Origin of the sequence: Sphingomonas sp. Leaf21, from assembly GCF_916858675.1 — a bacterium.
GTDB lineage: Bacteria > Pseudomonadota > Alphaproteobacteria > Sphingomonadales > Sphingomonadaceae > Sphingomonas.
In genome coordinates this window covers 55,998-113,668 of the sequence record NZ_CAKASM010000006.1, presented here as the reverse complement: position 1 = coordinate 113,668, position 57,671 = coordinate 55,998, and the positions used below count along the sequence as shown (strand labels likewise).

Below are 57,671 nucleotides of genomic sequence, written 5' to 3'. Positions count from 1 at the left end.
TCAATCGCGCCCCAGCTTTCGCACAGGTCCGTGCGCAGGGTCTCAGGGAGCGAAGCCAGCGCGTCGCGATAGGCCGCCACCGGCCAGGCGATCCGGTTGGCGAGCAGCGCGGCGGGCAGATCCGCCCCCGTCTCCACATCGTAACCGGCATCGCGCAGATCGCTCAAGATGGCGTCCGTCGAGGCAAAGCCGTCCAGCCCGACCGCATGGGCCGCCTGCCAGTCCTTGCCCGGATAGGTGGACAACAAGATCGCCAGCCGCCGCTCCGCCGCCGGGGTGGCGGCAAGCTTCGTCCAGCCCGCCACTCGGTCCGCCACCGCCGTGATGCGGGCGGGCTCGGCGCGGTGGAGGCGCAGGGCGATGTCGAAATCGGGGTCGCGCTCACCGGGCTCCTTGAAGCTGACCACGCCCGCGAAGAGGCGGCCGTCGATCTCGGGCAGGACGACATGCATGGCGAGGTCGGCGGGCGACAGGCCGCGCGCCGAACCCTCCCAGCCCTCGCGGTCACTGGTGGCGAGCGCGACCTGGAACACCGGCACGCCCGCTCCGTCGAGCGGGGTGGCGTCGTCCTCGCCGCGTGCGGAAAAGGCGGTGGCGTTGACGATCGCGGCGGGGGTCAGGGCCTTGACCCAACGCGCGATCCACGGACCTGCGCCTTCGGCTTTCAGCGAGGGGACGAAAAGGGCGACGGGGTCGAAGCCGCGCTCGGTCAGGGCGGCATGGAGGGCGGCGATCGGCTCCAGATCGGCGGCGGCGAGATAGGCGCGGTAGAAGGTTAGCAGGATGCGGGGACGGGTCGGGTTAAGCAGGGCGGTGGCAGGGCAGGCAACACCCCCCATGAACCAGCCTCCAACGGGTGCTATCTTAAAGCCCCTCTCCCGGCAGGGGGAGGGGTTGGGGAGGGGCACGGCCGCAAGCGAAGTAGCTTGGGGAGACGGCCCTCCCCCATCCCAGTTGCAGGTGAACGATGCCCCGCATCGTTCAGGCCATGCCGGGGGCATGGCCGACCTGCAACTCGCCTGCGGGAGGGGCGTGCTTGAGGCGACCGTTCCGCGCAAAAACCCCTCTCCCGGCAGGGGGAGGGGTTGGGGAGGGGCAAGAGCCACAGACGACAACGCCGCGATTTCGCGCAAAGCCAGAGCCGCCGCATCCGCCCCGCCCGCATCGCACAGCGCGGTCAACCGCCGCACCACCGCCTCCCCCACCGTCGACGCCGCCATCAACCGCCGATCCTCGCGCCCGTCCGCCGCCAGCACCGCCAGCGCGATCCCCCGCTCCCGCGCCAGCCGCTCCACTTCGCGCAGGCCGTATTCCCAATAGGCCGCCCCGCCGATCAACCGGATCAGGATCGCCTTCGCGTGCACCAGGGTCTGCTCGACATAGGTGTCGACCGACAGGGGATGGACCAGCGCCGCCAGGTTGGCGAGCCGCAGCGACCAGGGGAATCCCCCCGCCCGCCAGCCCGCCGCAAAGGCGCTCAGGTCGCTGTCGGAGAAGGACAGCACGACCACGTCACCGGGGCGCTGCCCCAGATCCTGCGGAACCGCCTGTTCCTCCAGCCCATGGCTCTCGCGAAAGACGAGATGCACCGGCTCAGCCCTTCAGCACGGCCTCGATGGCGGGGCGGTCGATCCGGTCATGCTCGGCGATGACGACCAGCTGCGTGCCGCGCGGCTCGCCCGCACCCCAGGGACGGTCATAGCTGGTGCGCACCCGGCGCCCCACCGCCTGGACCAGCAGGCGCATCGGCTTGCCCGCGACGGCGGCATAGCCCTTCACGCGCAGGATATCCTGCTGCTCGGCCAGCGTCACGATGCGAGTGGCGATCGCCTCGGGGCTCTCCACCTCGCCCAGCATCACCGAGATGCTGTCGAAATCGTCATGCTCGTGATCGTCCGCGCCGTCATGGTGCGAGGGGCGCGCGGCGATGTCGTCCTCGGCGGCGGCCTCCAGCCCCAACACGATCTCGGCCGAGACGATGCCGTCCACCGCCTCGACCATCGGCAGCGGACGCGGCGCCTCGGCGGCGATGATCGCGCGCGCCTTGGCGACACCCTCCGGCCCGGCAAGGTCCGCCTTGGTCAGCAGGACGATATCGGCGCAGGCCAACTGGTCCTCGAACACCTCCGACAGCGGGGTTTCATGGTCGAGGCTGGGGTCGGCGGCGCGCTGCGCCTCGACCGCGTCGAGATCGGGGGCGAAGCGGCCAGCCGCGACCGCCTCCGCATCGGCGAGCGCGACCACGCCGTCCACGGTGATGCGAGAACGGATGGCGGGCCAGTCGAACGCCTTCAAGAGCGGCTTGGGCAGCGCCAGCCCGGAGGTTTCGATCAGGATATGATCGGGGCGCGGCTCCATCGCCAGCAGCTTCTCCACCGTCGGGATGAAGTCGTCGGCGACGGTGCAGCAGATGCAGCCATTGGCCAGCTCGACGATATTCTCCGCCGGGCAGTCGGGGATGGCGCAGGACTGGAGGATGTCGCCATCGACGCCCAGCGTGCCGAACTCGTTGACGACTACTGCCAGGCGACGGCCGCCCGCGTTGCGGATCAGATGGCTGATGAGCGTGGTCTTGCCCGCGCCCAGAAAGCCGGTGACGATGGTGACGGGGACCTTGCTGAGGTCACGCATAGTAATTCTCCGACGCGCCGGACGAGCGAGAACGGCTTGGGGCCAATCGCCGGGGCGGTGACGAACGGGCGCTGTCTCATGCGTCCGCCCCGCTGTCCGGCGACCGATGCGGCCCCGGCCGCATGGCTTCGTCGCTCTCCGACGGAGAACCGTGCCCCGACCAACCCCTGGGTCCAGGCAAGAGCGACCATGACGCCGGCAGGTCTCCTGGCTCGCGGGTCAAAGCGGATGCGATGCGCCTTCCCGGATTGCTCCAGTGGCCGTGCCTGCGACAGCACCAGCATCGCTCGCTCGCCGCTTACAGTTGCAGGGACAGCCGGGGATTTGCACCCCATTCCCGTTTCAAAGCCCCAAGGGGCACCGGCGCGATCTCCGGGGACTTTCGGCCCCGATGCGCGGCATTTATCCCGCCGCACCGGGCTTGGCAATTCGCGCCTCCATCGCTGCGAACCCACGCCAGCGATAGAGCAGGAAACTCGCGCCCCAGCAGAGGACGAACAGCCCCACGATCGCGAAGCCCAATATGTTGAAATGCTCCGACAGCGCACCCGCATAACGGAACGGCCCCGCCGTCCAGCCGAACCGCTCGGCCAGCAGCGCGGTCGCCTGGATGCCGCCGATCACCAGCGCGACCAGCGCCGACACCAGCGTGATCGTCATGTTATAGTAGAGCTTGCGCAGCGGATGGACGAATGCCCACTCATAGGCCCCGAGCATCACCAGCCCGTCGGCGGTGTCGATCAGCGCCATGCCGGCGGCGAACAGCACCGGGAACACGAGGATCGTCGCCAGCGACACGCCATCGGCGGCATGGGAGCCCGAGAGACCCAGGATCGCCACCTCGGTCGCGGTGTCGAAGCCGAGGCCGAACAGGAAACCGAGCGGTGCCATGTGCCAGCTCCGCCGGATCAGCCGGAACAGCGGGTGGAACAGCCGCGACAACGGCCCCTGTCCCGAAAAGAGCATGTCGGCATCCGCCTCCACCATCGGCTCGCCACGCGCGACGCGGCGAAAGCGGGTCCAGACGTCGCGCAGGATGATCAGGTTCATCACCGCGATGGCGAACAGGAAACTCGCCGAGACGATGGTGGCGATGGTCCCGCCGCTCTGTCCGAAGGCCTCGAAATCGGCGAGCGTGCTGGCGGCGAGCGCTACCGTGGTCGCCGCGATCAGGACGATGGCGGAATGGCCGATCGCGAACCACAGCCCGACCGCGATGGGCCGCTGGCCGTCCTGCATCAGCTTGCGGGTGACATTGTCGATGGCGGCGATGTGATCGGCATCGACCGCATGGCGAAGCCCCAGGCTATAGGCGAGCAGCGCGGTGCCGAGCATCAGGCTGTTGCCCGCGAAGACACTGAGTGCCCAGCCCCATATGGCGACGTTGACCGCGACCAGCGCGGCCATCAGCACGACGACGCGGCGTTTCAGCGGCCTTCCACTTGACGGTAATTCGGACATGGGCAAATGGCCCTTCCCCGGCGCCGTTGCGACAAGCGCCGATCCTCCGCTGGCGGTCGTGACCCCGGCCAGAGGCGGGCGCGCGCCGGGCGGGGCTCCGATTCGGATCGGCCTGGTGACGTCGCTCGAATGATACATTATATCCCGCCGATGACCATCCCCTGGATCGCGGCAAGAGCGACTCGCACCGGCAGGTCTCCTGGCTTGCGGGTCGAAGCAAAGGCGATGCGGCCTTCCCGGATCATCTCCAGTGGCGGCCCTGACGGACCAGCATCGCTCGCTCACCGCTTACAGTTGCAGGGACAGCCGTGGTTTTGCACCACATTCCCGTTTCAAGCCCCCGAAAGGGCACCGGCGCGATTGGCGGGACCGGCTGGAAGCCGTCCCTGCCTTCCCGGATACTATGCGGCCCATCGCCGCGCAAACGGCTTTATCGCGGGCCACGCGCGGCCTAATCGGTGGGCATGACTTGGAAAGCGATGCGCCGATGGACCCCGGCGGCGGCGGCAATGCTCGCGGCCTGTTCGGGCGGCAACTACCGTCCGGTGAGCGATACGCCGGTGCGGATCGGGCGCCCCTATACGGTGCGCGGCATCACCTATGTCCCCGCCGAGGACGCGACCTATGACATGCTGGGCTATGCCAGCTGGTATGGCGGCGAATCGGGGAACCGCACCGCCAATGGCGAACGCTTCCGTCCCGGCTGGGCGACGGCGGCGCACACCACCCTGCCGCTGCCCAGCTATGTCGAGGTGACGGCGCTGGACACGGGGCGGCGGATCATCGTCCGGGTCAACGATCGCGGGCCATTCGCGGGATCGTCGCGAATCATCGACCTGTCGCGCGGCGCCGCCGAGCAGCTCGGCCTGCGCGCAGCAGGGAAGGCCGCCGTGCGGGTACGCCGGGTGGAGCCGGATGAGAAGGACCGCGAACGCCTGCGCCACGGCAAGGCGGCGCGGCCTTTGCCGCCGGTATCGGACGCGGTGCGGGCGAACCTGCTGTCGCAAGTCGCGGCGGCCGGGATGACGGTGCGGTAGCGCATTCCTCCCCAAGCTCGCTTGGGGAGGGGGACCGCCGCGAAGCGGTGGTGGAGGGGCGGGGACATATGCCCCACCACCACTCGCTCACGCGAGCGGTCCCCCTCCCCGCGCTATGCGCAGGGAGGAATGCGCGAAACGAAAAAAGCGGGCTCTCGCCCGCTCCGCCGTCATCCGCCGATGTTGGTAGAAGATTGGTCGGGGCGACAGGATTCGAACCTGCGACCCCCACACCCCCAGTGTGATGCGCTACCAGGCTGCGCTACGCCCCGACCGAGCGGCGGCCTCTAGGCGGGATTTCCGGGGGATGCAAGCCTTGATGTGCAGATAGTCGGCACCCCACATCCCCCTCTCCATTGCGCCTGTCCGCCTGCGATGGTAGCGGGCAGGCTATCCGACATGGGGGCTTGTCGATCGACGTCGATCGACCGGTGCCCGTGCCCATTCAGCATAGACGGGTCCGAATGTTCATTCCCTTCACCGCCCAGGCAGCTTCCGGGGCCGCCACGTCCAGCGGAGCCGCCTCGTTCCTCAGCCTGGCGCCGCTGCTCCTCGTGTTCGTCGTCTTCTATTTCCTGATGATCCGCCCGCAGCAGCGCCGGATGAAGACGCTGCAAGCGTCGATCGAGGGGGTCAAGAAGAACGATCAGGTCACCACGGCGGGCGGCATCGTCGGCAAGGTGACCCGCGTCGAGGACGCCCTGGTCGAGGTCGAGATCGCCCCCAATGTCCGCGTCCGCGTGGTCAAGGCGACGCTGACCGACGTGGTCGACCCGACCGCCAAACCCGCGAACGACTGACCCCCCGATGCTGGATTTTCCCCGCTGGAAGGTCGCTTCCATCGTCGCGCTGCTGGCGGCCCTGTGCCTGCTGGCGATCCCGAGCTTCCTGCCCGAAAGCGTCACCAATAGCTGGGGCGCGATCCCGCATCCCCGCGTGAACAAGGGCCTCGACCTGGCGGGCGGCAGCTATCTGCTGCTCGAGGCGGACACCGCCGACCTGGCCAATACGCGGCTCGAGACGATGCGCGACCAGGTCGCGGCCGAGATGCGGCGCGGCAATCCGCGCATCGATATCGGCGACATCTCGGTCCGGAACGGCCAGCTCAGCTTCATGCTGCGCGACCCGACCCAGGTGGACGCGGCGCGCGAGCGGCTGCTGACCATCACCGGCGGCGGCGCGGGGATGACCGGCCAGCGCGAATGGGACATCCAGGTCGTCGACACCTCGCGTTTCGTGCTGAAGCCGACCCAGGCGGGGCTGACCCAGGCGGTCGACACCGCGATGAAGACCGCGACCGAGGTCGTGCGTCGCCGCATCGACGCGCTCGGCACCAAGGAACCGACGATCCTCCAGCAGGGCAGCAACCGCATCGTGGTGCAGGTGCCCGGCCTCCAGAATCCGCAGGCGCTGAAGGACCTGATCGGCAAGACCGCCAAGCTGGAGTTCAAGCTGGTCGACACGACCGCGAACCCGGCCGATCTGGTCAAGGGCAACGCCCCCGCCGGCAGCCAGGTCCTGCCCTATCCCGGCAACCCGCTGGGCGTGCCGTTCATCGCGGTCAAGCGGCCCGTCATCATCTCGGGCGACCAGTTGATCGACGCCCAGCAGACCTTCGACCAGCAGACCAACGCGCCGCAGGTGGCGATCACCTTCGACGCGCAGGGCGGTCGCAAGTTCGCGCGGATCACGCAGGAAAACACCGGCAAGCCGTTTGCGATCATCCTCGACGGCCAGGTGCTGTCGGCCCCCAACATCAACGAACCGATCCTGGGCGGTCGCGCCTCGATCAGCGGCAACTTCACCGTCGACACCGCCAACCAGCTGGCGATCTCGCTTCGCTCGGGCAAGCTGCCGATCGACCTGAAGGTCGTCGAGGAACGCACCGTCGGCCCCGATCTGGGTGCGGACTCGATCCGCGCGGGCATCCTGGCCTCGGCGATCGCGGCGGTCGCGGTCATCGTGTTCATGACCGTCACCTATGGCCGGTTCGGCATCTACGCGAACATCGCGGTCGTCATCAACGTGCTGGTCATCCTGGCCGTCATGGCGATGCTCAACGCGACGCTGACCCTGCCGGGGATCGCGGGCTTCATCCTGACCATCGGCACCGCGGTCGACGCCAACGTGCTGATCAACGAGCGCATACGCGAGGAACGACGGCGAGGACGCAACGTCGTCCAGGCGGTCGAGCTGGGTTACAAGGAAGCCAGCCGCACCATTTTCGAGGCGAACGTGACCCATGCGATCTCGGGCGTCATCATGCTCGTGCTCGGCTCTGGCCCGGTCAAGGGCTTCGCGGTCGTGCTGCTGATCGGCATCGTGACCAGCGTCTTTACCGCCGTTACCTTCACGCGGATGCTCGTGGCGCTGTGGTTGCGCCGCGAAAAGCCCAAGACCATCAATATTTGAGGCAGGAGAACAGACAATGCGCCTCCTGAAACTCGTCCCCGACAACACGAACATCGACTTCGTCCGCCTGCGCGGCTGGGCGTTCGGGCTGACGCTCGCGCTCACCCTGCTGGCGGTCGGCGTGACCTTCGTGAAGGGCCTCAATCTGGGCGTCGACTTCGTCGGCGGCCTGATGATCGAAGAGAAATTCCCGACGCCGCCCTCCGCCGACCGGGTCCGCTCGGTGGTCGACGGGCTGGGCGTCGGCGACGCCAATATCCAGACGGTCGGCGACGGCCGGACGATCAGCATCCGGCTGCCCGTCCCTGCCTCCAGGGACGAAGGCGCGACCAACGGCGTCGTCCGCAAGGTCGAAGCCGCGCTGGGTCAGCAATTCCCCGGCGCCACCTTCAGCCGTTACGACACGGTTTCGGGCAAGGTGTCGAACGAGCTGATCAAGCACGGCGTGCTGGCGGTGGTGCTCGCGATCCTGGGCATCGGCCTGTTCGCGATCTTCCGCTTCGAATGGCAGTTCGGCGTGTCGACCATCGTCGCGATCGTCCACGACCTGCTGGTGACGCTGGGCTTCTTCGCGATCACGCAGTTCGAGCTCGACCTGACGATCATCGCGGCGTTCCTGACCATCATCGGCTATTCGATCAACGACAAGATCGTCATCGACGACCGCATCCGCGAGAATATGCGCCGCTATCGCAAGATGGACATGCGCGAGATCATCAACCTGTCGGTCAACGAGACGCTGCCGCGCACGGTGATGACCTCGGTCACCATCCTGCTGGCGCTGGTCGCGCTGCTGCTGCTGGGCGGCCATGTGCTGCGCGGCTTCACGGCGGCGATGATCCTGGGCATCGTGGTCGGCACCTATTCGTCGATCTACGTCTCGTCCTCGCTGCTCATCACGCTGGGCCTGCGCGCCGAGCCCAACCGCGAGAAGCCCGGCACGACCGACAAGCGTCGCGTCGCCGATGCCGAGCGGATCACGCCGCGTGAGCCGTAAGTAAGCGGGGATGAGCGACTCGATCCGCATCACGCGCGACCCCACCGCGCCCGGCCCGATCGTCCGTGGTTTCGCCGCCACCGGCTATCGGGTCGGCGAGATCGCCTATCCGGCGCTGTTGCTTTCGCCCGACTGGCACGAGCCATGGAGCCCGCCGCCGTTCGAGGCGCTGACCGCCGAGGCCGTCGAACCGCTAATCGCCGAGCTGCCCGAATTCCTGCTGCTCGGCACCGGCGCGACGCTCCGCCGGGCACCCGCCCGCTTCGTCGCCGCGCTGGAGGCTCGCGGGCTGGGCGTCGAGGTGATGGACAGCCGCGCCGCGGCCCGTTCCTGGGGCGTATTGCGCAGCGAGGGGCGCAAGATCTGCGCGGCGCTCTACCCGCTCGACGCGTGACCGTCGTCGCCCCAGCGCAGCGTGGGGCCTTTATCGATCATACCGAATGGTCCTGATTTCCCGATCCTGGTAATCGGGGGCGGGCAAGGGATTCACCGCCCGGCGCGCGCGACCAGTTCCGACAAGTGCGAGTGGAGCGCGGCCGCATTCGCCGCCCAGGTGAAGTCGCGCACCGCCGCGCGCACCGCCCACGGATCGGCAGCTTGCGCCAGCACGTCGCGAATCGCCGTCGCGAAGGCCTCCGGTTCGGCCTGGGTGATCCGCCCGGCGGTCCGGCTGGTCACGACGTCCCCCGCCCCGCCCGCCGCCGTGATGACGATCGGCGTACCGCAGGCGAGCGCCTCGACCCATGCATTGGCCAGCCCCTCGGAAGACGACGCCAGCGCCATCACGTCCGCCGCCCCCAGCCAGCCGGGAAGATCGTCATGGCGAATCGCCCCCACCAGCCGGACCCGATCCGCGATTCCCAGCCGCGCGGCGCGGGCCTGAAGCGCGGCACGATCACCACCCTCTCCCACGATCACCAGCGTGACGCCCGGCAGGCGCGCCACCGCGTCGATGACCACGCCATGCCCCTTGCGCGGGATCAGCGCACCGAGTGACAGGACGACCGGTCCCCCCAGCGCCAACGCTGCCTTCGCCGTCGCGCGATCGGTCGGCTGGAACCGCGCCTGATCGACACCGGTGTGATGCACCCTGATGCGCGCGCGGGAGACGCCCAGCGCGGCCACGTCGCAGGCCATCGCATCGCTGACCGCGAGCAGCCCGTCGGCGGCGGCCGCCGCCCGCGCCACCTGTCGGCGCGTGGCGCCCAGACGGCCCCAATAATGGATGTCCGCCCCCCTCGCCTTGATCGACACCGGGACACCATATCGCCGCCCCAGCGCGACCGCCGCCGGGCCGTCGGGAAAGAAGAAGGACGCATCGATCACATCGAACGCCCGCTCGTCGCGCAGACGATCGATCACGGGGATGAGCGCGCGGGTCAGCGCCGCGACATGGAAGCGCCCAGCCGTCCCCGGCACGGTGACGAAGCGCGGACGGCTGACGTCCAGCCCGCCCCAGCTTTCCCGCAACGGCAGCGCCGCCTGTGCACGAAACCGCTCCGCCCGGGGTAACGGCCATATGGGCAGACCGATCGGCGCCACCACCCGCACGGCTATGCCGGGCCGCATCGCCAGTGCCGCCGTCTGCCGCTCGACGAAGATGCCGAAATTGGGCCGCGTCGAGTCGGGGAACAGGCTCGACAGGGTCAGCACGTTCAGCATGAAACCTCTTAACCTTGCGGAGGCGGCAAATTCCCGACTCAATGACGCCGTTTACGGAAGCAATGTACGGCCAGGCCTTCACCTTGCCACGCGATTGCCGAATATTTCACTATCGGCGCGGCGATTGTGACGGCAAAGTCGATGTTCATTCATGTCCTCGACAGATCGGGCCTGACAGATTTGCCGGGAGGGCCCGTCGGCGGGCGGCAAGCGGGGTGAGGGTTCGATGGGGCGATTCGGTCGATGGGGCGCCGCGCTGGCGCTGACGGCAACGCTGGCGGGATGCGGCGGCGGCGATGGCGGCGGTTCCGCCGGAACGATCGCGACCGGCGGCACCGGCGGTTCCTCCGGGGGCAGCGTCGACTCGGCCTGTTCGCTGCGCAGTCGGCAGAACTGGGTCTTCAGCCAGATGAACGAATGGTATCTCTTCCCGGAGACGCTGCCCGCTTCGCTCGATCCGTCGCCCTATACGACGGTCAGCGACTATATCGACGCGCTGACCGCGACCGCGCGGGCACAGCGCAAGGATCGCTATTTCACCTATCTCACCTCCATCAAGGAGGAGAACGCCTATTATAATTCGGGCTCCGATGCGGGCTTCGGCTTCCGCCTGACCACCGACGCGTCGCAGTCCAAGCTGCTCGTCGCCGAATCGTTCGAAAGCGGCGCCGCGCTGGCGGCCGGAATCGATCGCGGGACCGAGATCCAGGGGATCGGGACTAGCGCCACCAATATCCAGTCGATCCAGGCGATCGTATCCGCCGATCCCAATAACGGCCTGTCCAACGCGCTCGGGCCCGACACGGCGGGCACCGTCCGCTATTTCACGGTCGCCGATCCTTCGGGCGCGGTACGCACCGTCACGCTGACCAAGGCGGCCTATACGCTGCAACCGGTATCGCCCAATTACGGCGCGCAGGTGATCACCGACAACGGCCAGCGCTATGGCTATATCAACCTGCGCACCTTCATCAGCACCGCCGATCCGCAGCTCAGGGCCGCCTTTTCGACCTTCAAGCAGCAGGGGATCACCCAGGTCGTGGTCGATCTGCGCTATAATGGCGGCGGCGCGATCACCATCGCCGACCTGTTCAACAATCTGCTCGGCGGCGCGCGGCAGTCGTCGGACGTGATGGGCTATGTCAGCTTCCGCCCCAGCAAGGCGTCGAACAACGAGACGACCTATTTCGCGCCGCAGCCCGAATCGATCATGCCGACGCGAATCGCCTTTATCGGCACCGGCGGCACGGCGTCGGCGAGCGAACTGGTGCTCAACCGGACCCTGCCCTATTTCGGATCCAATTCCGGGCTGATCGGCACCAATACCTATGGCAAGCCGGTGGGGCAGATCGCATTGGACAATGCCCAGTGTAACGACCGCCTGCGCGTGATCGCGATCTCGCTCCAGAACGCCAATCGGCAGGGCGATTATTATAACGGGCTGGCCGGTGTCGTTCCCGCGAGCTGCCGCGCGGGCGACGACCTGACCCGCAGGATGGGCGATCCGCAGGAAGCCTCGACCCGCGCCGCGCTCGACTTCCTCCAGGGCAAGAGCTGCACCCCGATCGGCACGGGCGCCTCGGCCCAGTCGGTCGGCGACGGCCCACGCAAACTGGTCCAGCCCGCCACCCCGTCCGCCGCACAGCGCGACGTACCGGGGCTGTTCTGAGGCCCGCCAAGCCGTTCGAAATTCCTCCCCCCGCCCAGGGGGAGGAACGTCCGGTTACAGCCGCTGCGTACCCGCATAGGCGAACAGCGCGTCGCCGTCCGGCGACAGGGTGACGGTTTCCGAACCCGTCACCGTCAGGCACTGGCCCGCCTTGAAATCGACACCCGACACAGAGCCCGTACCGGTGATCGGCACCAGCCATGCGGTGCGGCCTTCGGGCAACGCGACCTTGTGCTCGCCCGCCGCCCAGCGCTCGAGCACGAACTTCGGCCCCTCGACCAGGATATCGCGCCCCTCGCCCGCCGGTCCCGGCGACGCGATCGGCTGATACGGGGTCAGGTGCGCGACATCGACACCGTCCTCCAGATGGAGTTCGCGATCGCTGCCATAATCATAGAGTCGATAGGTGGTCTCGCTGTTCTGCTGCACCTCGATCACGGTCAGACCGGCGCCGATCGCGTGGATCGTCCCCGACGGAGCGTAATAGAAATCGCCCACCTTGATCGGCACCCAGTCGAGATCGTTCTCGATCGAGCCGTCGCGCGCATCGGCACGCAACTGGTCCTTGGTCATCGGAGCCTTCGGCCCCAGCGCGATCGTCGAATCGGGCTCGGCGGTCAGGATCGTCCAGCATTCGTCCTTCCCGCGCGGCAGGCCACGGGCGTGCGCCTGCTCATCATCGGGATGGACCTGCACCGACAGCTTCTCGCTGGTGAAGAGATATTTGATGAGCAGATCGGGCGAGGTGTCGCCGGGCTCCTGGAACCAGACCTCGCCGATGGGCGCGCCGCCCGGCGCGACATCCTCGAAGCCGGGATAAAGCGTGTGACGACCCCAGGGCTTTTCGACGCGGTGGGTATGAAGCATCGTGGCGGGCATGGCGTGCGGGATTCCTTCCGATCGGGTGACGGTGCAATCGCGCAGACGGCGGTTCGTTCCGCCGCCCGCGGCATTGCCGTCCCCATGCCGCGACGACCATATCCAAGGCAAGTCATCTGTCGCGACCGGCGTTGCGCAGAGGGACTGTTCCCCGCCCTCATGCTGCGCTAAGGACCACTGCGATGCGTAACCCCCGTTCCCGTGCGCTGTCGCTGGCGCTGATCGCCGCCATGGCCCTTCCGATCGCGGGTTGCGCCCGCAACCGTACCCGCACCGACCTGCCTTATGTCGCGCGCGACGTCGGCACGCTGTACACGGCCGCCAAGAATCGGCTGGACCAGCACCGCTACAAGGAGGCGGCGCTGCTGTTCGACGAGGTGGAGCGTCAGCACCCCTATTCGATCTGGGCCCGCCGCGCGCAGCTGATGAGCGCGTTCAGCTATTATCTGGGCCGCGACTATACCCAGTCGATCCAGTCGGCGCAGCGTTTCATCTCGGTCCATCCCGGCAATCGCGATGCGCCCTATGCCTATTATCTGATCGCGCTCGGCTATTACGAGCAGATCCAGGACGTCACCCGCGATCAGAAGATCACCCGCCAGGCGCTCGACGCGCTGGGCGAACTGATGCGCCGCTATCCCAACACCCGCTATGCCGCCGACGCGCGATTGAAGGTCGATCTGGTCAACGATCACCTGGCGGGCAAGGAGATGGAGATCGGCCGCTTCTACGAGGATCGCCATCAGTGGCTGGCCGCGTCGATGCGCTTCCGCACGGTGGTCGACAAATATCAGACGACGAGCCACACGCCCGAGGCGCTGTTGCGGCTGACCGAGACCTATCTCGCGCTCGGCGTCCGGCCGGAGGCCGAACGCGCCGCCGCCGTGCTGGGCGCCAATTTTCCGGGCAGCGACTGGTATAACCGGGCGTTCAAGCTGATGCGCGAATATCCGGTGGAGCAGATCCCCGCGATCCAGCCGGGCCAGCCCATCGTGCCGACCGGCACGCCGGGTTCGGTGAATATCGGCCTTCCCGGCGGCGGCGGCAGCACCGCCACCCCCAGCGCCGCCGCACCGGGCCGCCCCACCCCCACCGGCAACAACAGCTCGCCCACGGGCTGAGCCCCTCTCCCTCGCCCCCTCACCCAAGCTGCCCTGGCCAGCAGGCTGGCAAGCTCCGCTAACCCTCTCCCCTATCCGGGGGAGAGGGAAGCAAGGGCCAGCCCCGAACAAATCGGGATCATTTTCGCGATGGGGGGATAACATCGCGCGGCGTTTCGCTCTATATCGCCCGCCATGCTGACCGCGCTGTCCATCCGTGATGTCGTGCTGATCGAGGCGCTCGACCTCGATTTCGGCCAAGGCCTGGGCGTACTGACCGGCGAGACCGGCGCGGGCAAGTCGATCCTGCTCGATGCGCTGGGGCTCGCCCTCGGCGGGCGCGGCGACAGCGGGCTGGTCCGGCATGGCGCGGGCCAGGCGGTGGTCACTGCCTCTTTCGAGCCGCCCGCCCCCGACAGCCGCCTCGCCGCCCTATTGGACGATGCGGGGATCGAGATCGAGCCCGGCGAACCGCTGATCGTCCGTCGCCAGGTCAAGGCGGATGGCGGCAGTCGCGGCTTCGTCAACAGCCAGCCCGCCTCGGCCGCATTGCTGCGCGAGATCGCGCCCTTCCTGGTCGAGATTCACGGCCAGCATGACGATCGCGGCCTGCTCAATCCGCGCGGCCACCGGATGTTGCTCGACAGTTTCGGGCGTATCGAGACGCAGGCGGTCGCCGCCGCCTGGGTCCGGCTTCGCGAGGCGGAAGCCGCACTGACCAGCGCGCGCGAGGAGATCGAGGCGGCGGCGCGTGACCGCGAGTGGCTGGAACATGCGGTCGCCGAGCTGACCAAGCTGGCACCCGAACCCGGCGAGGAGGAAACGCTCGCCGATCGGCGACGGACCATGCAGCGGTCGGAGAAGATCGCCAGCGAACTGGGTGCGATCGAGGAGCATCTCCAGGGTTCGGACGGCGCCTTGGCGGGGCTGCGCCAGGCCGCCCGCGTGCTCGAGCGGATCGGCGAGGATCATCCGTCGCTCGCCGAAGCGCTGGCCGCGATCGACCGCGCGGTGATCGAGGCGTCACTGGCCGAGGATCGACTGATCGAGGCGCAGCGAGAGCTCGCCTATGATCCCCGCGCGCTGGAGGAAGACGAGGCGCGGCTGTTCGAGCTTCGTGGCATGGCGCGGAAGCACCGCGTCCAGCCCGACGATCTCGCCGACCTCACCGAGCAGTTGCGCGGACGGCTCGAGCGCCTGGATGCGGGAGAGGAAGGCATCGGGCGGCTGGAGGCCGCGGTCGCCACCGCCCGCGCCGCCTATGACAAGGCGGCCGCTCATGTGTCCAAGGCGCGGCTCGCCGCCGCCGAACGGCTCGATCAATCGGTGAAGACCGAGCTTGCGCCGCTCAAGCTCGACGCCGCGCGCTTCCGTACCACCGTCGTCCCGGTCGACGAGTCCGGCTGGTCGGCCGCGGGCAAGGACCGCGTCGAGTTCGAGATCTCGACCAATCCCGGCGCGCCCTTCGCCCCGCTGATGAAGATCGCGAGCGGCGGCGAATTGTCGCGCTTCATCCTCGCGCTCAAGGTCGCGCTGGCGGAGGAAGGCGGGGCGACGACGATGATCTTCGACGAGATCGATCGCGGCGTCGGTGGCGCGGTCGCCTCGGCGATCGGCGATCGGCTCCATCGGCTCGCCGGACGGACGCAGTTGCTCGTCGTCACGCACAGCCCGCAGGTCGCGGCGCGCGGCGCGGCGCACCTGCTGATCGCCAAGAGCCATGACGGCACCGTGACCCGAACCGGTGTCCGGCGCCTGGGCGAGGGCGAGCGTCGGGAAGAGATTGCCCGAATGCTGTCGGGCGCGTCGATCACCGACGAGGCGCGCGCGCAGGCCGACCGGCTGCTGGAAAGCCGGTGATCGCCCGCAGAAATCGATTTTATATCTGATACGAACCTGTTAGGCTCTGCGGACTCATGTATCCCACTGCCTATTTGTCGGATGTACCGGATGCTCGCCAAACTGACCAATGCTGCGCCGCAAGACGACGCCGAGGCGAAGGCTGAATTGATGGCGCGGCTGGTGGCCTGTCTTGCTTTGGCGGACGAACTCGATCTTGCCATGGTCGCCATCCATATTGAACAGGCGCGTACCTGGCTTATCGATCACGGGGCCGATGCGTCGCCGGAACTCACGTCGCTTGGCGCCGCCGCATCCGACGTGCTGAACTAAACATCTGGAATCGTGGCGTAGATCGCCGCATCAGGATGAGCGTGGCGCATCTTGATCCTGGTGCGGCCACTGGACTAGCACGGACGCCGTGACCGCCCAGCCCCCCCTGCCCGAAACCGATCTCGAAGCCGCGGCCGAACTGGACCGCCTGGCGCGGGAGATCGCCCATCATAATCGCCTTTATCATACCGAAGACGCGCCCGAGATTTCGGACGCCGATTATGACGCGCTGGTCCGTCACAATCGGGCGATCGAATCGGCCTTTCCCCATCTCGTCCGCGCCGATTCGCCCAGCACGAAGGTCGGCGCCGCCCCCGCCGCGCATCTGGCCAAGGTCCCCCATGCGCGACCGATGACGAGCCTCGACAATGCCTTTTCCGACGAGGAGGTCGAGGAGTTCGTCGCCCGTGTCCGCCGCTATCTGAAGCTGCCCGACGACGAACCCGTGACGTTGACCGCCGAGCCCAAGATCGACGGCCTGTCCTGTTCGCTGCGCTATATCGACGGTGTGCTGGTCCAGGCACTGACGCGCGGCGACGGCGCGATCGGCGAGGACGTGACCGAGAATGTCCGCACGATCGGCGACGTGCCCAAGACGCTTCCCGCCCCCGCGCCCGCCGTCTTCGAGGTGCGTGGCGAAGTCTATATGAGCAAGGTCGACTTCGCCCGGCTCAACGCCCGACTGGCACAGGAGGCGGCGGAGACCAACAGGGAGGCGCGGCAGTTCGCCAATCCGCGCAACGCCGCCGCCGGTTCGCTGCGCCAGAAGAATCCCGCAATCACCGCCAGCCGCCCGTTACGCTTCCTCGCGCATGGCTGGGGGGAGGCGAGTGCGGTGCCGGTCGAGACCCAGTTCGACATGGTCGAGACCTGGCGACGCTGGGGCTTTCCGATCGCCGACGCCTTCGCCCGCGTGCCCGACGCGGCCGCCGCGCTGTCCATCTATCGCACGATCGAGGCGCAGCGCGCCGACCTGCCCTTCGATATCGACGGCGTGGTCTACAAGGTCGATCGGCTCGACTGGCAGGCGCGGCTGGGCATCGTCGGCCGGACGCCGCGCTGGGCGATCGCGCACAAATTCCCCGCCGAGCGGGCGCAGACCACATTGGAGAAGATCGACATCCAGGTCGGCCGCACCGGCGCGCTCACCCCCGTGGCGCGGCTGGAGCCGGTGACGGTGGGCGGTGTCGTCGTGACGAACGCGACGCTGCACAACGCCGATGAGATCGAACGGCTGGGCGTCCGCCCGGGTGACAGGGTCGTCCTGCAACGCGCGGGCGACGTCATTCCGCAGATCGTCGAGAATCTGACTCGCGACGTCGATCGCGCGCCGTTCGCCTTTCCCGACCATTGCCCCGAATGCGGCAGCCTCGCGACCCGCGAGGAGGGCGAAGTCGTCATCCGCTGCACCGGCGGCCTGATCTGCCCGGCGCAGCGGGTCGAACGGCTGATCCATTTCGTGTCGCGCCATGCTTTCGACATTACGGGGCTCGGCCTCGTCCGGATCGAGGAATTCTTCCGCGACGGCCTGATCGCCTCGCCCGCCGACATCTTCCGCCTTCACCAGCATCGCGACGCGCTGATCCAGCGCGAGCGCATGTCCGAGCTGGTCGTCGACAAGCTGCTCGCCGCGATCGATGCCCGGCGGGAGATTGCGCTCGACCGCTTCCTCTTCGCGCTCGGCATCCGCCACGTCGGGGAGATCACCGCCCGCGACCTCGCCCGCCGCTTCGTATCGATGTCGGGTTTCCGCGCGATGATCGACCAGGCGCTGGCAGTCCGCGCCGAAACCGTGCCCGTGCTCGGCGAGCCCGACCGCAAGTTCGAATTGCGCCGTCAGCGCGCGGTCGTCGCGGCGATCGACACCGCGCAAATCGGTCCCGAGGTCGCCGACGCCCTGCTCGACTTCTTTGCCGAGGCCCATAATCGCGACGTCGTCGATGACCTCCTGCGCGAGGTCACGCCGCAGGACGTGATCCACCAGACCCGCGAATCGGAGGTGACCGGCAAGACCCTGGTCTTCACCGGCACGCTCGAAACCCTGTCGCGCGACGAGGCCAAGGCGCAGGCGGAGGCGCTGGGCGCGCGCGTCTCTGGTTCGGTGTCCGCCAAGACCGATCTGGTCATTGCGGGGCCCGGTGCGGGATCGAAGCTGAAAAAGGCGCAGGATCTGAACATCCCGGTCATCGACGAGGCGGCGTGGAACGCCCTGGTCGCGGGCCACTGATCTCCAAGCCGGCGGGTGTCGTCGGCATGACGCCGCCGTTACCCGCCACCGGAAACGCCCCGGACTCCCCCCGGCCGTCGACGGTCGGCCGCCGCACGCGGATTCTCCAGATTATGGATGAATTCTAGGAGGATAGGTCCGTTGCCATCCTCCCGACCGTTGCCAAGATGCAACGCCCGCGAACCGAGTGACCGCCCCCCTGTCGCAAGCGCGAGCTTTGTAACATAATGGCAATGTTCGGAGCGCAGGGGCAGGCATAACCGAGCCGGAGAACACGGCCGGACGCGCCGCTTCGCGCGCGAAAAGGGGAATTTTGATCTATGCGTAATACGCTTTTCCTGGGCGCGGCCGTCGTCGCGCTCGCCATTCCGGCGGCGGTAGCCGCACAGGAAACGACCGCGACCATCCGTGGTTCGGTCACTGCGGGCGGCGCGGCTGTGCCCGGCGCGCAGGTGACGATCATCAATGTGCCGACCAACACGCGCACCGTGACCCAGTCGGGTGCCGACGGCACGTTCACGCAGACCGGCCTGCAGGCCGGTGGCCCGTACACGGTCGAGGTTACGAGCCCCCAGGGCAACAAGACGGTCACCGACGTCTACACTGTCGTGCAGCAGGCCTATACCCTGCCGATCGACCTGAGCCCGGCCGCTGGCGCCGATGCGGGCGCGGGCGCGACTGGCGATATCGTCGTCACCGCCTCGGCAATCCGTGGCGCCGGTGTGACCTCGGACGGACCGCAGACCGTCCTCACCCAGGCCGACATCCAGAAGGTGGCGTCGGTCAACCGCGACATCCGTGACATCGAACGTCGCGATCCGTTCGCCACGATCGATCTCGGCAACCAGGGCGATCGCGGCGGCGCGGTCAGCTTCGCGGGCGTCAATCCGCGCTTCAACCGCTTCACGATCAACGGCGTCACCGTCGGCGACAGCTTCGGCCTGAACCAGGATGCGAGCCCGACCAATCGCGGCCCCGTCCCCTTCGACGCGATTTCGCAGGTCTCGGTCTCGATCGCGCCCTATGACTTCCGCCAGTCGGGTTTCCAGGGCGGCGCGATCGACACCGTCCTCCTGTCGGGCACCAACCAGTTCCACGGCACCGGCTTCTATTCGCAGAATACCGATGGCCTGACCGGCGATCGGATTGGCAGCACAACGCTGAACACCGCCAAGTTCAAGTCGGAGACTTATGGCGCTACGCTTCGTGGCCCGATCATCCCCGACACGCTGTTCTTCATGGTCTCGGGCGAGCGGAACACCGATCCGCGTCCGTTCGGCACCGTCATTCAGTCCTACAGCAATCCGGCAGCCGTCACCCAGGCGGTTACCGACGTCCTGAACATCGCCAACGCCAAGAACCTGGGCGACGCGGCAGGCGGCATCCTGGGGCTCAATCCCCGCAAGGACGAAAAAATCACCGGTCGGATCGACTGGAACGTCACGACGGGTCAGCGCCTGTCGCTGTCGTACATCAACTCGTACGACTCGCTGGTCAGCCAGAACAACACGTCGCTTTCGGCGAACGCTCCGACCTATGGCCTGAGCTCCAACGCCTATGCGCTCACCGAATTGCTGCGGGCCGGTATCGTCCAGTTGAATTCGGACTGGACCGACAACTTCTCGACCGAGGCGCGCGCGCTTTACAAATGGTATCGTCGCGGTCAGGAGCCGCTTCAGGGCCGCAGCATCGGTCAGATTTCGGTGTGCGATGACGCAACGTCGCAGGGCAACACGGCTTCGACCCTCACGGGCTGCAGCAACGCGGTCCCGCGCATCAGCTTCGGCCCCGACAACAGCCGTCAGACGAACCAGCTGTTCACCGACACCTGGGGTGGTCAGTTGGTCGGCCGCTACACGGCAGGCCGCCATCAGGTGCAGGCGCTGATCGACGTCGCGCAGAACCGCACGTTCAACAACTTCGTGCAGAACAGCCTCGGCTCCTATTATTTCGACTCGCTGGCGGACTTCAGCGCCGGTAACGCCAACCAGCTGATCTTTGCGGCCCCGATTGCGGGTGTCAGCCCGGCTGCCGACTTCCGCTACACCACGATCTCGCTCGGTCTGCAGGACGAATGGCAGGTCACCGACGCGCTGACGCTGACCTATGGCGCACGCTACACCATGTACGCCATGGGCGAGCGGCCGGTTTACAACCAGTTCTTCAACCAGCGTTACGGCTTCCCGAACACCAACACCTATAACGGCCTCGATCAGTTCGAGCCGCGTATCAGCTTCGACTGGAAGCCCGCCGACATCCTCGGCGGCGGCCTTAAGGTTCGCGGCGGCGCGGGCATCTTCGGTGGCGGCCTGCCCGACATCTTCATGTCGAACAGCTTCTCGAACACCATCACGACCAGCGCCATCACGATCACGCGCGCGGGCCAGGGCCTCAACAGCTGCACGGGCGGTATCCCCGACGCGATCTGTCAGGCCGCGCTGAACAACGTCACCGGCAACGTCCCGGCCGCCGTTGCGCAGTATGCCGCCAACACGACCAATCCGACGAACCTGTCGCGCACCAACACCGGCGCGCTGGCACCCAACTTCCACCTGCCGCGCTCGCTGAAGGCGACGCTGTCGGCGGATTATTCGCTCTTCGGCGTGAACTTCGGTGCGGACTATCTGTACACCAAGAACGTCGATGGCGTGATCTTCACCGATCTGCGCGCGATCCCGAACGGCGTCATGCCGGATGGCCGCGCCCGCTATGGCAGCGCGACCGTCTTCGCCGATCCGAACTACGATATCCTGGCCACCAACAGCTCGCTGGGCTACAGCCATGTCATCGTCGCCCGGTTCGACAAGGAATTCGACTGGGGTCTGCAGTTCGGCGCCAGCTTCACGCGTCAGTGGGTGAAGGACGTCGGCAACGCCACGTCGTCGACGATCAACTCGAACTACCGCAACCAGTTCTTCGGCCCGGACTCGAACAACCCGGCCTATGGAACCTCGGCCGACCAGATCAAGTGGCAGTTCAAGTACAGCGTCGGCTATGATCACGCCTTCTTCGGCGACTACAAGACGCGCATCCAGCTGTTCGGCGAGACGCGTGCGGGCCGCGCCTATAGCTACACGATGTTCGACAACTCGAACAACGTGCGTTCGCCCGTGTTCGGCACGGTCCTGACGGGCAACAACAGCACCAACCTGCTGTACGTCCCGACCGGCCTGAACGACCCACGCGTAAGCTATGGTGACGGCACCGGCACGACGGGCCTGACCGCAGCGCAGACGGCGCAGGCGCTCGACTCCTACATCAACGCCAACCCGGACCTGGCGAAGTACCGTGGCATGATCGTGCCCAAGAACACCGGTCGCAACCGCGCCTTCACCCGGATCGATCTGCATCTCGAGCAGGAAATCCCGACCTTCATCGGTCGTTCGCGCATCTCGGTCTTTGCCGACATCAACAACCTGCCCAACCTGATCAACAAGGATTGGGGTGGCCTGCGCCAGCTCGGCTTCCCCTATGGCGCGGCTCCGATCACTGTGCAGTGCCTGACCACGGCGGGCAATGCGAACAACGCCGGGACGGTGGCGACCACGACGGCACAGCCTTGCCTCCAGTATCGCTACTCGTCGTTTACCAATCCGAACACCCAGGCGCTGAGCTTCAACCAGTCGCTCTACCAAATCCGCATCGGCGCGCGCTTCAGCTTCTAAGCCGAGGCGTCCGCTCGCCGGACATTCGGGGCCGCCCCTCCTTCGGGAAGGGCGGCCCTTCTTTTTTGCCCTTCGCCCGCAGCCGGTGTAGATGTCGCCCGGCCATGGCCACCCATTCGCCCGTCGCGCCCTATGTCGCGCCATCCTCCGCGACCGATCATCTGTCGGTGCGACCGTTTTTCGAGAACAAGGCGCGTGCCTTCTGGATCCTGCAGGCGGTCGGCTGGTCCGGCTATCTGGTCCAGCGCTCGGTGGTCGGCATCTCCAACGGCTTCTCGCTGGAGAAGATCATCCCGGTGATCATCGAAGCGATCCTGGGCTATTGCATCACGCTGCTGCTCTCGACTCTCTATGGCTATTACCGGCGACTGCCGCGCATCATGGGGGTGTTCCTGACGCTGGCGACGCTGGCGGCGGCGACCTTTCTCTATGCCGCGCTCAACGCCTTCTCCTTCTCGTTCATCACCACCACCCAGCCGGGCGTGACGGTCAGCCTGCTGATCGGCAACCTCTTCATCACCTTCAACGTGCTGGCGGGCTGGTCGGCGCTCTATTTCGCGATCAACTATTATCTGATCGTCGAGAGCCAGATCGACGAGATGCGCGCGCTGGAGCTACAGGCATCGACCGCGCAGCTCGCGATGTTGCGCTATCAGCTCAACCCGCATTTCCTGTTCAACACGCTCAACTCCATCTCGACGTTGGTGCTGCTCAAGCAGACCGAACGCGCCAATGCGATGTTAAGCCGACTGTCAGCCTTTCTCCGCTACACGCTGGCGAATGAGCCCACGGCGCATGTGACCGTGGCGCAAGAGGTTGAAACACTGAAACTCTATCTCGAAATTGAGAAGATGCGCTTCGAGGATCGCCTGCGCCCGAGTTTCGAGATCGACCCGCGGGCCGAACGCGCGCGCCTGCCTTCGCTGCTGCTCCAGCCGCTGGTCGAGAACGCTATCAAATACGCCGTCACCCCGCAGGAGGAAGGCGCCGAAATCCGCGTCGACGTGCGGCTGGTCGGGCAACGGGTGCGGATCGCCGTATCCGATACCGGCCCCGGCTTGCACGACATACGGCATTCCTCAAGCGTTTCGACAGGCGTCGGACTGTCCAATATCCGCGAAAGGCTGGCCCAGGCTTATGGCCCGGACCATCGTTTCGAATCCCGCTCCGCGCCCGCTGGAGGATTCTCGGTCGAGATCGAGATCCCCTTCCAGCTTGAGAATGTGAACAGAGAGGCCGCATGACCATCCGTACCATCCTCGTCGACGACGAGCCCCTGGCGATCCAGGGCATGGAGCTTCGGCTCCAGGCGCACGACGACGTCGAGATCATCGAGCGCTGCTCGAACGGGCGCGAGGCGATCCGCGCGATCAAGACGCACAAGCCCGACCTCGTCTTCCTCGATATCCAGATGCCCGGCTTCGACGGTTTCTCGGTGATCCAGGGGCTGATGGAGGTCGAGCCGCCGCTATTCGTCTTCGTCACCGCCTATTCCGACCACGCCCTGCGCGCGTTCGAGGCGCAGGCGGTCGATTATCTGATGAAACCGGTCGAGGAGGCGCGACTTGCCGATACGCTGGACCGCGTCCGGCTCCGCCTGAGCGAGAAGCGCGGCGCGGGCGAGATCGAGAAGCTGAAGGAAGTGCTCGCCGAGCATGCGCCCGAAGCGGTCGCCGATCTGAACGAAGGCGGCGAAGTCGCCTCCAGCCGCTTCGAAAAGCTCATCAACATCAAGGATCGCGGCCAGATCTTCCGGGTCGACGTCGACACGATCGAAATGATCGAGGCGGCGGGCGATTATATGGTCATCAACACCGGCGACAATTCGCTGGTCCTGCGCGAGACGATGAAGGATCTGGAGAAGCGGCTCGATCCCCGCCGGTTCCAGCGGGTGCACCGTTCGACCATCGTGAACCTGGACCTCGTCAAACAGGTCAAGCCGCACACCAATGGCGAATGTTTCCTGCTGCTTGAATCGGGTGCGCAGGTGAAGGTTTCGCGGAGCTACCGCGACGTGGTGGCGCGGTTCGTCCACTGATTTTTCGAAGGTCACGCCCCGCGCCCGGTCGGGTGAGGGGCGTGGCCTTCGACGTCGCTCAGGCCGAGCGAAGTCGAAGCGCACGTCCCGACCTCAGCCAAACGGCCCCTAGCGCAGCCCCAGCATCTTGTGCGTCTGGAGCGTCAATCGCCAGCGCGGACGCTCCATCACCTGCGCGATGCAGGCCTCGCGATTCGCGTCCGCCAGAGGATCGTCCATCGGCTGGAGCAGGTGATTCGCAAAGTCCCAGCCCTCCAATTCCGCCGGATCGATCCCCGCCTGCGGCCAGACCAGCTTGAGCTCGTCCCCCGAACGCTGGACGATCTCGGAGCCGGCCTTGGGACTGATGCAGACCCAGTCGAGTCGCGGATGGGCGGCAAGCGTCCCGTTGCTCTCGATCGCGATGAAGAAGCCCGCCGCGTGCAGCGCGTCGACCAGCGCGTCGTCGACTTGGAGCATCGGCTCGCCCCCGGTCAGCACCACGAAACGCTCCCAGCGCGACTCGCCCCAAAAGCCCTCGACCGCCGCGACCAACGCAGCCGCATCGGCGAAGCGTCCACCGCCCAGCCCGTCGACCCCGACGAAATCGGTGTCGCAAAAGCGGCAGATCGCGCTCGCACGGTCCTGCTCGCGCCCGGACCACAGGTTGCACCCGGCGAAGCGCACGAACACCGCGCGCCGCCCCGCCTGCACGCCCTCGCCCTGGAGCGTCAGGAACATCTCCTTGACCGCGTAGCTCATGTGGTCAGTCCTGCGGCTTGACCGCATAGGCGGTGGGGTCGGCGATACCCGCTTCCTCGAACCCCTTGGAGCGCAGGCGGCAGCTATCGCAGCGCCCGCAATGCAGCCCCTCCGGCGTCGGGTCGTAGCAGGACCAGCTCAGCCCCATATCGACGCCCAGCCGCGTACCCTCGCGCACGATATCGGCCTTGGTCATGTGCTGGAGCGGCGCGCGGATCTTGAAGGGCTGACCCTCGACCCCCGCCTTGGTCGCGATCTCCGCCAGCCCCTCGAAGGCCGCGATGAATTCGGGGCGGCAGTCGGGATAGCCCGAATAGTCGAGCGCGTTGACCCCGATGAACAGGTCGCGCGCGCCCGCCGCCTCGGCCCAGCCCAGCGCCAGGCTGAGGAAAATCGTGTTGCGGGCGGGGACATAGGTCACCGGGATGCCCGGCTGCACACCGTCCTTGGGCACGTCGATATCGGCGGTCAGCGCCGACCCGCCAAAGGCGGACAGGTCGAGCGGCAGGACGATATGCCGCTCCGCCCCCAATGCCTCGGCGACGCGGGCGGCGGCGGCGAGTTCGACCTTGTGCCGTTGATTATAATCCACCGACAGCGCCAGGATGCGATAGCCTGCGGCCTTGGCCGAAGCAGCGGAAATCATCGAGTCCAGCCCGCCCGAAACGAGCACGACCGCCATGGGAGCAGAAGATGTCATGATGGCAGCGACCGCTACGCCCATATTCGCAGCGTTGCAACCCGACGGTCGCGCGGCCCCAGAATCAGAATAGGGGGGTCATAAAAGGCCGGGACCGCGACCGGCCAGTCCCACCGGACGGCGCGGAGTCGCGGTCCCGTACAGGACCTGAACCGGGCATGCTGGCACCCGGCACGAGGGAGTCTCCGCTACTGCAGAGCCGTCGACATAAACCCGGGTTAGTGAAAAACGGGTTAAGTGACGCGCAATTAATTTTTCAATTTCCAGCCCTTGCGCAGCAGGACGTAACACAGGACCGCCATCGCCGCGTCGATCGCCAGCACGACGAAGCCGCCCAGCGTCACCGGCGAATCGGCCAGGCCGAGAAAGCCATAGCGAAAGCCGGAGATGACGTAGAAGAACGGGTTGGCGTGGCTGATCGCGCGGAAGGCGGGGGCGAGGCCATCGACCGAATAGAAGGTGCCCGACAGCAGCGACAGCGGCACGACCACGAAGTTGGTGACCGCCGCCGCATGATCGAACTTCTCCGCCCAGATCGAGGTCAGCACGCCCAGCAGCGCGAGGAAGATCGACCCCAGCAGACCGAACCACAGCACCGCGAAGAAGGCGTGCGGCGTGACGTGCACGCCGGGCCAGATCGCCATCGCGATCCAGACGGTCAGGCCGACCAGCACCGCGCGCGTCACCGCGCCACCGACCAGCGCGGCGAGCAGCTCGGCGGTGGACAGCGGCGGCATCAGATAATCGACGATCGTCCCCTGGATCTTGCCCACCAGCAGCGAGAAGCTGGCATTGGCGAAAGCGTTGTTCATCATCCCCATGACGATCAGGCCCGGCGCGATGAAATCGGCGAACGGCACCTGCATCCCCGCGACCGGCACGGCATGGCGCCCGCCCAATGCGGTGGTGAAAATGATCAGATAGAGGAGCGTCGTGACCGACGGCGCCCATATCGTCTGGAGCTGCACCTTGAAGAACCGGCGCACCTCCTTGATATAGAGGGTTCTGAGGCCGCCCCAGTTGATGTTCCGGATGACGGGCACACCGGGGGCGGCGCGTACCGCCGAGGGAATTTCTCCGATTGGGGGCTGGCTGCTCATCGCCATAGCGCGTAACCGTTGCCGTGGCCGCCCGCAACCCGGTTCAAGGACCGGCCGGTGCGATGACGAAGTAAGGAAAGGTTTCGAATGTCGTGGACCGATGAGCGGATCGATACGCTCAGGACGATGTGGGAAGCGGGTCAGACCGCCAGCCAGATCGCCGAGGCACTGGGCGGGGTCAGCCGCAACGCCGTGATCGGCAAGGCGCACCGTTTGGGGCTTCAGGCCCGTCCGTCGCCGGTGAAGGCGAACGAGCCCGCCGCTGCCGCCCCCGTGGTCGAGGCGCCGGTCGCCGCGCCGCCGCCGCCGCCTGCACCCGAACCGGAGCCCGTCCGCGCGGCACCCAAGGCCGAGGACGAGCCGGAAGCCGAGGCGCCCCCGGTACGCGAGCCGCAGCCGATCCTCCGTTCGGTCGGCCCCGGCGGCTTCGTTCGCCAGTCGCCGGGCGAGCAGCAGCCCCCGCCCTCGCCTGCGCCGCCGCGTCGCCTGGTCCCCGCCAAGCCGAGCGCCGAAATGGCGGGCAAGACCTCGCTGCTCGACCTCAACGATCGAATCTGCAAATGGCCGCTGGGACATCCGGGCGAGCCGGACTTCCACTTTTGCGGCGACAAGGTGAATCCGGGCTTCCCGTACTGCGTCGCGCATTGTGGCCACGCCTATCAGGCGCAGTTGCCCCGCCGCGACCGTCGCCCGCCGCCGCCCCTGCCCTTTGGCGGCCCACGCGTCCGCTGATCGGGGTCAAGAAACGCCCGCCGGTTTTGGGACCGGCGGGCTTTTTCCTTGGCGGTGAACCTTGGCCTTCGACTTCGCCCGGCCTGAACGGGTTCAGGCGGGATCGACATTCAGCTTATTCTCCCCTCTCCCCTCTCCGCTCTACGAGGGGCAAGGGAAGGACAGGCATGGTTGAATGTCGATCGGGCCTAGGCCCCAAGTCAGAACCTCCGTTCGCACTGAGCGACGTCGAAGTGCACGCCCCGCCGCCTGCCACGAGCGAGGGGACGCGCCCTTCCATCAGAACCGGAACGCCGCCGTCGCGCGCAGCGAATGCCACCGGAACTTGTCATCCGACCGCCGGATATCCGTCCCCGCCGTGTTGGGTGCCAGCACGAACGGGTTGGTCGCTGGCGCGGACCCCTGCGTCACGCGGACGCGAGCGTCGTCGTCGCGATACTGGTGATACATATATTCCATGCCGATCGAGAAATTGCGCCCGATCTTCTGCTCGATACCGCCGCCGCCGAGGAAGCCGAACTGGTTGCGCTTGCCGCTCAGCGCGAAGGCATTGGCCGCGTTCGAGGTGGTGAAGCTGCGGTTGATCCGGGCATAGCCGCCGCCGAACGTACCGTAGAACAGCGTGTTGTTCGCCGCATAACCCGCACGACCGCGCACCGAGGCTTCCCAGTCGATGCTGCGCGTGAACGTGTACCAGGCCGGGGTGGTCGAGAAGGCCGAGACGCTGTCGGTGATTTCCGACTTACCGAACTCGCCGACCGCGCCATAGACGATGTTGCCGACCTGATGATCGATGCCGACCCGGCCATAATAGGCGATGCCGTCCTTGTCGTTATCGCATCCGGTCGCGGCATTCTGCGGCGACAGCACGCTACGCGCGCGGCCGTTGCAGAAGCCCGGCGAGAAGGCGTTGGCGCCGGTCGAGGTCGTCACGACGTCGCCGAAATTGCCGTCAAGATTGCGGTCGAACAGCATCCGCGAGCCAATATCGTTGCCCTGCACGTCATAGCCGAAGCTGCCGCCGACATAGACGCCCGAGAACGGCGCCGCGTCCTCGCCCGCATAGCTGCCGTCCTGCGCCATCGCAGGCGCGGCGATGAGCGCCGAGGCCAGCGCCCCCGCCATCCAGAATTTCATCATGATCACTCCCGTACCTTTGGCGTACCCTTGGCATAAAGGTGCACGCGGAACGGATGGCCCCGCCGGAATATCCCATGTTAGCCGTCCGGCAAACTTTTGTCGCAATCGCAAGGACTCACGCCAGCGCTGGCGTGACGCCCGCACAGCCCCTATAGTTCCCGTTATGTCCAATGACCTGTTCGCGGGCGGTGCCCGTCCCCAGCCCGCCTATGACGCCTCCTCGATCGAGGTGCTGGAGGGGCTGGAGCCCGTGCGTCGCCGTCCGGGCATGTATATCGGCGGCACCGACGAGCGCGCGCTTCACCACCTCGCCGCCGAAGTGCTCGACAATGCGATGGACGAGGCCGTCGCGGGCCACGCCACCCGGATCGAGGTCAAGCTGGAGCCGGGCAACCGCCTGACCATCGTCGACAATGGCCGAGGCATTCCCGTCGACCCGCATCCCAAGTTTCCCGACAAGTCGGCGCTGGAGGTCATCCTCTCGACGCTCCACTCGGGCGGCAAGTTCACCGGCAAGGCCTATGCGACCAGCGGCGGCCTGCACGGCGTCGGCGTGTCGGTGGTCAACGCGCTATCGTCGGACACGGTGGTCGAGGTCGCGCGCGAACGCATCCTGTACCGCCAGCGCTTCTCGCGCGGCGCGACGCTGGGACCGCTGGAGACGGTGGGCGCGGCCCCCAACCGGCGCGGGACGAGCGTGGCCTTCACCCCCGATACCGAGATTTTCGGGCCCGAACTGAACTTCAAGCCCGCGCGGCTGCACAAGCTGGTCCGCTCCAAGGCCTATCTGTTCGCGGGCGTCGAGATTCGCTGGCACTGCGCGCCCGACCTCATCACCGACGACACGCCTGCGGAGGCGGTGTTCCAGTTCCCCGGCGGCCTTGCCGACCATCTGAAGGAACAGATTGGCGGCCGCGAATGCGCCACCGCCGATTTCTTCTCGGGCAATCAGGACTTTCCCGCCGAACAGGGGCGCGTCGAATGGGCGGTCGCCTGGCCGCTGTGGAGCGACGGCAGCTATAGCTGGTATTGCAACACCATCCCGACCCCGGATGGCGGCACGCACGAACAGGGCCTGCGCCAGGCGCTGGTGCGCGGGCTTCGAGCCTTTGGCGAACTGGTGAACCAGAAAAAGGCCAAGGACATTACCGCCGACGATGTCATGGTCGGCTCCGAACTGATGCTCTCGGTCTTCATCCGCGAGCCGCAATTCCAGAGCCAGACCAAGGACCGCCTCACCAGCCCCGAGGCGGCCGGGCTGGTCGAAAAGGCGGTGCGCGACCATTTCGACCATTATCTCTCCGCCAACATGGATCGCGGCAAGGCATTGCTCGGCTATGTCCTCGACCGGATGGACGAGCGCCTTCGCCGCAAGGCCGAGCGCGAGGTCAAGCGCAAGACCGCGACCTCGGCCCGCAAGCTGCGCCTGCCCGGCAAGCTGACCGACTGTTCGGCGGACAGCCCCGAGGGCACCGAGCTGTTCATCGTCGAGGGCGACTCGGCGGGCGGCTCGGCGAAGCAGGCGCGCGACCGCAAGACGCAGGCGATCCTGCCGATCCGCGGCAAGATCCTGAACGTCGCCTCCGCCACCTCGACCAAGATCCTGCAGAATCAGGAGATCGCCGACCTGACGCTGGCGATGGGCTGCGGCACGCGCAAGGATTGCGACCCGACCCAGCTACGTTACGAAAAGATCGTCATCATGACCGACGCCGATGTCGATGGCGCGCATATCGCCACGCTGCTGATGACCTTCTTCTTTCAGGAGATGCCCGATCTGGTGCGGCGCGGACACCTCTACCTCGCGCAGCCGCCGCTCTATCGCCTGACGGTCGGCGCCAAGTCGCTCTACGCGCGCGACGACGCCCACCGCGCCGAGCTGGAACGCACCGCGTTCAAGGGCAAGAAGGTCGACGTCGCGCGCTTCAAGGGCTTGGGCGAGATGAACCCCGGCCAGCTGCGCGAAACGACAATGGACCCGGCGACGCGCAGCCTGATCCGCATCACCCTGCCCCAGGAATATGAGGAACGCGCGGGCGTGAAGGATCTGGTCGACCGGCTGATGGGCAACAATCCGGCCCACCGCTTCGCCTTCATTCAGGAAAATGCCGCGCGGCTGGATGAAGAGGTGATCGACGCCTGACGCAGGTGTCTGCTTTTACAATTGCTTACTTGCCATGACACGCGCTTCATGGCCTTTATGTCATTCCCATCCGGCGTCACTCAGCCGTTTCGGCCCTGATCGGTCGGGCGGCAAGAAGGAGGCCTGCCCATGCTTATCCTCGCCTTGTTGCTGCAAGCCCAGGTTCGACCGGAGCCGGTCGCGCCCGCGCTGACCCAACCCCGCAATCCGCCAGTACCGGTCGAATCGATCTTTCGCGGTGACGACCCCAATCTGGAAGCGGCCAAGGCGCAGAGTTCCATCGTGGTGATGGGCCAGCGATCGAAACGGCTGAAGCAGGATCTGGACGCCTGTATCGCACAGCATTGCCCGCCCCAGCGCGACATCAACCTGTCGCTCGCCTATGCCGAGACGCAGCTGGTCATGGGCGACTATCATGGCGGTCGCGAGACGATGCTCGCCGCGCGCAAACGCAATGCGCGCTATGCCGCCGAACTGCCGATCGACGTCGCCGACTTGCACCGGGCGACCGGGCTGTTCGCCAATCTCACCGGCCATCCCAATCAGAACAAGACCAGCGCGATCGATGCCATCGATGCCCTGAAGAGCGGCCTGCCGCATGCCGACACGCGCGTCTACACGCAGCGGCTGGAGATCGGCGATGCCATGCGACGCGAGGGCAAGATCGACATGGCGCTGTCGCAATATGAAAAGGTCGCGCATCAGGGGCGAGAGGCCGGGCTGCCCGAGATTGAGGGCATGGCGATGTTCCGCTCCGCCGTCTTGCTCGGGGCGTTGGCATACGCATTGCCGCGCTTTACCCGTCCGGCACAGGAGGAAGCCAAGGCGATCCTCGCCAACACTTCGCCAGCCTTCCTGCCCTTCCGCAACGGCGTCCGAATGTTGCAGGCCCGGCTGGAACCGGCGTCGCGACGCCCTGCGGCGATCGAGGCGGCGCTCGCGGGCATGGAACCCGACGACAATCCGCAACCGATGCTGCTGTTTGCGCCGCCCCTCAAGACCGAGAATATGGGCTTTGGCGCCGCCCAGCGCACGGCCGATCCGCTCTGGGCGGATGTCAGCTTCTTCATCGCGCCCGATGGAAAGGTCTCCGACGTCTCAATCGTCCAGCAGACCGACGGACTGAGCCTGAAATGGCTCGCGCTCGTCACCAAGCAGGTCCAGGAACGACGCTACGCGCCGCAGCGTCGCACGCGCGACCTGCCCCGGCTGGAGCGTTATTCCTTCATCGCCGATACCCAGACGGAGACCCGGTCCCGCATACGCACCAACAGCGCCGGGCTGCGTATCGAGGTGACCGACCTGTCACCGGTGCCCCGGCCATCCGCGGCCGCCCCGGCCACGCCGTCATAGCCGCTCTCCCCGCCGCTGCGATGCGTTGACGCCACCGCGCAATAGACCCTATGATCGGTATCGGGCGGCCCTTCGAGCCGCCCTTTGCTGTTTGAAGGAGACACCCCGTGACCATCACCGCCCTGATGCCCGTCTACCCACGGTGCGGGGTGCGTCCGGTCCGAGGCGAGGGCGTCTATCTCTATGGCGAGAACGACGAGCAGTATCTGGACTTCGCCGCCGGGATCGCGGTGAACGCGCTGGGCCATGGCCACCCCAAGCTGGTCGAGGCGATCGCCAGGCAGGCGGCCACCCTGATGCACGTGTCGAACCTGTATGGCAGCCCGCAGGGTGAGCATTTCGCGCAGCGGCTGGTCGATTCGACCTTTGCCGACACGGTGTTCTTCACCAATTCAGGCGCAGAGGCGGTCGAATGCGCGATCAAGACCGCGCGCCGCTATCACTTCGCCAACGGCAATCCGCAGCGCCACACGCTCATCACGTTCAACAACGCCTTTCACGGCCGGACGCTGGGCGCAATCTCGGCGACCAACCAGCCCAAGATGCGCGACGGGTTCGAACCGCTGCTGCCCGGCTTCGCCTACGCGCCGTTCGACGATCTGGCGGCGGCGCTGGCGCTGATCGACGAGAACACCGCCGGTTTCCTGGTCGAGCCGATCCAGGGCGAAGGCGGCCTGCGTCCTGCCAGCATGGAATTCCTGCAAGGGCTGCGCCGCGCGTGCGACGAGCATGGTCTGTTGCTGGTGCTGGACGAGGTGCAGTGCGGTTACGGTCGTACCGGCAAGTTCTTCGCGCATGAGCTGTACGGCGTGACGCCCGACATCATGGCCTCCGCCAAGGGTATCGGCGGCGGCTTCCCGCTGGGCGCGTGCCTGGCGACCGAGGAAGCGGCCAAGGGCATGGTCATCGGCACGCACGGCTCGACCTATGGCGGCAACCCGCTCGCCATGGCCGCCGGTGAAGCGGTGCTCGACGTGATGCAGGAGCCTGGCTTCCTCGAGCATGTCGAGGCGATGGGCAAGCGTCTGCGCTCCACGCTCGAGCAGATGATCCCGAACTTCGACCATCTGTTCGAGGAAGTGCGTGGCCACGGCCTGATGCAGGGCCTGAAGATGAAGAGCGACAGCCGCCGTTTCGTCGCGCATTGCCGCGACAATCACGGGCTGCTGCTGGTCGCGGCGGGCGAGAACGTCATCCGTATCCTGCCGCCGCTGACCATCGACGAAAGCCACATCACCGAGTTCGCGACGAAGCTGTCGGACGCCGCGCGCGTCTACGTCCCCGCCGCCGACGACTGATGATCCCTGCCACCCCGGCGGCCCATGACCGCCGGGGGACGGAGTACCGACCCATGACGATCCGCCACTTCCTGAACCTCGCCGACGCCGGTCCCGAGGGTGTCACCGCCATTCTGAACGACGCGCAGGCTCGCAAGGCCGCGCGCGCCGGTTTCCCCAACGGCCGCGTCGACGCGGACGCGCCGCTCGCCGGGCACACGCTGGCCATGGTGTTCGAGAAGAACTCGACCCGCACCCGCGTCAGCTTCGACATGGCGATCCGCCAGCTTGGCGGCACCTCGATCGGGCTTGATGCGGGTACGATGCAGCTCGGGCGCGGCGAGACCATCGCCGACACCGCGCGCATCCTGTCGGGCTATACCGACGCGATCATGATCCGCACCGACGACCATGCCAAGGTCGAGCAAATGGCGCATTACGCGACCGTGCCGGTCATCAACGGCCTGACCGACCTGTCGCACCCGTGCCAGATCATGGCCGACCTGCTGACCGTGATCGAGGCGGGCAAGACCCTGTCCGGCCTGAAGGTCGCCTGGCTGGGCGACGGCAACAACGTGCTGCACTCGATCGTCGAGGCGGGCGGGCTGCTCGGCTTCGACGTGGTCGCCGCCTGCCCGGACGGCTACCATCCCGAGCCGGGCACGCTGGAACTCGGCAATGGCCGCGCGACCTGCACCACGGATCCGCGTGCGGCGGTCGAGGGTGCGGACATCGTCGTCACCGACACCTGGATCTCGATGGGCCAGGCCCATGCCGAGGAAAAGCTGGCCGCGATGATGCCGTTCCAGGTCAATGCCGACCTCATGGCGTTGGCCAAGCCCGACGCGAAGTTCCTCCACTGCCTGCCCGCGCACCGCGAGGAAGAGGTGACGGGCGACGTGATCGACGGGCCGCAGTCGCTGATCTGGCCGGAGGCGGAGAACCGGCTCCATGCGCAGAAATCGGTGCTGCGCTGGTGCTTCGGCCAGGTCGGTTGATCGCAGGCCGCGCCATCCTATCTAGGGAAAGGCCGGCGGGTTCGTCGGCCTTTTCCATTTCCCCGCCAGACCGGCACCATATCGCCCGGCCGCCATCCGGAGCGTAAAGGCACGAGCATGACCGACATCACCCTGCCCGAACTCGACCGCGCGATCGGCTTCACCATTCCGCAGCAGCATGCGCGCGGACGTCTGGTGCGCCTCGGGCCCGTGCTGGACGAGATCCTGATGGCACATGCCTATCCCCCCGCGATCGAACGGTTGCTGGCCGAGGCGCTGACGCTGACCGCGCTGATCGGCACCACGCTGAAGGACGCGGACGGCCAGCTGACCATCCAGACGCGCAGCGATACGGGCGTGATCCAGTTGCTGGTCTGCGACTATCGCGGCGGCGAGCTGCGCGGCTATGTCCAGTTCGACGCCGACAAGCTCGCCGAACTGCCCGCCGATCCGACGCTGTTCGCGCTGTTCGGCCAGGGCTATCTGGCGATCACCTTCGACCTGGCGGTGACCGGCGAGCGCTATCAGGGTATCGTGCCGATCGACGGCGAGACGCTGTCGGCGGCGGCGGAGAGCTATTTCACCCAGTCGGAGCAGATCCCGAGCCTGTTGCGCGTCGGGATCAGCAAGGGCCCCGACGGGCGTACCGTCGCGGGCGGCCTGTTCCTCCAGCATCTGCCGGAGGGCGAGGAAGGCCGCGAGCGGTTGCACGTCAAGCTCGACCATCCCGAATGGGAGCATGTCCAGGCGCTTGGCCAGACGATGGAAGTCGAGGAACTCGCCGACGCCGCGCTGCCGCTGGAGACATTGGTGTGGCGCCTGTTCAACGAGGAACAGGATGTCCGCGTCACCCAGGCTCCGGCGATCGTGCGCGGCTGCCGCTGTTCGGCGGACTATATCGCGAGCGTCATCACCAAGTTCTCCGTCGAGGAGCGCCGCGACATGGCGGACGCCGACGGGCTGATTCAGGTGGATTGCGCGTTTTGCGCCAAGAAGTTCCCGGTTCGCTACGACGCCGAAGCGGCGGCCTGACCCCTTTTATTCCTCCCCAAGCTCGGCTTGGGGAGGGGGACCATGCGCAGCATGGTGGAGGGGCATTCCCCTGCGACAAACCCCGCACCTTGCGAAGGCACCCCGCCCCTCCACCACCAGCCCGCGGCTGGCGGTCCCCCTCCCCATTGGAGATGGGGAGGATTTACGGCGCAGCGGCCCGGGCGCCGGTTGCGGCGTCGATGGGATGTGAGAGGCCCTACCGCGCTCTCTCGTTAGCGCCTCACGCCACGTCACCATGGGCGACGTGGCAACCAGGCGTGGCCTTCGGGTTGGCGGAGGGGTTAGCCCCCCAAAGCCTCGACCAGCGACTTGACCTTCTGCTGGCGCCATTGCGGCAGCGGTGCGACCAGCCAGTATCCCATGCGGGACGGGACCGCCTCGCCGGTGGCCGTCACCCGCCCCTCCGCAAGATCGCGTTCGGCGAGCAGTTGCGGCACGACCGCGCGGCCAAGCCCCGCCGCGACCGCGTCGATCGCAAGGCCCGCATCGGTGACCCGGACCAGCGGCGTGCCCTCCTCCGGCGCGCCGGGCCAGGCGATCAGCGGCGCATCGGCGGGGCCAATGGGGATCATCCCGTCGGACTCGATCGCCTCGCCCTCCAGCCCGCCGGGCCCGTCGCCCCAGCGGATGGCGAGGTCCAGATTGGCCTCGGTGAAATCCAGCCCCTCATCCGATGCGATCAGCGAGAAGCGCAAATCGGGATCGCTCGCGGCGATCGCGGCGAGGCGCGGCATCAGCCATTTCTCGGTCACGTCGCGCGGCGCGGCGATGGTCAGCGACTTGGACGACTGGCCCGCCTGCATCGCGCGCACGGCATCCTCGAACTGCAGGAAACCGGCGCGCAGCGGCGCGAGGCCAGCTTCCGCCTCGGGCGTCAGCTCCAGGCCGCGTGTCGTGCGGCGGAACAGGACGACGCCCAGCGTATCCTCCAGCGCGCGGATCTGCTGCCCCACCGCCGCCGGGGTAACCGCCAGTTCGTCGGCGGCGCGGGTGAAGCTGAGGTGGCGCGCCGCGGCGTCGAGCACGCGCAAGCCGTTGAGCGGGAGATGCGTCCGCTTCACGATTCCACCGCCGGGGCGATCAGCGCGAAATGGGGAATGGCCGCGTCGAAGGTCACGCCGTCCGCACCCACCATGCGATAGCTGCCCTGCATCGCGCCGCTGGTCGTCGCCAGCGGACAGCCCGAGACATAGTCATAGGAGGCGCCCGGCTGGATCACCGGCTGTTCGCCGACCACGCCCTCGCCCTCGACCGAATGGCGCGCGCCGCGTCCGTCGGTGATGATCCAGCGGCGGGTGAGCAGTTGCACCGCCTGGTCGCCCTCATTCTCGATGCGGATATGATAGGCCCAGAACCAGCGCCCCCGCTCCGGCTCGGACTGCTCGGGCAGATAACTGACCGACACGCGGACCGTCACCGGCCCGCTGGTCAACGCGTGGGGGAAGAGCGCCTTCACAGACCCACGGCGCTGAGCGCCTGGCCGAGATCGTCGATCAGGTCGTCCGCATCCTCCAGCCCGACATTGAGGCGAAGCATCCCCTCGCCGATCCCCATCTCGATCCGCTTTTCCTCGGCGACACCGGCATGGGTGGTCGAGGCGGGATGGGTCATCAGCGAGCGCGAGTCGCCGATATTGTTCGAAATGTCGATCAGCTCCAGCGCATCGAGCAGCCCATGCGCCTGTTGCCGCCCGCCATCGAGTTCGAGCGCGAAGATGCTGCCCGCCGCCTTCATCTGGCGCATGGCGAGTTCATGCTGCGGATGGCTGGGCAGACCGGGGCACAGCACGCGCGGCACGCGGGTTTCGAGAAACCTTGCGACCTTGATCGCCGACTCCGACTGGCGATGGATACGCAGGTCCAGCGTCTCCAGCCCCTTCAGCACCACCCAGGCGTTGAACGCCGACAGCGTCGGCCCGGTGTTGCGGGTGAAGGGCAGCAGGGTGTTGGTGATGAAGTCCTCGGTCCCGCACACCGCACCCGCCAGCACGCGCCCCTGCCCGTCCATCATCTTGGTCGCGGAATAGGCGGTCACGTCCGCGCCGAAGTCCATCGGCCGCTGGAGCGCGGGCGTCGCGAAGGCATTGTCGACGACCGTGGTGATGCCGCGCTCGCGTGCGATGGCGCAGATCGCCTCCAGATCGGCGACGTCCATCGTCGGGTTGGCGGGCGTCTCGAAGAAGAAGACCTTGGTCTCTGGGCGGACCGCGTCGAGGAACGCCTGCGGGTCGCGCGCATCGACCACGGTGGTCGCGATGCCGAACTTGGGCAGCAGCGTGTCGGTCAGCCACCGGCACGATCCGAAGGCCGCACGCCCGCCGACCAGATGGTCGCCCGCCTGCAACTGGCAGAGCAGCACCGCCGTCATCGCCGCCATGCCCGACGCCATGGTCCGGCACGCCTCGGCCCCTTCGAGGAGCGCGATACGCTGTTCCAGCATCTCGACGGTCGGGTTCTGCAGGCGGGAATAGGTCATCCCGTCCTGCTCGCCCGCGAACCGCGCCGCGGCATCGCCCGCGCGGTCGTAACAATAGCCCGAAGTCAGGAAGAGCGCCTCGGACGTCTCGCCATATTCCGACCGCGCGGTGCCGCCGCGCACGGCCTGCGTCGCGGGGCGCCACTTGGTGGTGATCGAACGGTCCTGGCCAGTCTTGCGCTTCATATCCGCCCATTTGCCGGTCCGGGGAGCGGGGTTCAAGGATATTCCGACGCTCGGCCCCTTGTGTCACCGTTACCCGAGCGGAACGGAAATGTGCCCGATCCGGTTATGTCGGCCTGTTCCAACAGGGAGGAAGACAATGAAGACCCGCATCATCCTATTGCTGGCCGCAGGCCTCGTGTCGCTGTCGGCGTGCAACAGCAAGGGCACCGACAAGCTTGCCGAGAATGTCGAGAAGGCCGCCGACAACCGCGCCGACGGCATGGAAACCCAGGCCGATGCGCTGCGCAACCAGGCCAAGATGCTCGACAAACAGGCCGAGAAGACCCGCGACTATGCCGAGGACCGCGCCGACGCGATCAAGGCGGCCGACGTCAATGCCAGCGCGATGAGCCCGGAACAGCGCGAAGCGATCGTGGCGAACCAGGCGGCGGCGGTCCGGTAGGACCGGTCCGCGGCCATGCCCCTCCACCCCCGCTTCGCGGCGGTCCCCCTCCCCAAGCTTGGCTTGGGGAGGAATAGGGTGACCAAATCCTCCCCATCTCCGATGGGGAGGGGGACCGCCCGGCGAAGCCGGGTGGTGGAGGGGTTGGCCCCACGCCCGATCGGCGCGACCGAGTGAGTTTGGCGGGCGGCCATGCCCCTCCACCACCGCTTCGCGGCGGTCCCCCTCCCCAAGCTTGGCTTGGGGAGGAATAAGGTAACCCAAATCCTCCCCATCTCCGATGGGGAGGGGGACCGCCCGGCGAAGCCGGGTGGTGGAGGGGCTGGCCCCACGCCCGATCGGCGCGACCGAGTAAGCTTGGCGGGCGGCCATGCCCCTCCACCACCGCTTCGCGGCGGTCCCCCTCCCCAAGCATGGCTTGGGGAGGAGCAGGGTGACCCAAATCCTCCCCATCTCCGATGGGGAGGGGGACCGCCCGGCAAAGCCGGGTGGTGGAGGGGCGCCCCCCTCGCCCGATCTACTGGGCCTCGCGATGATTGGTGACCTTGCCATAGATCGGCTTGGCCACCGTCGTCAGCTTGTCGCCGGCATCCCCGGTCAGGTCGAAGAACAGGATGCGGTTCGCCCCCGCCTTCAACCAGGGCGCGGGGGTATAGAGCGTATGGACCGGCCCGATCCCCCAGAAACGACCCAGATTATGGTCGTTCAGCCATAGCTGTCCCTTATGCGCGCCGCGCATGTCGAGATAGGTGTCGCCGGGCTTGGAGACCGTCATCTCCGCCTCGTAGAAACAGGGCCCGGTGCAGGGCTTGGCCGACAGCTTCAGCCTAGCCAGATCGTCCATCGGCAGGCGGAACATCTGCCAGTCGCTCAGCGACCGCCCCGCCAGCGTCACCGCACCCGTCAGGCCGGTCTGCTCGGTGCGAATGGCGTGCGAGTAGTTCACGCGACCGGTATTCTCGACCAGGATGTCGACCACCATCGGCTTGACGCGCGCAGGCAGCTCGATCGTCTCCTGATCCAGCCGCCGGTCGAGCGTACCGACCAGGGCCTTGTCCATATAGACCTGGGCATAGCTGTGCATACCCTTCAGCGTCAGCGGCGCCGCCGCACCCGCAGGCACGGTGACGCGGTAGAGGACATAGCCGTAATTCTGGTCGAGTTCCTCGAACGTCCTGGGCTGTGCGGCGCGCACGGGGGGCGGCAGATTGTCCCATAGCGACGCGCTGCGCCGCACCGCCGAGACCGGGAAGGTCGTCGCCACGGTGGCGGCAGGTGTCGGCGCGGCGGGCTTGCCGGTCACCTCGGCGATGGCGGCGGCGATCAGCCCGTATTTGTACCTCGGATTGCCCGCCTCATCGATCGGCGCGTCATAGTCATAGCTGGTCGTGTCGGGATGGTAATCCTTGCCGGTGTGCGAATCCGCGCCGTTCATCCAGCCGAAGGTGGTGCCGCCATGCACCATGTAGAGCGAGATCGAGTAGCCGCGCTTGAGCATATAGGCCATTTCCTCGGCCTCTTTCCTGCCGTCGGTCTCGTGGTGCTCCTCGCCCCATTTGTCGAACCAGCCCGCCCAATATTCGCCGACCATGCGCAGGCCATCGGGGCGATAGGCCTCCAGCTTGGCGACCGAGCTTTGCGCGCCGCCCGAACCGAAATTCACGACCGAGGGCAGATTGGGCAGCGAACCCTTGGCGAGGTCCCCGCCCTGGTTCGAGGTGAACAGGATCCCGTCGGCGAACCCGGCACGCTTGTAGCTCGCCTCCAGCCCGCGCAGATAGGCCTGATCGTCTCCGAACGCGCCATATTCGTTCTCGAGCTGCACCGCGACGATCGGGCCGCCATTCTTCAGGAGCAGCGGCTTCACCTCCTGCCCGAGCCGCATCAGCCAGCGATCGACGGCGGCGGTATATTTGGGATCGGTCGATCGCAGCACCAGCTTGCGATCCTTGAGCAGCCATGCCGGATAGCCACCCAATTCCCATTCGGCGCAGACATAGGGACCAGGCCGCAGGATCACGTCCAGCCCCTCGGCCTGCGCGTCGCGGATGAAGGCCACGATATCGTTCTGCCCGCTGAAATCGTACACGCCGGGGCGCGGTTCATGCGCGTTCCAGAAGGCGTAGGTGGTGATGGTGTTGAGCCCCATCGCCTTGGCCTTGCGCAGCCGGTCGCGCCAATAGGCCCTCGGAATGCGCACATAATGCATCTCGCCGGAGATCACCTGATGCGGCTGGCCGTTGCGCAGGAAGCCCTTGCCCTCGACCGAGAAGCTTCGCGCGGGGCCGTCATTGGCGGTCGGGGTCTGCGCGCCGAGCGGCGACAGCGCCGTCGCCGCCAGAACTCCGCCGATGATCGCTGATCGAACCAGTCGCGTCACGTCACTCTCCCGCAATGCTCGTGGGGCGCCATGTGTCGGACGAATACGTCCGGCCCCTCCCGATGCGCCATCGGTGCCATGGGCGCGCGGCTTCGTCAAATTGTCTGACCATTGCATTCACATTTTGATACGCGCCGCGACGGTCAGTCCCAGGGGGATGGGGCCGGCGTGATAAACGATCGTGCCCTTGCCGGGCCGCGATGAAGGCACACCAAAGCCATTGCTCCGCCCTCGCGCCGCCGCCATGACTGATTCATGCGCCGCCTGCTTGCCCCGTTCAGCCGTCCGGTCCCGACGCTGCTTGCCCTGCTGATCGCGGCGCAGGCGCTGTTCTGCTGGCGACTGACCACGCCGCACATGCTGGTATTCGACGAGATCCATTATGTCCCCGCCGCCCGGACGCTGCTGGCGCTGGATGGGCCGGTGAATATCGAGCACCCGTTGCTCGGCAAGATCCTGATCGCGCTGGGCATGATGATCTTCGGTGACGATCCGCTCGGCTGGCGGGCATTGTCGACGGTCGCGGGGACGGCGATCGTCGGGGGCGTGTTCGCGATCGTCTGGTTGATGACGCGGCGCACCCGCGCGGCGGGGATCGGCGGGCTCCTGACCCTCGTCAATTTCATGGTGCTGATCCAGGCGCGGATCGCGATGCTCGACGGCTTCATGGCGGCGTTCGTCGTGCTGGCGGTCGCCGCGATGGGCTGGGCGATGCGGGGCAGCGTCGTGCAGAGCCGGTGGCGCTGGACGCTGGGTGCGGTGCTGCTGGGCCTGGCGGCGGGCGTCAAATGGGCGGCGGTGCCCTATCTCGGCTATGCGGCGATCGGTTTCGTCCTGATGAAGCGCGCCGACTCGAGCCGCTGGCCGGGCCTGAGCTGGTGGTCGGCCTGGGGGCTGCTCGGACTGGCGGCCGGGCTTGCCTATGCGGCGACCTTCGCCCCCGCCTTCTTCTATGCGCGTGAGCCGATGACGTGGGCGAACCTCCTGCCCTTCCAGGCGGAGATGTATGCGCGCCAGACGCAGATCCTGCCGCCGCACACCTATCAGTCGACCTGGTGGAGCTGGCCGGTGATCGGGCGGCCGATCTGGTATTTCTACGAGGTCGCCGATGGAGCGCAGCGCGGCATCTTCCTGCTCGGCAATCCGGCGGTGATGTGGGGCGGACTGGTCGCGGTGGCGGCGTGCGCGCTTGCCTGGCTGCGGACCAGAGACATCAGGCTGGGGTTCGCGGCGGCCTTGTGGATCGGGGGCTTCGCGGTCTGGGCGATCATTCCGAAGTCATTGGGCTTCTATTATTATTACTTTCTGCCCGCGATCTGGCTGTCGGTCGCGCTGGCGGTGGCGATCGACCGGTGGCGGGCGGCGATGCGCGATTGGGACGAGGCCTATCTGGTCGCGGCGCTGTGCCTGTTCGCCTATTTCTATCCGATCCTGACCGCGGGGGCGCTGGCGGGCCCCAGGTCGTTCCTGCGCTGGGCCTGGTTCGCGGACTGGCGGTAACGCGTCGCGCGGCCTTGGACGTCGCCCAGGCTTAACAGGTTCCGGGTCGGACGTCCGTTCGCACTGGGAGAAGGCGAAGGGCACGTACCACGCTCAATACCGCCCCCAGACGAACCGCGACGACAGCGCATAATTCCACACCGCGCCGATCAGCACCCCGATCAGCGCCGAGACCGCCCACTCATTGGCCCGCGCATCGTGGAGGAAGGCGGCCACCCCGACATTGGCGATCGCCCCGACCGAGCAGACCAGGCAGAACGACACCCATCCATCGAGCAGCGGCCGGAACCCCCGCAGTCGCCGGTCGCGATAGGTCAGCGCGTTGTTGAGGAAGAAGTTGACGGTCATCGCGGCGGCGACCGCGACGATCTGTCCGGCCAGGAAGCTCGTCCCGAGCAGGACGAACAACAGGCTGAGCACCGCCATGTGCACGCCCACGCCCAGCACCCCGATCGCCGAGAACATCGCGAAGCGCACCGGCACCACCTTGCCGAAGCGCCGGTCGTACAGGGCGATCAGATATTCCATCGCCACGACATGATCGAGCTTCGACTCGCCCTCGGTCCGCAGCCGGAAGACATAGGGCATCTCGGCGGCGCGAAGCGGGCGTGGCGAGGCGCTCATCAGGTCGAGCAGGATCTTGAACCCGATCCCCGACAGATGCGGCACCGTATCGCGCGCCACTTGCGTGCGGACCATGAAGAAACCGCTCATCGGGTCGGACAGGTTCACGTTCAGCACCCGCTGCGACAGCCGGGTCGCGAAGGCCGACTTCGCCACGCGGTCGCGGTCCCAGTCGCCGGTCCCGCCGCCCTCGACGAACCGCGATCCGACGACGAGGTCGAGCCCGGGCTCCGCCTGCAACCGGTCGAGCATCTTCGGGAGCAGCGTCTCGTCATGCTGCAAATCGCCGTCGATCACCGCGACCATGGGTGCAGCGGTGGCGCACATCCCCTCGATACAGGCCGAGGACAGGCCGCGTCGCCCGATCCGTTGGATGACACGCACGCGCGGATCGGCGCGACCCAGCTCGCGTGCGGCGTCCGCCGTGCCGTCGGGGCTGTTGTCGTCGACGAAGATCGCTTCCCACCGCCGCCCGGCCAGCGCCTGGTCGAGCTTGGCGATGAGCACGGGCACATTGGCGCGCTCGTTGAAGGTCGGGATGACGACCGCGAGTTCGAGGAGCGCGCCCATGCGCGTCAGAGGCGCTCTAGGATCGCGTCGGCCATGGCGCGCGTCGACAGGCTGCCGCCCAGATCGCCGGTCCGCGCGCCATCGCGGATCGCACCCGCCACCGCCGCGTCGATCCGATCGGCCGCTTGCGGCTGGCCCAGCGAGTGGCGCAGCATCATCGCGGAGGACAGGATCGCGGCACAGGGGTTCGCCTTGCCTTGACCCGCGATATCGGGGGCCGAACCATGGATCGGCTCGTAGAGTCCCTTGCCCGTCGCACCCAGCGCCGCCGAGGGCAGCATCCCGATCGAGCCCGCGCACATCGATGCCTGGTCCGACAGGATGTCGCCGAAGAGATTGCCGGTCAGGATCACGTCGAACTGGCCCGGATCGCGCACCAGCTGCATCGCGCAATTGTCGACATACATATGCTCGAGCGCGACGTCCGGATAGTCCTTCGCCACCTCGATCACCACGTCGCGCCAAAGCTGCGAGGTTTCGAGCACATTGGCCTTGTCCACCGACAGCAATCGGCGGCGGCGGCGCATCGCGGTCTCGAACCCGACGCGGGCGATGCGCGCCACTTCCTCTTCGTCGTAAGCCATCAGGTCATGGCCTTCGCGCAAACCGGCTTCGGTGGTGCCGCGCCCCTTGGCGCCGAAATAGACGTCGCCGGTCAGCTCGCGCACGATCACCATGTCGATGCGGCGGGCGATGTCGGGGCGCAGCGAGCTGGCATCCTCCAGCCCCTCGAACAGCCGGGCGGGGCGCAGGTTCGCAAACAGGCCGAACGCCTTGCGTAGACCCAGGATCGCCTGTTCGGGCCGATGCGCGCGTTCCAGATTGTCGAAGCGCGGATCGCCGACCGCGCCGAACAGCAGCGCGTCGGCACGCTCCGCCACGTCCAGCGTTTCGGGCGGCAGCGGATGCCCGGCCGCCTCATAGGCCGCGCCGCCGACCCTGGCCTCCTCGAAGGTCAGGCCGAGGTCCAGCGCCTCCAGCACGCGCCGCGCCTCCGCCGTCACTTCCGGGCCGATGCCGTCACCGGCGAGGATCGCGATCAATGCCATGGCTGGCCCCTTCTTGCCTATGTTCGGAGCGCCCTTTGCCTTGAGGGGTCAGATCACGCAACCGCCCTTTTGAACCGGTCGAACAGCCGCGCGCGGGCGGGCATGGGATCGTGCCGCAACCCGACCAGGATATCGCGCGCCAGGAAATGCGCGGTGATCCGCCCGGCGGCGAATATGTCGGGCCAGTCGCCCAGGCCGCCCTGGCGCAGGAAGGCGGGGAGCGCGAACAGCCGCGCCTCATAGCCGAACGCCGCCCCCGCCGACACCGCCGCCCCGCTCTTCGGGCTAACAAAGGCGAGATCGTCGGTCACGCCGGTCACCGTGCACCGCTCGAGATCGAGCCCGAACCCCAACTGCCCCAGCAGCAGCAGCTCATAGCGAACCAGCGCGCCCGCCCATCCCCGGGCGGAAGGCGCGGACTCGATCGCCGTCAGCACCGCGTCGAGCGCGTCGTAGAGAATGGGATAGGGCTGCTCCTCCGGCAGGGCGGCGGCGGTCAGCGCGCACAGCCACTCGATACCGGCGGCGGCCAGTGGCTCGCCATGCAAACCCGCACGGCTATGCCCCGGCTCGATGGTCAGCGCCGCAAGCTGCTCCACGGTTCGCGCCCGCCACTCGCCGATGATCGCATTTCCGGGTTGCAGGACGGGCCGCAAAGCCCGCGACCGCCCGCCCCGGACATAACCGGGCTGCACCCCATCGTCGCGGGTCAAACCCCGCACGATCGCCCCATGCTCGCCATGCGGCCGGACCGACAGAATGATGGCGGGGGCGACCCGGTGCATGATGGGGATGTAGGGGGGAACGGGGCGGGACGCCATGGTGCGCAGGTGCCCGCCAATATTATGGCCGATTTTAAGATACTTGATCTCGATGCGAGGTTGACCAGCCCTCGCCAATTTCCAAGCTGATCCTCAAGGCGAGATAAATCTGCCAATCCATACCACTAACAGATTGCAAACGCCGATTATTCATACTTATTGAAAATCCATCATATTTTACGAATACGCGACATATTCGATCCAGAAATGAATTATCATATTTATTTCTATTTTATAGAATCATCATGTATATTATAAGAGGCTACATAGAACGTCTAAAGATTACAGATTTAGCGTCATATAGCATACCGATCTACGGTATTGAGCTATTATCGGAATTTATGTTTGGTCCGAAGGAGTTCCAGAATATGACCTAGGTATGATTGCAATGAGCAGCAGCACTGGGTGCGGACTTTTGCCCAGTTTCTCTGATAACTCATTCGGCGGCCGGTAAGATGGGTAGAGATATACGTCGATTTACAATGATTTCCGCAATCATCGGTGTAGTTTCGCTCTTATTCTGGGGCTGGTACTCGTTATCGCATGATAAAGATCCGGTCAGGTCGAGCGGTATAAATGTGGTAAAAGTCGACCATGGCACGATGAAAAATGAGAGGGTCAAATATAAAACCGATGATGATCCAAATACATCATTGGCGATAGGCGACCAGCTCCAGATCGATGCCATTCGACGTTACAGAGCCATGCTGAATGAAGCATCCGGCGGCAGGGGCTTGGGCGCCTTCATAGTTGCCGATCGAGATGAAAGAAGTGCCGAAAATATAAGGAACGCACTTCGATCTGTGCAGCCAATATCACGGCAGGAAGCCAAGGCGTTCGACCTTGCCGGAAAGCCCGGAGGAATAGACCTCAAAAGTGGCAATGCTTTGGGTTCGGATCGTTCATTCTCGATCAAGCCCGCAAATTTAAACGCCACCTCAATAGAAAAAGCGACGTTTACGGGATATATTCCGGGCGGCACCTACGTGAATGCGTCGGAGAAATCGAACAATCCCTTATTGAACAGCTTGATTGACTCCGAAGATGCCAGCGATGGTTGGACAGGGATATCGCGCGTATTTGACAACGTCCCAGGTTTAGGAAGAGTAATCTTGGAGGAGTCTGACATTAGGGCAGGCGGAGGCGTGGCGACGATCCCTCAAAGTTCGATAAACCATAAAGCCGGAGATTACCCAGCGACTCTCGGACGAATGCAGGACGAATTCGGCGTTGGATACACCATGATACGGTGGATTGAGTCCGACAGGTATTTGATGGAAATCAGAGCTCGAACAAACGATCAATCGTCCATCAATGCACTTTCGAATCTGGCAAACGATATTGCCAACAGACGGAAATAATTATCTCTGTCATTTGCCATTATAGTTGATGCAGCACATCTCCGTTCCCGCCACCATCACCGTGCCTGAATAAAGTGAATCAGGACAAAAGGTCGCCAGTGGCGATGTCAGTCGATGATATTCGAGACCGCGATGTGGCTGGACGGCTTTGCCCTAATGCCTTCACGCCTCCATCTGCCACGTAAGCTGCGCTATGCCGCAGAAGGCCGGAAACTACCGGAACCCCTTCTCGATTGGTCGTTCCCGAGCGAGTGCCTCGGAGATCCGGAAACGGCAAAAAGGGTGAAGGAAGGCTGGCCGACGCCAAAGGCTCTCCCCCTCACCGGCTATGATAAAAGTCGTAAACCTGCTGCGCCACCGCCTGGCTGACGCCCGGCGCCTTCCGCAGATCCTCCAGGCTGGCGTTGCGCACCGCGCGTCCCGTGCCGAAGTGCATCAACAACGCCTTCTTCCGCGCCGGGCCGATGCCCGGCACTTCGTCCAGCGGGCTCGCACCCATCGCCTTGGCGCGCTTGTCGCGGTGCGCGCCGATCACGAAGCGGTGGACCTCGTCGCGTAGGCGCTGGAGGTAGAATAGCAGCGGCGCGCCCACCGGCAGCATCCGTTCGCTGCCGTCCATCATGTGGAAGACCTCGCGCCCCTCGCGGCCGTGATGCGGGCCCTTTGCGACGCCGACGAGACAGACATCCTCGATGCCCAGATCCTCCAGCACCGCCCTGGCCGCGTTGAGCTGGCCGCGCCCGCCATCGATCAGCACCAGGTCAGGCCAGGTCGCGTCGTCGCGGTCAGGATTCTCCTCCAACTGGCGGGCGAAGCGACGGCGGAAGACCTCGCGCATCATGCCGAAATCGTCGTTGGTCGCCGCCTCGTTCCCCTTGATGTTGAACTTGCGATACTGGCCCTTCTGGAAACCCTCCGGCCCCGCCACGACCATCGCGCCCAGCGCATTGGTGCCCTGGATATGGCTGTTGTCGTACACCTCGATCCGCTGCGGCGGGTCGGACAGGTCGAAGAAGTCGGCGACTTCGCGCAGCAATTTGGCCTGGGTCGTCGACTCGGCCAGCCGCCGGTCGAGCGCCTCGACCGCGTTGCGCTTCGCCTGGTCGAGCAGGCGGCGGCGGTCGCCACGCTGCGGAACGGTCAGTTGCACTTTATAGCCCGCGCGTTCGCCCAGCGCTTCGGTCAGCAACGCGCCCTCGGGCAATTCGCGGTCGAGCAGGATCGTTTTGGCGGGCGGCACCTCCTCGTAGAATTGACTGAGGAAGCTGGTCAGCACCTCATCCTCGGGTACGTCGGTGGTATGCGCGGGGAAGAAGCTGCGATGCCCCCAATTCTGGCCACCGCGGATGAAGAAGGCCTGGATGCCCATCACTCCCTCGCGACAGGCCAGCGCGAAGATGTCGGCGTCGCCCACGCCTTCCGCGTTGATCGCCTGCGTCCCCTGGATGAAGGTCAGCGCCTTGAGTCGGTCGCGCAGGATCGCGGCGAGTTCGAAGTCCATCGCCTCCGCCGCCGCCTGCATCTGCGCGCCGAGCTTGGCCTGGACCTGGGTCGACTTGCCGCCGAGGAAGGTCTTGGCGTCGGCGACCAGCTCCGCATAGCCCGCCGCGTCGATCCGTCCGACACAGGGCGCCGAGCAACGCTTGATCTGGTAGAGCAGGCACGGCCGGTCGCGCCCCTTGAAGAAGCTGTCCGTGCAGGAGCGGAGCAGGAACAGCTTTTGCAGCGCGTTCAGCGTGTTGTTGACGCTGCCCGCGCTGGCGAAGGGGCCGTAGTAATTGCCGACCGCGCGCCTGGCGCCGCGATGCTTCTGCACGCGCGGAAATTCGTGATCGGCGCGCAGCAGGATGAACGGAAAGCTCTTGTCGTCGCGCAGCAGCACGTTGAACGCCGGGCGGTAGCGCTTGATGAGCTGCGCCTCGAGCAGCAGCGCCTCGGCCTCGTTGTTCGTCGTGACGATGGTCATCGACCGCGTCTGGCCGACCATGCGCTGGAGCCGCTTGGGAAGGCGTTCGACCTGGGTATAGTTGGCGACGCGGTTCTTCAGCGCGCGCGCCTTGCCGATGTAGAGAACGTCGCCGCGCGCATCCTGCATCCGGTACACGCCCGGCCGCAGCGGCAGCGTCGCCAGCACGTTGCGGATCGCCGCCACCCCGGCCTTGAGATCGGGCGCGTCGGCACCGCGCAGGGTGAAGGTGGACTTTTCTTCGTTGAAGCGGTCGACGGGAGGCTCTGACATCGTGCCCGATTTAGGGGCGCGGGGCGCGGATCGCCAGTGCGTCCCCCCAATTCCTCCCCATCTCCGATGGGGAGGGGGACCATGCGCAGCATGGTGGAGGGGCATGCTCCCGTACGCGCCGCGACACCCCTCCGTCAGGGCTGACGCTGTGCCACCTCCCCTTTCACGGGAGGAATGGACTTACCCCTGCGCGAAGAGCTTCGTGCCCATCACGCCGATCACGGTCAGGACCATGAAGCCTGCCTGGATCGGCGCGATCTTGTCGCCGAATACGATGGCGCCGCCGATCACCACACCGACCGCGCCCAGCCCCGTCCACACGGCATAGGCCGTGCCTGCGGGAAGCCCCCGCATCGCGAGCGCCAGCAGGCCCATGTTCACGAAGCTGAGGATGATCGGCACGCTCGACGCCTGCCAGGTGGCGACGGTCGCCGCCCATTTCAGGCTCAGCGCCCAACAGATTTCGGTAATCACGGCAATACCCAGAATGACCCATGCCATCGGAGTGGCTCCTTGGTAACGGGCTCGGAAAATGGGCATCGGCGCCGGAAACCCGGAAGAGACGGCGATGCGGGTCCGCCTTGGCGGCGGGCTATGAGGTGGGGGCTTGCCCCTCCACCACCGGGCGTTGCCCGGCGGTCCCCCTCCCCAAGCGAGCTTGGGGAGGAATAGATGAACCCCGTCCTTCGTTCAGGCGCGGGGGAAGGGATTCCCCTGGGCTTCGACGTCGTTCAGCGTGAACGGAGAACGGGAAAAGCCCCAAAACGACCGAACCGCGCCTCGGCTTTCCGAAGCGCGGTCCAGTTCCCGGCATGGGAGCCGATCAGTTCGGGCGACCGAGCCCCGAGATCGTGCGGTCGATCATCGCGCGGTCCGCGTCGGCCGAATGATGCTCGGCGATCAGCAGGCCGGCCGCCTTGGCGGCGGCTTCGGCCGCGCGCGCGCGAACCTCGGCCAGCGCGGTGCGCTCGGCGGCGGCGATCTTGTCCTCGGCCATCTTGGCGCGACGCTCCATCAGCGCCTCGGCATCGGCCTTGGCCTTGCTGAGGAACTGACCCGCCTCGTGCTGCGCCTGGACGCGCATCGCCTCGGCATCGGCATGGGCGGCCTTCGCCTTGGCCTCATATTCGGCCTTCAGCGCCTCGGCTTCCTGACGCAGCTTGGTGGCTTCGTCGAGCTGGGCGCGGATCGCCGCGATCTTCTGGTCGAGCGAGCGGCCGATCATCGTCGGCACCTTCTTGACCAGCATACCGATCAGCACGACCAGCGCGGCAAGCGCCACCCATCCGGTCGAGTCGAAACCCAGCGCGGTCGGGCTGGCGGCATGTTCGGCTTCCGCCGGCGCCACCGTGTTGCCGGTCAGGCCATCGCCCTCGCGGATCGGCTTCTGCGTCATGCCCTCGGCCGAAGCGGCGTCGGCCAGGTTCTGTGCGACCTGCGCATCGGCGTTGGTCAACGCGCCGCCTGCGGAATGATTAGCCATGCGCGCTCACCTTTCGCACCGCGTCCGCCGCCGCATCCTCGCCCACATGGACGCCGGACAGCTTGGCGACGAGATCGCGCGCGGCGTCGGCCGCCACGGTCTGAAGATTGGCCATCGCCTCTGCCTTGGCATTGGCGATCGCGAGGTCGTGATGGCCCAGCCGCTCGGCCAGGTCGGCATCGGCCGCCTTGACCTGCGCCTCGAACGCCTGGGTCGCACGCGACTTGGCCGCGCCGGTTTCCGCCATGGCGGCGGCCCGGGCCGCGTCCATCTCGGCACGCCATGCCGCCTCGACCCGGTCGGCCTCGGCACGCGCGGCCTCCGCCGCCGCCAGATCGCCGGCGATACGGGCTTCGCGAGCGTCGACGGTCGCCTGAATCTTGGGCACCATCCCACGACCGACCACGAAATAGAGCAGGCCGAAGGTGATCAGGAGCCAGAAGATCTGCGACGCATAGGTCGCACTGATCTGTGCTATCTGGGGCATGGAGTCCTCGTTGCCATATCAACCGGGCGACACAAGCGCCGCCCGGCCGATCAGAATTATCAGGCGACGAACACCAGGATGATCATCGTCACGAAGGCGAGCAGGCCCAGAAGCTCGGCACCGGCGAAACCGATGAAGAGGCGGCCCTGCTGGCTGTCCGCCGCACCCGGATTGCGCAGCGCGCCTTCGAGGAACTTGGCGAACACGTTGCCCACGCCGAGCGAGGCGATGCCCATGCCGATAGCGGCCAGACCGGCACCGATCAGCTTCGCGGCTTCTGCGTCCATTTCAATCACTCCAGTTCAAAAAAGGGTCGTTCGGGTATTCAAGTCGGCGGCGCGTCCGCCCGCCCGGTCCGGCCGTGCCGGATCAGTGCAGGTTGACGGCGTCGTTCAGATAGACCGAGGTCAGCAGCGCGAAGACATAGGCCTGGATCGCGGCAACCAGCAGTTCGAGAAGGGTGATGCCGATCATCAGCAGGAAGCTCGGCAGCGTGATGAGCGCGGCATAGCCGGGGCCCATGTTGATGCCGTTGATGACGAAGGCGGCGAGAACCTTCAGCAGGATGTGCCCCGCGGTCATCGCGACGAACAGTCGCAGACCCAGCGAGAAGGGGCGCACCAGGAAGCTCATCAGCTCGACCACGAAGATCAGCGGGATCATCAGCTTGGGCGTGCCGTGCGGCACGAACAGCGCGAAGAAGTGGAAGCCGTGACGACCGAAGCCGACGATCAGCACGATCGCGAACGAGATCACGGCGAGCACGCCGGTGACCGTCAGGTGGCTGGTCACGGTGAAGGGATGGACACCCGGCACCACACCGAAGGGCAGCAGGCCCAGGATGTTGGCGAACAGGATGAACATGAACAGCGAGAAGACGTAGGGCAGGAAGCGCTTGCCCTCGGGCCCGATATTCGACGTCAGCATCGAATTGACGAAGCCGGTGAAACCCTCGACCGCCGCCTGCCAGCGACCGGGCACCAGATCGCGCTTCATGCCGCCGATCATGAAGATCCACAGCGCGACCAGCGTCGCCACCATCCACAGAGCGGAGTTGGTGAAGGAAAGGTCGTAGCCGCCGACCACCCAATGCCGACCGAGCACCGGCTCGATCAGGAACTGGTGCATCGGATCAATCTTGCCGCCCGATTCTGCCGCCACGCTGCTTCGTTCCCACATATGACGAACGCCCGGTTACTCCGGGCGCTCACCAGAAATCCGAATGATCTGCCTGAACGCCACGCCGATCCCCAGGAACAGCATCACGATCAGGGCCCAGGGTGCGGTGCCGAACCAGCGGTCGAAGAGCCAGCCGATCAACGCACTGCCGACAAGACTTCCGATCAGCGCGGAGATGACGCGGCTGCCCTGGGAATAACCCCTGTCGGCATCCACCTTCACCCCCTGCCGCGATGTTTCGTCCGCTCTCGCCTTGGCCAGTCGCTGATCCAGCGCGGCCAGACGCGGATCGTCCGCATCGCCAAAGTCCTGTCCGGGTTCCCTCTCCGCCACGCAGCCACCCTCACCTGTTTTCGTCACCGAAGGGGAGAATGCGCGCGAACGGCGAGCGACCCCGCCAAGGCGAGGCCCGTTTAGAAAGCGTGTCCCGCCAAGTCAACCGCTTGGGGTCCGGGTTGTGACAGAAGTGTTAAGGCTTGTGTCTGGAAGGTGACAGAGTGGTCTCCGCCCCTGTCCGGCTTCTCCCCTCCCGCAGGCGGCAGGGCTCCCTCTTCTTCTCCCCTCCCGCAGGCGGGTGGGGCTCCTTCTTCTTCTCCCCTCCCGCAGGCGGGAGGGGCTCCTTCTTCTTCTCCCCTCCCGCAGGCGGGAGGGGCTGGGGGAGGGCTGGCGCTGTCCACGAGCGATGCCGCCTGTTGCTGGAAGGATCCCGGTCCGATCCTCAGGCGGGTCGCTCTGTCACGACCCGGGTCCCCTCCCCCAACCCCTCCCGCCTGCGGGAGGGGAGTTAGGAGAAGAACGCCTTACACGCAGGCCGGGGCGCGTTCGGGCGCGGCGCCGGTGCGCGTCTTCCACACCCCTTCGGGCGTCTTGTACTTCTCACCGCTCGCGGTCTGCGCGATCAGGTTGCAGCCGCTGGTGAAGGCCATCTGCTCGACCGTCGCGCCGCTCGCCTGCGCCTTTTGCGTATAGGCGGCCTTGCGCTGGATGTTGATGCTGTTGACCAGCGTGCGGAGTTCGGGCGTGGCGGCGCCGACGATGCCCAGATAGCCGTCGGGCTGCTCGCCGACCTGGCCCGCGGCGCGCGCGGCGGCATAGGCCGGATCGCGCTGCGCCATCGCCATCCCCGACACGCCGAGCAGCGCGACCGCGCCGAGCGCCAGGATCACCGATTTCGTCTTCATGGTCAGAATATCCCCGGATTCTGCTGGATCAGCGATTTGGCCTCGCCATCCAGGCGATATACCACTTCCTGCGTCACATTGATGTTCAGATTGATCTCGATCGGCTTGTCGGGCGCGGAAATGTTCACGCATCCCCCGCTCATCGCCAAAAGCGCGACCGGCATCCATCGTGCTCCACCCAAGATCGGCATCCTGTCCAGCATTTTCAATCCTGTTACGCTCATGGCACGGTCTCGCTTGCGGAAGGCTGAATAGGCGGATTGGCGGGCGGCGCGGCGCGCTTGTTCTGCTCCTCGAGCAGCGCGGGCAGGTTGCGCTGGATCAGGCGGCGCGGGTCGTAGAAGGACTGCGCCGAATCGAGCAATCCCCGGAAGGGCGCCTTGATCCGCACGTTGAAGACGAAGGGCAGCTTCTGCAGCCGCCGGATCAGGAAATTGGTCTTCGCGCCCTTGCCCTGGCTGATCCCGGCGAAGCGAACATCCGTCACCATCTCGCCCGCCAGCGGGCCGTTCATGTCGATCCGCAAGCTGCGATAGTTGAGCGAGCGCAGCGCCCCGAAGGCGAGATTGCCCCACAGGCCCAGATCCTTCTGGCTGATCTCCCCCAGATAGGCGATGCTGCCGCCGCCCGGCCGCACGATCAGCCGCCCGCCCTCGATCCGGCCGCCGCGCTCGTCGAAGATCATCGGCAGCGTCCCGTCGAAGACGCCGGTGGCGTTGAGATTCTGGAAGTCGAACTGGAGCAGGAACTGGTCGGCGGCGGCGCCCTCGACATGGAAGGTCATGCGCCGCTCCACCGGCTGCGAAAAGTCGAGCAGCGTCGGATCGAGGCTCAGCGTACCGCCCGCAAAGGGCCAGCGCCCGCTCTCCACCTTCACCCGCGCGCCCGACAGCGTCTGGTAGCGGACGACGCCGTTCGTCACCTGGATGCCGGGATTGATCGTGCGGATCGTCGCGACCTGCCCCGGCGCGCTCTCCAGCGCGAGCAGATCGGTGAAGCGAATCGTGCCCGCGATGCCGCTGACCGGGCCGAGCGCGGCGGCGAGATCGACGCCATCGGTCCCGAACTGGCCGTTCGAACGCACGCCATCGCCATCCCAGTCGATCCGGCCGTTGCCGCTGATCCTGCCCCGGACATCCTCGATCACGCCCTTGGTCACCGGGGTCAGCAATTCGGGCTGGAAGTCCTTGGTGAAGGTGATTCCCGGCACCGCCAGGTCGACGCTGCCCACCGCACGATCGAGCGCGTGGCGAAGGGTCACATCGGCGACCTTCACCGACTTGGTAGGCTCGAACAGCTGTCCCGCGGCGTCGATCCGGTTGCCCGCCAGCGTCAGTGCGACGTCTCGCGCGGCCATCGGCAGGAAGCGCGGCGAGTCGGCACGCGCATCACGCACCTGCAACCCGCCCTGGAGCGACAGCGTCCCGCCCGCCAGCCGCCAGTCGCCCACCGCCTCGCCGAGGAGCAGCGGGATCTGGCCGATCTGCCCCGAACCATTCTCGAACCGCCCGGCGATCCCGTCGCCGGTGATCCGCCCGGTGAGACTGGCCGCATCGATGCGGGTCGGCGATTCGGGGCGGCCGATCCGGCTCTCCACCCCGGTCAGCGCGAAGCTGCGGTCGGCCAGCGCGAAGCGGGTGGTCGCCGCCGATACGGTCAGCGGGCTGCTGCCGATTCGTCCGGTGAGCTGCGTCGGCCCCAGACGGAGGCCGCCGCCGACCCGGTTGCCGTCGATCCGAACCAGCGCGCCGTCCAGCGGGCACAATCGCGCCGCCACCCGCGCCAGCCGCAGCGCCGACAGCGTCAGCCGGTCCATCACCAAAGGTTGGCAATCGGGATTGACCCGCAGGCCCCGGCCGCCGTCCCAGCGCGCCGCGATCGGCAGTACCAGCCCGTCGATCCGCCCCCCGCTGATCGGTCCCGACAGCGACAGCCGCGTGGTGATCGCGGTGTCGCCATTGGCGGCCGCCTGGAACCGCACCCGGTCGAGTGCCAGCGCGGCGTCGCCCGCCCGGTAGCGGGCCATTTCCGCCGTGCCGCGAATCGGGGCTCCGGGTGCCGCCTGGCGCAGGGTCGCGCGGATCGCGGGCAGCCCGCCGCCACCGGTCGCGAGATCGGTGTCGATCCGCACGCCACCGGCATCGTAGACCAGCCCCGTCGCACCGCGAAACGCCACCCGCCCGCCGCTGTCCGAGGCGAGCGACAGGCTCGGCACGCGGACCGACAGGCCCGTGGCGTGCGGCCCGCTCTGCCGATCGAGCGCCACTCGCATATCGGCGGCGAAGCGGCGACTGCCCCGCGTCGCCGCGTCGAGTATCGCGCCGACCACCGGCCCGACCGGTGTGGCGGCGGTCGCGGCACGCCAGCCCTCAGTCCGGGCGAGCAACGTCGGGGACAATCGCGCGCCGCCGAGTCGAACCCGCCCGTCGAAGCGCGTCGCCCGCCCGACCAGATATCGCCCGTCGATCACCCCGCGCTCGGCTTGCCCGGCCTTCGCGGCGAGCCCTCGCGCGGTCAGCGCCAGTCGACCGCTGGTCGCCGCCGCGTCGCCGGAGAAGTCGATCGTTCCATCGAGCGCACTTGCCGCGACCGAGGGATGGCGCACCGCACCGCTCTTGAGCGTGGCGCGCCCCTGCCACCGGTCGAGCGCGGCGGCCAGCGTGACATCGACCCGTGCCGACAGGCTTCGCGCCGACACTTCACCGCAGTTCAGTCCATCCAGCATGACCGGCCCGGACAGCGTCGGCCGCTCACGCACGATCCGAACGCGGAGCGGCGCGCGGAGCCCGGTCGCGACGCACGACCCTTGCGACAGGCGCGGCGCGACCGCGCCCAGCCGTCCGGTGAAGCCGTCGCTCAATATCCCCTGCCCCGACAGGCTCAACCCGACCACGCCCTGCGGCGTGTCGAGCCGGATCCCGCCGTCCTGCACCACCACGTCGAGCGCGGGCAGTGCGAAGGGCTTGCCCGAAGGAGGCCCCATCAGACGGTCGAGCGAACCGAGCGTGACCCGGCCGTCGACCAGCCGTCCGCGAAGCCGCACGCGCCCGGCCCGCACGCCCGTCACGACCGGACCGGACAGGCCGATGCGGGTCCGCGTCTCCAGCCAGTCGGCGACCAGATCGGGGTGCGCCGGATCGCCGATCACGACATTGGTCAGCCGCTGCCGCCCCAGCCCCAGATCGGCGATCTTGTAGCGGGCGGGGACGCCGCGCCGGGCCAGCGCACGATCGATCGCATCGCCGGCAAGCGACTTGCGCGCGATCCATAGAGCAACGAGCGCCACCAGCAGGACCAGCGCGATCGCAATCAATATGGTCTGGAGCCGACGGAAGCGCCGCTTGGGGCTCAGGCGCGCTTCGACGGTCTCGTTCGCGCCCTCCACCCCGATGCCACTCCTTCCACCTGGCGACCGTCATAGCCGCGCGGTCGCGCCGCACGCAATCGCACGAAGCCTGGCGACAGTTCCCGTCGACCGGCCTATGCTGCCCGACCGGGGGGAAGCGACATGGGTGACAGGGCGCGGGAGCCGGACCGGACCGACGATCATGCCGGGCATCGCGCGCGATTGCGCGACCGGTTGCTGACAGGCGGCGGATTGCTCGATCATGAACTGCTCGAATATCTGTTGATGACCGCCATCCCGCGACGCGACACCAAGCCGATCGCGAAGGCGCTGCTCCGCGAGTTCCACGATATCGGCGGAGTCCTGACTGCCGACCCGATCGCGCTGCAACGGGTCGATGGGGTGGGCGAAACCGCGGCGGCGACGCTGAAGATCGCGCAGGCCTGCGCGCTGCGGTTGACCCAGGCGGCGGCGGCGCGGCGGCCGGTCCTGGCCAATTGGCAGGCGCTGCTCGACTATCTTCATGCCGATATGGCGCATCACGGCGTCGAACGCTTCCGCGTCCTTCACCTCAACACGCGCAACATGCTCATTCAAGACGAATTGATGGGCAAAGGCTCGATCGATCAGGCCCCGGTCTATATCCGCGAGGTGATTCGGCGCGCGCTGGATCTGGGGTCGGCGGCCCTGATCCTCGTCCATAATCATCCGAGCGGCGATCCCTCGCCCAGCCGCGCCGATATCGATGTCACCCGCGCCATCGCGGAGGCCGGACGCAATCTGGGGATCACGGTGCACGACCATTTGATCGTCGGTACGTCGGGGCACGTCAGCCTGCGAGCGCAGGGGTTGATCTGACCCGCCGGGCCGCATGTCGGACCGGTCCCAAATCGGACGCCGCGGCCTGCGATCGCGACTTGCCGGGACCATGCGGCTCGCGCATCACCGGGGTCATGTTCGATGCGATCCGCCAGTTGCCCGGCCTGAGCCTCGCGCTTCGCGCGGTCGACCGGCTGTCGCGCGAGCGGCGAATGGCACGGCATCTGCGCGCGGCGCGCGCGATCGCCTCGACGCCGCCGATCCTCCCCAGCCATGACGGGGTGATAATCTTTTCGATGATCGGCACCGCGACGTTGCTGCCCTATCTGGTCGCGGTGAAGT

General features: G+C 66.7%; 50 protein-coding genes, 1 tRNA gene and 2 riboswitches (2 of these 53 cut by a window edge). Of the genes, 24 read left to right on the top strand and 27 right to left on the bottom strand.

Translation table 11 applies throughout. From position 1 onward, the window contains the following. The 3 genes from cobN to LRP66_RS07860 form a co-directional block, all read right to left on the bottom strand. Positions 1 to 1,589: the start of a cobaltochelatase subunit CobN gene (cobN, locus tag LRP66_RS07870; RefSeq protein WP_230481943.1), read on the bottom strand. 1,855 nt of this gene lie to the left of the window's left edge; only the first 1,589 of its 3,444 coding nucleotides appear in the window; it begins with the start codon at positions 1,587 to 1,589; its stop codon lies beyond the left edge, outside the window. Positions 1,590 to 1,593: 4 nt separating this feature from the next. Continuing rightward, on the bottom strand, positions 1,594 to 2,631 hold the full coding sequence (gene cobW / locus LRP66_RS07865) for a cobalamin biosynthesis protein CobW (protein ID WP_230481942.1): 1,038 nt from the start codon (positions 2,629 to 2,631) through the stop codon (positions 1,594 to 1,596). Between the two features lie 180 nt (positions 2,632 to 2,811). Beyond that, positions 2,812 to 3,011, bottom strand: a riboswitch (cobalamin riboswitch). Positions 3,012 to 3,033: 22 nt separating this feature from the next. Next, on the bottom strand, positions 3,034 to 4,092 hold the full coding sequence (locus tag LRP66_RS07860) for a HoxN/HupN/NixA family nickel/cobalt transporter (RefSeq protein ID WP_230481941.1): 1,059 nt from the start codon (positions 4,090 to 4,092) through the stop codon (positions 3,034 to 3,036). Between the two features lie 172 nt (positions 4,093 to 4,264). Continuing rightward, positions 4,265 to 4,463: riboswitch (cobalamin riboswitch) on the bottom strand. 108 nt (positions 4,464 to 4,571) lie between these two features. Between LRP66_RS07860 and LRP66_RS07855 the strand changes: the two genes are divergently transcribed. Next, entirely contained in the window at positions 4,572 to 5,129 is a 558-nt protein-coding gene (locus LRP66_RS07855) for a septal ring lytic transglycosylase RlpA family protein (protein WP_230481940.1), read from the top strand. Positions 5,130 to 5,324: 195 nt separating this feature from the next. Here the strand turns inward: LRP66_RS07855 and LRP66_RS07850 are convergent. Further along, positions 5,325 to 5,401, bottom strand: a tRNA-Pro gene (locus tag LRP66_RS07850). A 192-nt stretch (positions 5,402 to 5,593) separates the two neighbouring features. Between LRP66_RS07850 and yajC the strand changes: the two genes are divergently transcribed. Genes yajC through LRP66_RS07830 form a run of 4 tightly spaced genes read left to right on the top strand, consistent with a single transcriptional unit; the run spans position 5,594 to position 8,932 of the window. Further along, a complete protein-coding gene (yajC, locus tag LRP66_RS07845; RefSeq protein WP_230481939.1) occupies positions 5,594 to 5,929 on the top strand; it encodes a preprotein translocase subunit YajC in 336 nt (111 codons plus the stop codon). 7 nt (positions 5,930 to 5,936) lie between these two features. After that, complete coding sequence (secD, locus tag LRP66_RS07840; protein WP_230481938.1) at positions 5,937 to 7,541, top strand: protein translocase subunit SecD; 1,605 nt, start codon at positions 5,937 to 5,939, stop codon at positions 7,539 to 7,541. 16 nt (positions 7,542 to 7,557) lie between these two features. Continuing rightward, positions 7,558 to 8,538: a protein translocase subunit SecF gene (secF, locus tag LRP66_RS07835; RefSeq protein ID WP_230481937.1), complete on the top strand. Its 981-nt coding sequence runs from the start codon at positions 7,558 to 7,560 to the stop codon at positions 8,536 to 8,538. 10 nt (positions 8,539 to 8,548) lie between these two features. Further along, positions 8,549 to 8,932, top strand: a complete 384-nt coding sequence (locus LRP66_RS07830) for an Mth938-like domain-containing protein (protein ID WP_230481936.1) — start codon at positions 8,549 to 8,551, stop codon at positions 8,930 to 8,932. Positions 8,933 to 9,024: 92 nt separating this feature from the next. Here the strand turns inward: LRP66_RS07830 and LRP66_RS07825 are convergent, their stop codons facing one another. Further along, positions 9,025 to 10,200 (bottom strand): glycosyltransferase, encoded by a 1,176-nt coding sequence (locus LRP66_RS07825; protein WP_230481935.1) that lies wholly within the window; start codon positions 10,198 to 10,200, stop codon positions 9,025 to 9,027. Between the two features lie 226 nt (positions 10,201 to 10,426). On the opposite strand from LRP66_RS07825, the gene LRP66_RS07820 reads away from it, so the two are divergent. Continuing rightward, complete coding sequence (locus LRP66_RS07820; protein ID WP_230481934.1) at positions 10,427 to 11,869, top strand: S41 family peptidase; 1,443 nt, start codon at positions 10,427 to 10,429, stop codon at positions 11,867 to 11,869. Between the two features lie 54 nt (positions 11,870 to 11,923). Here the strand turns inward: LRP66_RS07820 and LRP66_RS07815 are convergent, their stop codons facing one another. Further along, positions 11,924 to 12,748, bottom strand: coding sequence for a class I mannose-6-phosphate isomerase (locus LRP66_RS07815; RefSeq protein WP_230481933.1), 825 nt, complete (start codon positions 12,746 to 12,748; stop codon positions 11,924 to 11,926). A gap of 182 nt (positions 12,749 to 12,930) precedes the next feature. Here LRP66_RS07815 and bamD point away from each other — a divergent pair, with 182 nt between their 5' ends. From bamD to LRP66_RS07780, 7 genes are all read left to right on the top strand, one after another. After that, positions 12,931 to 13,869, top strand: a complete 939-nt coding sequence (gene bamD / locus LRP66_RS07810; protein ID WP_230481932.1) for an outer membrane protein assembly factor BamD — start codon at positions 12,931 to 12,933, stop codon at positions 13,867 to 13,869. A gap of 174 nt (positions 13,870 to 14,043) precedes the next feature. Further along, on the top strand, positions 14,044 to 15,708 hold the full coding sequence (gene recN, locus LRP66_RS07805) for a DNA repair protein RecN (RefSeq protein ID WP_230481931.1): 1,665 nt from the start codon (positions 14,044 to 14,046) through the stop codon (positions 15,706 to 15,708). A 90-nt stretch (positions 15,709 to 15,798) separates the two neighbouring features. Continuing rightward, positions 15,799 to 16,020: a hypothetical protein gene (locus tag LRP66_RS07800; protein WP_230481930.1), complete on the top strand. Its 222-nt coding sequence runs from the start codon at positions 15,799 to 15,801 to the stop codon at positions 16,018 to 16,020. Between the two features lie 88 nt (positions 16,021 to 16,108). Continuing rightward, positions 16,109 to 18,247, top strand: coding sequence for an NAD-dependent DNA ligase LigA (gene ligA, locus LRP66_RS07795; protein WP_230481929.1), 2,139 nt, complete (start codon positions 16,109 to 16,111; stop codon positions 18,245 to 18,247). 320 nt (positions 18,248 to 18,567) lie between these two features. Beyond that, the gene (locus tag LRP66_RS07790) at positions 18,568 to 21,912 is read left to right on the top strand and encodes a TonB-dependent receptor (RefSeq protein WP_230481928.1); all 3,345 of its coding nucleotides are present in this window, start codon (positions 18,568 to 18,570) and stop codon (positions 21,910 to 21,912) included. A 104-nt stretch (positions 21,913 to 22,016) separates the two neighbouring features. Then, the gene (locus tag LRP66_RS07785) at positions 22,017 to 23,156 is read left to right on the top strand and encodes a sensor histidine kinase (protein WP_230481927.1); all 1,140 of its coding nucleotides are present in this window, start codon (positions 22,017 to 22,019) and stop codon (positions 23,154 to 23,156) included. After that, a complete protein-coding gene (locus LRP66_RS07780; RefSeq protein WP_230481926.1) occupies positions 23,153 to 23,950 on the top strand; it encodes a LytR/AlgR family response regulator transcription factor in 798 nt (265 codons plus the stop codon). Before LRP66_RS07785 ends, LRP66_RS07780 begins: the two co-directional genes overlap by 4 nt. Positions 23,951 to 24,058: 108 nt before the next feature. Here the strand turns inward: LRP66_RS07780 and queE are convergent, their stop codons facing one another. From queE to LRP66_RS07765, 3 genes are all read right to left on the bottom strand, one after another. After that, positions 24,059 to 24,691: a 7-carboxy-7-deazaguanine synthase gene (queE, locus tag LRP66_RS07775; RefSeq protein WP_230481925.1), complete on the bottom strand. Its 633-nt coding sequence runs from the start codon at positions 24,689 to 24,691 to the stop codon at positions 24,059 to 24,061. Positions 24,692 to 24,695: 4 nt separating this feature from the next. Beyond that, positions 24,696 to 25,415 carry a 7-cyano-7-deazaguanine synthase QueC gene (gene queC / locus LRP66_RS07770; RefSeq protein ID WP_268992441.1) on the bottom strand — a complete coding sequence of 240 codons (720 nt, stop codon included), beginning with the start codon at positions 25,413 to 25,415 and terminating at the stop codon, positions 24,696 to 24,698. 224 nt (positions 25,416 to 25,639) lie between these two features. After that, positions 25,640 to 26,491, bottom strand: coding sequence for an ABC transporter permease (locus LRP66_RS07765; RefSeq protein WP_230481923.1), 852 nt, complete (start codon positions 26,489 to 26,491; stop codon positions 25,640 to 25,642). Between the two features lie 87 nt (positions 26,492 to 26,578). Between LRP66_RS07765 and LRP66_RS07760 the strand changes: the two genes are divergently transcribed. Further along, positions 26,579 to 27,223: a GcrA family cell cycle regulator gene (locus tag LRP66_RS07760; RefSeq protein WP_230481922.1), complete on the top strand. Its 645-nt coding sequence runs from the start codon at positions 26,579 to 26,581 to the stop codon at positions 27,221 to 27,223. A gap of 279 nt (positions 27,224 to 27,502) precedes the next feature. On the opposite strand, the gene LRP66_RS07755 is transcribed toward LRP66_RS07760, so the two are convergent. Next, on the bottom strand, positions 27,503 to 28,363 hold the full coding sequence (locus tag LRP66_RS07755) for an outer membrane protein (RefSeq protein ID WP_230481921.1): 861 nt from the start codon (positions 28,361 to 28,363) through the stop codon (positions 27,503 to 27,505). A 163-nt stretch (positions 28,364 to 28,526) separates the two neighbouring features. Here LRP66_RS07755 and parE point away from each other — a divergent pair, with 163 nt between their 5' ends. From parE to hslO, 5 genes are all read left to right on the top strand, one after another. Continuing rightward, positions 28,527 to 30,506, top strand: coding sequence for a DNA topoisomerase IV subunit B (gene parE / locus LRP66_RS07750; RefSeq protein WP_230481920.1), 1,980 nt, complete (start codon positions 28,527 to 28,529; stop codon positions 30,504 to 30,506). Positions 30,507 to 30,635: 129 nt separating this feature from the next. Then, positions 30,636 to 31,859 (top strand): hypothetical protein, encoded by a 1,224-nt coding sequence (locus tag LRP66_RS07745; protein ID WP_230481919.1) that lies wholly within the window; start codon positions 30,636 to 30,638, stop codon positions 31,857 to 31,859. Between the two features lie 107 nt (positions 31,860 to 31,966). Continuing rightward, complete coding sequence (locus LRP66_RS07740) at positions 31,967 to 33,157, top strand: aspartate aminotransferase family protein (RefSeq protein WP_230481918.1); 1,191 nt, start codon at positions 31,967 to 31,969, stop codon at positions 33,155 to 33,157. Positions 33,158 to 33,210: 53 nt separating this feature from the next. Beyond that, a complete protein-coding gene (argF, locus tag LRP66_RS07735) occupies positions 33,211 to 34,134 on the top strand; it encodes an ornithine carbamoyltransferase (RefSeq protein WP_230481917.1) in 924 nt (307 codons plus the stop codon). A gap of 117 nt (positions 34,135 to 34,251) precedes the next feature. Continuing rightward, entirely contained in the window at positions 34,252 to 35,166 is a 915-nt protein-coding gene (hslO, locus tag LRP66_RS07730; RefSeq protein ID WP_230481916.1) for an Hsp33 family molecular chaperone HslO, read from the top strand. Positions 35,167 to 35,468: 302 nt separating this feature from the next. Here the strand turns inward: hslO and LRP66_RS07725 are convergent, their stop codons facing one another. From LRP66_RS07725 to LRP66_RS07715, 3 genes are read right to left on the bottom strand one after another with little or no spacing between them, the layout of a single operon-like run. Continuing rightward, positions 35,469 to 36,248 carry a LysR family transcriptional regulator gene (locus LRP66_RS07725; protein WP_230481915.1) on the bottom strand — a complete coding sequence of 260 codons (780 nt, stop codon included), beginning with the start codon at positions 36,246 to 36,248 and terminating at the stop codon, positions 35,469 to 35,471. Then, on the bottom strand, positions 36,245 to 36,643 hold the full coding sequence (gene apaG, locus LRP66_RS07720) for a Co2+/Mg2+ efflux protein ApaG (RefSeq protein ID WP_230481914.1): 399 nt from the start codon (positions 36,641 to 36,643) through the stop codon (positions 36,245 to 36,247). The genes LRP66_RS07725 and apaG overlap by 4 nt, the downstream gene beginning before the upstream one ends. Next, positions 36,640 to 37,848, bottom strand: a complete 1,209-nt coding sequence (locus LRP66_RS07715; protein WP_230481913.1) for a trans-sulfuration enzyme family protein — start codon at positions 37,846 to 37,848, stop codon at positions 36,640 to 36,642. Before LRP66_RS07715 ends, apaG begins: the two co-directional genes overlap by 4 nt. Before the next feature lie 136 nt (positions 37,849 to 37,984). On the opposite strand from LRP66_RS07715, the gene LRP66_RS07710 reads away from it, so the two are divergent. Then, entirely contained in the window at positions 37,985 to 38,290 is a 306-nt protein-coding gene (locus LRP66_RS07710) for a hypothetical protein (protein WP_230481912.1), read from the top strand. A gap of 517 nt (positions 38,291 to 38,807) precedes the next feature. On the opposite strand, the gene LRP66_RS07705 is transcribed toward LRP66_RS07710, so the two are convergent. Continuing rightward, positions 38,808 to 40,670: a glycoside hydrolase family 35 protein gene (locus LRP66_RS07705; RefSeq protein WP_230481911.1), complete on the bottom strand. Its 1,863-nt coding sequence runs from the start codon at positions 40,668 to 40,670 to the stop codon at positions 38,808 to 38,810. Positions 40,671 to 40,925: 255 nt separating this feature from the next. On the opposite strand from LRP66_RS07705, the gene LRP66_RS07700 reads away from it, so the two are divergent. After that, positions 40,926 to 42,170 (top strand): phospholipid carrier-dependent glycosyltransferase, encoded by a 1,245-nt coding sequence (locus LRP66_RS07700; protein WP_230481910.1) that lies wholly within the window; start codon positions 40,926 to 40,928, stop codon positions 42,168 to 42,170. A gap of 93 nt (positions 42,171 to 42,263) precedes the next feature. Here the strand turns inward: LRP66_RS07700 and LRP66_RS07695 are convergent, their stop codons facing one another. Genes LRP66_RS07695 through recO form a run of 3 tightly spaced genes read right to left on the bottom strand, consistent with a single transcriptional unit; the run spans position 42,264 to position 45,198 of the window. After that, positions 42,264 to 43,364, bottom strand: coding sequence for a glycosyltransferase family 2 protein (locus tag LRP66_RS07695; protein WP_230481909.1), 1,101 nt, complete (start codon positions 43,362 to 43,364; stop codon positions 42,264 to 42,266). A 5-nt stretch (positions 43,365 to 43,369) separates the two neighbouring features. After that, complete coding sequence (gene leuB, locus LRP66_RS07690) at positions 43,370 to 44,413, bottom strand: 3-isopropylmalate dehydrogenase (protein ID WP_230481908.1); 1,044 nt, start codon at positions 44,411 to 44,413, stop codon at positions 43,370 to 43,372. Positions 44,414 to 44,466: 53 nt separating this feature from the next. Then, positions 44,467 to 45,198, bottom strand: a complete 732-nt coding sequence (gene recO / locus LRP66_RS07685; protein WP_230481907.1) for a DNA repair protein RecO — start codon at positions 45,196 to 45,198, stop codon at positions 44,467 to 44,469. 518 nt (positions 45,199 to 45,716) lie between these two features. On the opposite strand from recO, the gene LRP66_RS07680 reads away from it, so the two are divergent. Continuing rightward, positions 45,717 to 46,595: a hypothetical protein gene (locus LRP66_RS07680; protein ID WP_230481906.1), complete on the top strand. Its 879-nt coding sequence runs from the start codon at positions 45,717 to 45,719 to the stop codon at positions 46,593 to 46,595. A 319-nt stretch (positions 46,596 to 46,914) separates the two neighbouring features. On the opposite strand, the gene uvrC is transcribed toward LRP66_RS07680, so the two are convergent. The 10 genes from uvrC to LRP66_RS07630 form a co-directional block, all read right to left on the bottom strand. Next, entirely contained in the window at positions 46,915 to 48,834 is a 1,920-nt protein-coding gene (uvrC, locus tag LRP66_RS07675) for an excinuclease ABC subunit UvrC (protein WP_230481905.1), read from the bottom strand. A 180-nt stretch (positions 48,835 to 49,014) separates the two neighbouring features. Then, positions 49,015 to 49,335: a DMT family transporter gene (locus tag LRP66_RS07670; RefSeq protein WP_042484285.1), complete on the bottom strand. Its 321-nt coding sequence runs from the start codon at positions 49,333 to 49,335 to the stop codon at positions 49,015 to 49,017. A 322-nt stretch (positions 49,336 to 49,657) separates the two neighbouring features. Beyond that, positions 49,658 to 50,317 carry a F0F1 ATP synthase subunit B family protein gene (locus tag LRP66_RS07665; RefSeq protein ID WP_230481904.1) on the bottom strand — a complete coding sequence of 220 codons (660 nt, stop codon included), beginning with the start codon at positions 50,315 to 50,317 and terminating at the stop codon, positions 49,658 to 49,660. Then, positions 50,310 to 50,804: a F0F1 ATP synthase subunit B family protein gene (locus tag LRP66_RS07660; protein ID WP_230481903.1), complete on the bottom strand. Its 495-nt coding sequence runs from the start codon at positions 50,802 to 50,804 to the stop codon at positions 50,310 to 50,312. The genes LRP66_RS07665 and LRP66_RS07660 overlap by 8 nt, the downstream gene beginning before the upstream one ends. 59 nt (positions 50,805 to 50,863) lie before the next feature. Continuing rightward, positions 50,864 to 51,091: a F0F1 ATP synthase subunit C gene (locus tag LRP66_RS07655; protein ID WP_007406947.1), complete on the bottom strand. Its 228-nt coding sequence runs from the start codon at positions 51,089 to 51,091 to the stop codon at positions 50,864 to 50,866. Positions 51,092 to 51,173: 82 nt separating this feature from the next. Continuing rightward, the gene (locus tag LRP66_RS07650; RefSeq protein WP_230481902.1) at positions 51,174 to 51,965 is read right to left on the bottom strand and encodes a F0F1 ATP synthase subunit A; all 792 of its coding nucleotides are present in this window, start codon (positions 51,963 to 51,965) and stop codon (positions 51,174 to 51,176) included. Positions 51,966 to 51,998: 33 nt separating this feature from the next. Beyond that, positions 51,999 to 52,316, bottom strand: coding sequence for an AtpZ/AtpI family protein (locus tag LRP66_RS07645; protein ID WP_230481901.1), 318 nt, complete (start codon positions 52,314 to 52,316; stop codon positions 51,999 to 52,001). A 467-nt stretch (positions 52,317 to 52,783) separates the two neighbouring features. Further along, positions 52,784 to 53,164, bottom strand: coding sequence for a YdbL family protein (locus LRP66_RS07640; protein ID WP_230481900.1), 381 nt, complete (start codon positions 53,162 to 53,164; stop codon positions 52,784 to 52,786). Positions 53,165 to 53,166: 2 nt separating this feature from the next. Further along, positions 53,167 to 53,292, bottom strand: coding sequence for a YnbE family lipoprotein (locus tag LRP66_RS07635; protein ID WP_329959247.1), 126 nt, complete (start codon positions 53,290 to 53,292; stop codon positions 53,167 to 53,169). Positions 53,293 to 53,384: 92 nt separating this feature from the next. Next, on the bottom strand, positions 53,385 to 56,549 hold the full coding sequence (locus tag LRP66_RS07630) for a YdbH domain-containing protein (RefSeq protein WP_230481899.1): 3,165 nt from the start codon (positions 56,547 to 56,549) through the stop codon (positions 53,385 to 53,387). A gap of 123 nt (positions 56,550 to 56,672) precedes the next feature. On the opposite strand from LRP66_RS07630, the gene radC reads away from it, so the two are divergent. Further along, positions 56,673 to 57,368: a RadC family protein gene (radC, locus tag LRP66_RS07625; protein ID WP_230481898.1), complete on the top strand. Its 696-nt coding sequence runs from the start codon at positions 56,673 to 56,675 to the stop codon at positions 57,366 to 57,368. A 59-nt stretch (positions 57,369 to 57,427) separates the two neighbouring features. Next, positions 57,428 to 57,671, top strand: the 5' portion of a protein-coding gene (locus LRP66_RS07620; RefSeq protein WP_230481897.1) for a hypothetical protein. The gene runs 764 nt beyond the window's last position; the window shows 244 of its 1,008 coding nt (coding positions 1-244); the start codon lies at positions 57,428 to 57,430; its stop codon lies beyond the right edge, outside the window.

Bases quoted from the DNA above. Each gene is read 5' to 3' on its own strand.
- hslO (WP_230481916.1), top strand. From the start codon at position 34,252: ATGACCGACATCACCCTGCCCGAACTCGACCGCGCGATCGGCTTCACC.
- LRP66_RS07855 (WP_230481940.1), top strand. From the start codon at position 4,572: ATGCGCCGATGGACCCCGGCGGCGGCGGCAATGCTCGCGGCCTGTTCG.
- radC (WP_230481898.1), top strand. From the start codon at position 56,673: ATGGGTGACAGGGCGCGGGAGCCGGACCGGACCGACGATCATGCCGGG.
- LRP66_RS07820 (WP_230481934.1), top strand. From the start codon at position 10,427: ATGGGGCGATTCGGTCGATGGGGCGCCGCGCTGGCGCTGACGGCAACG.
- cobW (WP_230481942.1), bottom strand. From the start codon at position 2,631: ATGCGTGACCTCAGCAAGGTCCCCGTCACCATCGTCACCGGCTTTCTG.
- LRP66_RS07655 (WP_007406947.1), bottom strand. From the start codon at position 51,091: ATGGACGCAGAAGCCGCGAAGCTGATCGGTGCCGGTCTGGCCGCTATC.
- bamD (WP_230481932.1), top strand. From the start codon at position 12,931: ATGCGTAACCCCCGTTCCCGTGCGCTGTCGCTGGCGCTGATCGCCGCC.
- parE (WP_230481920.1), top strand. From the start codon at position 28,527: ATGTCCAATGACCTGTTCGCGGGCGGTGCCCGTCCCCAGCCCGCCTAT.
- LRP66_RS07790 (WP_230481928.1), top strand. From the start codon at position 18,568: ATGCGTAATACGCTTTTCCTGGGCGCGGCCGTCGTCGCGCTCGCCATT.
- LRP66_RS07780 (WP_230481926.1), top strand. From the start codon at position 23,153: ATGACCATCCGTACCATCCTCGTCGACGACGAGCCCCTGGCGATCCAG.
- LRP66_RS07745 (WP_230481919.1), top strand. From the start codon at position 30,636: ATGCTTATCCTCGCCTTGTTGCTGCAAGCCCAGGTTCGACCGGAGCCG.
- LRP66_RS07860 (WP_230481941.1), bottom strand. From the start codon at position 4,092: ATGTCCGAATTACCGTCAAGTGGAAGGCCGCTGAAACGCCGCGTCGTC.
- LRP66_RS07830 (WP_230481936.1), top strand. From the start codon at position 8,549: ATGAGCGACTCGATCCGCATCACGCGCGACCCCACCGCGCCCGGCCCG.
- LRP66_RS07710 (WP_230481912.1), top strand. From the start codon at position 37,985: ATGAAGACCCGCATCATCCTATTGCTGGCCGCAGGCCTCGTGTCGCTG.
- LRP66_RS07640 (WP_230481900.1), bottom strand. From the start codon at position 53,164: ATGAAGACGAAATCGGTGATCCTGGCGCTCGGCGCGGTCGCGCTGCTC.
- secD (WP_230481938.1), top strand. From the start codon at position 5,937: ATGCTGGATTTTCCCCGCTGGAAGGTCGCTTCCATCGTCGCGCTGCTG.
- secF (WP_230481937.1), top strand. From the start codon at position 7,558: ATGCGCCTCCTGAAACTCGTCCCCGACAACACGAACATCGACTTCGTC.
- argF (WP_230481917.1), top strand. From the start codon at position 33,211: ATGACGATCCGCCACTTCCTGAACCTCGCCGACGCCGGTCCCGAGGGT.
- LRP66_RS07800 (WP_230481930.1), top strand. From the start codon at position 15,799: ATGCTCGCCAAACTGACCAATGCTGCGCCGCAAGACGACGCCGAGGCG.
- LRP66_RS07815 (WP_230481933.1), bottom strand. From the start codon at position 12,748: ATGCCCGCCACGATGCTTCATACCCACCGCGTCGAAAAGCCCTGGGGT.
- queC (WP_268992441.1), bottom strand. From the start codon at position 25,415: ATGGGCGTAGCGGTCGCTGCCATCATGACATCTTCTGCTCCCATGGCG.
- LRP66_RS07660 (WP_230481903.1), bottom strand. From the start codon at position 50,804: ATGCCCCAGATAGCACAGATCAGTGCGACCTATGCGTCGCAGATCTTC.
- LRP66_RS07755 (WP_230481921.1), bottom strand. From the start codon at position 28,363: ATGATGAAATTCTGGATGGCGGGGGCGCTGGCCTCGGCGCTCATCGCC.
- yajC (WP_230481939.1), top strand. From the start codon at position 5,594: ATGTTCATTCCCTTCACCGCCCAGGCAGCTTCCGGGGCCGCCACGTCC.
- LRP66_RS07680 (WP_230481906.1), top strand. From the start codon at position 45,717: ATGATTTCCGCAATCATCGGTGTAGTTTCGCTCTTATTCTGGGGCTGG.
- recO (WP_230481907.1), bottom strand. From the start codon at position 45,198: ATGCACCGGGTCGCCCCCGCCATCATTCTGTCGGTCCGGCCGCATGGC.
- leuB (WP_230481908.1), bottom strand. From the start codon at position 44,413: ATGGCATTGATCGCGATCCTCGCCGGTGACGGCATCGGCCCGGAAGTG.
- LRP66_RS07825 (WP_230481935.1), bottom strand. From the start codon at position 10,200: ATGCTGAACGTGCTGACCCTGTCGAGCCTGTTCCCCGACTCGACGCGG.
- recN (WP_230481931.1), top strand. From the start codon at position 14,044: ATGCTGACCGCGCTGTCCATCCGTGATGTCGTGCTGATCGAGGCGCTC.
- LRP66_RS07760 (WP_230481922.1), top strand. From the start codon at position 26,579: ATGTCGTGGACCGATGAGCGGATCGATACGCTCAGGACGATGTGGGAA.
- LRP66_RS07765 (WP_230481923.1), bottom strand. From the start codon at position 26,491: ATGAGCAGCCAGCCCCCAATCGGAGAAATTCCCTCGGCGGTACGCGCC.
- LRP66_RS07695 (WP_230481909.1), bottom strand. From the start codon at position 43,364: ATGGGCGCGCTCCTCGAACTCGCGGTCGTCATCCCGACCTTCAACGAG.
- LRP66_RS07785 (WP_230481927.1), top strand. From the start codon at position 22,017: ATGGCCACCCATTCGCCCGTCGCGCCCTATGTCGCGCCATCCTCCGCG.
- LRP66_RS07715 (WP_230481913.1), bottom strand. From the start codon at position 37,848: ATGAAGCGCAAGACTGGCCAGGACCGTTCGATCACCACCAAGTGGCGC.
- LRP66_RS07670 (WP_042484285.1), bottom strand. From the start codon at position 49,335: ATGGCATGGGTCATTCTGGGTATTGCCGTGATTACCGAAATCTGTTGG.
- LRP66_RS07665 (WP_230481904.1), bottom strand. From the start codon at position 50,317: ATGGCTAATCATTCCGCAGGCGGCGCGTTGACCAACGCCGATGCGCAG.
- LRP66_RS07700 (WP_230481910.1), top strand. From the start codon at position 40,926: ATGCGCCGCCTGCTTGCCCCGTTCAGCCGTCCGGTCCCGACGCTGCTT.
- queE (WP_230481925.1), bottom strand. From the start codon at position 24,691: ATGAGCTACGCGGTCAAGGAGATGTTCCTGACGCTCCAGGGCGAGGGC.
- uvrC (WP_230481905.1), bottom strand. From the start codon at position 48,834: ATGTCAGAGCCTCCCGTCGACCGCTTCAACGAAGAAAAGTCCACCTTC.